General features: G+C 66.7%; 56 protein-coding genes, 4 tRNA genes and 2 pseudogenes (1 of these 62 running past the window's edge). 36 read left to right on the plus strand and 26 right to left on the minus strand.

Annotated elements, in window-relative coordinates; genetic code table 11:
• Positions 1-322: 322 nt before the first annotated feature.
• On the minus strand, positions 323-1,642 hold the full coding sequence (locus VX037_RS19040; RefSeq protein ID WP_328715460.1) for a UDP-N-acetylmuramoyl-tripeptide--D-alanyl-D-alanine ligase: 1,320 nt from the start codon (positions 1,640-1,642) through the stop codon (positions 323-325).
• Between the two features lie 95 nt (positions 1,643-1,737).
• Here VX037_RS19040 and VX037_RS19045 point away from each other — a divergent pair, with 95 nt between their 5' ends.
• The 21 genes and pseudogenes from VX037_RS19045 to VX037_RS19150 all read left to right on the plus strand — a co-directional run bounded on the left by VX037_RS19045 (position 1,738) and on the right by VX037_RS19150 (position 25,013).
• Positions 1,738-2,817 carry a D-alanine--D-alanine ligase family protein gene (locus VX037_RS19045; RefSeq protein WP_328715462.1) on the plus strand — a complete coding sequence of 360 codons (1,080 nt, stop codon included), beginning with the start codon at positions 1,738-1,740 and terminating at the stop codon, positions 2,815-2,817.
• A 438-nt stretch (positions 2,818-3,255) separates the two neighbouring features.
• Positions 3,256-3,678: a hypothetical protein gene (locus VX037_RS19050; RefSeq protein ID WP_268900174.1), complete on the plus strand. Its 423-nt coding sequence runs from the start codon at positions 3,256-3,258 to the stop codon at positions 3,676-3,678.
• Between the two features lie 76 nt (positions 3,679-3,754).
• The gene (locus VX037_RS19055) at positions 3,755-4,180 is read left to right on the plus strand and encodes an NADH-quinone oxidoreductase subunit A (RefSeq protein WP_235723386.1); all 426 of its coding nucleotides are present in this window, start codon (positions 3,755-3,757) and stop codon (positions 4,178-4,180) included.
• 70 nt (positions 4,181-4,250) lie between these two features.
• Positions 4,251-4,805, plus strand: a complete 555-nt coding sequence (locus VX037_RS19060; RefSeq protein WP_235723385.1) for a NuoB/complex I 20 kDa subunit family protein — start codon at positions 4,251-4,253, stop codon at positions 4,803-4,805.
• Positions 4,806-4,837: 32 nt separating this feature from the next.
• Complete coding sequence (locus tag VX037_RS19065; RefSeq protein ID WP_266063843.1) at positions 4,838-5,530, plus strand: NADH-quinone oxidoreductase subunit C; 693 nt, start codon at positions 4,838-4,840, stop codon at positions 5,528-5,530.
• Positions 5,530-6,882 carry an NADH dehydrogenase (quinone) subunit D gene (gene nuoD / locus VX037_RS19070; protein WP_328715464.1) on the plus strand — a complete coding sequence of 451 codons (1,353 nt, stop codon included), beginning with the start codon at positions 5,530-5,532 and terminating at the stop codon, positions 6,880-6,882. Before VX037_RS19065 ends, nuoD begins: the two co-directional genes overlap by 1 nt.
• Positions 6,879-8,932: pseudogene (gene nuoF, locus VX037_RS19080) on the plus strand (NADH-quinone oxidoreductase subunit NuoF). The gene nuoD and the pseudogene nuoF overlap by 4 nt, the downstream one beginning before the upstream one ends.
• On the plus strand, positions 8,929-11,331 hold the full coding sequence (locus tag VX037_RS19085) for an NADH-quinone oxidoreductase subunit G (RefSeq protein WP_328715468.1): 2,403 nt from the start codon (positions 8,929-8,931) through the stop codon (positions 11,329-11,331). Before nuoF ends, VX037_RS19085 begins: the two are co-directional and overlap by 4 nt.
• Positions 11,328-12,626 (plus strand): NADH-quinone oxidoreductase subunit NuoH, encoded by a 1,299-nt coding sequence (gene nuoH / locus VX037_RS19090; protein ID WP_328715470.1) that lies wholly within the window; start codon positions 11,328-11,330, stop codon positions 12,624-12,626. The genes VX037_RS19085 and nuoH overlap by 4 nt, the downstream gene beginning before the upstream one ends.
• Complete coding sequence (gene nuoI, locus VX037_RS19095; protein WP_328715473.1) at positions 12,619-13,155, plus strand: NADH-quinone oxidoreductase subunit NuoI; 537 nt, start codon at positions 12,619-12,621, stop codon at positions 13,153-13,155. The genes nuoH and nuoI overlap by 8 nt, the downstream gene beginning before the upstream one ends.
• 20 nt (positions 13,156-13,175) lie before the next feature.
• Positions 13,176-14,006, plus strand: coding sequence for an NADH-quinone oxidoreductase subunit J (locus tag VX037_RS19100; protein ID WP_328715524.1), 831 nt, complete (start codon positions 13,176-13,178; stop codon positions 14,004-14,006).
• Positions 14,003-14,302 (plus strand): NADH-quinone oxidoreductase subunit NuoK, encoded by a 300-nt coding sequence (nuoK, locus tag VX037_RS19105; RefSeq protein ID WP_235723378.1) that lies wholly within the window; start codon positions 14,003-14,005, stop codon positions 14,300-14,302. Before VX037_RS19100 ends, nuoK begins: the two co-directional genes overlap by 4 nt.
• 10 nt (positions 14,303-14,312) lie before the next feature.
• Positions 14,313-16,217, plus strand: a complete 1,905-nt coding sequence (nuoL, locus tag VX037_RS19110; protein ID WP_287016554.1) for an NADH-quinone oxidoreductase subunit L — start codon at positions 14,313-14,315, stop codon at positions 16,215-16,217.
• Positions 16,214-17,839, plus strand: coding sequence for an NADH-quinone oxidoreductase subunit M (locus VX037_RS19115; RefSeq protein WP_287016553.1), 1,626 nt, complete (start codon positions 16,214-16,216; stop codon positions 17,837-17,839). The genes nuoL and VX037_RS19115 overlap by 4 nt, the downstream gene beginning before the upstream one ends.
• Positions 17,839-19,527 (plus strand): NADH-quinone oxidoreductase subunit NuoN, encoded by a 1,689-nt coding sequence (nuoN, locus tag VX037_RS19120; protein ID WP_328715475.1) that lies wholly within the window; start codon positions 17,839-17,841, stop codon positions 19,525-19,527. Before VX037_RS19115 ends, nuoN begins: the two co-directional genes overlap by 1 nt.
• A gap of 659 nt (positions 19,528-20,186) precedes the next feature.
• Positions 20,187-20,999 (plus strand): hypothetical protein, encoded by an 813-nt coding sequence (locus VX037_RS19125; protein WP_328715476.1) that lies wholly within the window; start codon positions 20,187-20,189, stop codon positions 20,997-20,999.
• 69 nt (positions 21,000-21,068) lie between these two features.
• Positions 21,069-21,689: an NYN domain-containing protein gene (locus VX037_RS19130; protein WP_328715477.1), complete on the plus strand. Its 621-nt coding sequence runs from the start codon at positions 21,069-21,071 to the stop codon at positions 21,687-21,689.
• A gap of 78 nt (positions 21,690-21,767) precedes the next feature.
• Positions 21,768-22,214: pseudogene (locus VX037_RS19135) on the plus strand (proton-conducting transporter transmembrane domain-containing protein); the annotation flags it as partial.
• Between the two features lie 47 nt (positions 22,215-22,261).
• Positions 22,262-23,029: a hypothetical protein gene (locus tag VX037_RS19140; protein WP_328715478.1), complete on the plus strand. Its 768-nt coding sequence runs from the start codon at positions 22,262-22,264 to the stop codon at positions 23,027-23,029.
• On the plus strand, positions 23,026-23,601 hold the full coding sequence (locus tag VX037_RS19145) for an nSTAND1 domain-containing NTPase (protein WP_287016551.1): 576 nt from the start codon (positions 23,026-23,028) through the stop codon (positions 23,599-23,601). The genes VX037_RS19140 and VX037_RS19145 overlap by 4 nt, the downstream gene beginning before the upstream one ends.
• A 311-nt stretch (positions 23,602-23,912) precedes the next feature.
• Positions 23,913-25,013 carry a Fic family protein gene (locus VX037_RS19150; RefSeq protein WP_328715480.1) on the plus strand — a complete coding sequence of 367 codons (1,101 nt, stop codon included), beginning with the start codon at positions 23,913-23,915 and terminating at the stop codon, positions 25,011-25,013.
• Positions 25,014-25,154: 141 nt separating this feature from the next.
• On the opposite strand, the gene VX037_RS19155 is transcribed toward VX037_RS19150, so the two are convergent.
• From VX037_RS19155 to VX037_RS19175, 5 genes are all read right to left on the minus strand, one after another.
• Positions 25,155-25,242: transfer RNA gene (locus VX037_RS19155), tRNA-Ser, on the minus strand.
• Positions 25,243-25,305: 63 nt separating this feature from the next.
• Positions 25,306-25,518, minus strand: a complete 213-nt coding sequence (locus VX037_RS19160; protein WP_328715482.1) for a CsbD family protein — start codon at positions 25,516-25,518, stop codon at positions 25,306-25,308.
• A gap of 100 nt (positions 25,519-25,618) precedes the next feature.
• Positions 25,619-25,897: a hypothetical protein gene (locus VX037_RS19165; RefSeq protein WP_328715483.1), complete on the minus strand. Its 279-nt coding sequence runs from the start codon at positions 25,895-25,897 to the stop codon at positions 25,619-25,621.
• A 128-nt stretch (positions 25,898-26,025) separates the two neighbouring features.
• Positions 26,026-26,460, minus strand: a complete 435-nt coding sequence (locus VX037_RS19170) for a nucleoside deaminase (RefSeq protein ID WP_287016562.1) — start codon at positions 26,458-26,460, stop codon at positions 26,026-26,028.
• A gap of 44 nt (positions 26,461-26,504) precedes the next feature.
• The gene (locus VX037_RS19175; protein WP_328715484.1) at positions 26,505-27,050 is read right to left on the minus strand and encodes a tRNA adenosine deaminase-associated protein; all 546 of its coding nucleotides are present in this window, start codon (positions 27,048-27,050) and stop codon (positions 26,505-26,507) included.
• Between the two features lie 143 nt (positions 27,051-27,193).
• Here VX037_RS19175 and VX037_RS19180 point away from each other — a divergent pair, with 143 nt between their 5' ends.
• Positions 27,194-28,165: a prephenate dehydrogenase gene (locus tag VX037_RS19180; protein WP_328715486.1), complete on the plus strand. Its 972-nt coding sequence runs from the start codon at positions 27,194-27,196 to the stop codon at positions 28,163-28,165.
• An 8-nt stretch (positions 28,166-28,173) separates the two neighbouring features.
• Here the strand turns inward: VX037_RS19180 and VX037_RS19185 are convergent, their stop codons facing one another.
• The 6 genes from VX037_RS19185 to VX037_RS19210 form a co-directional block, all read right to left on the minus strand.
• Complete coding sequence (locus VX037_RS19185; RefSeq protein ID WP_287016546.1) at positions 28,174-28,797, minus strand: putative glycolipid-binding domain-containing protein; 624 nt, start codon at positions 28,795-28,797, stop codon at positions 28,174-28,176.
• 79 nt (positions 28,798-28,876) lie between these two features.
• Positions 28,877-29,620 (minus strand): hypothetical protein, encoded by a 744-nt coding sequence (locus tag VX037_RS19190; RefSeq protein ID WP_328715487.1) that lies wholly within the window; start codon positions 29,618-29,620, stop codon positions 28,877-28,879.
• 128 nt (positions 29,621-29,748) lie between these two features.
• Positions 29,749-30,540: an aquaporin Z gene (gene aqpZ / locus VX037_RS19195; RefSeq protein ID WP_266063649.1), complete on the minus strand. Its 792-nt coding sequence runs from the start codon at positions 30,538-30,540 to the stop codon at positions 29,749-29,751.
• A gap of 127 nt (positions 30,541-30,667) precedes the next feature.
• A complete protein-coding gene (locus VX037_RS19200) occupies positions 30,668-31,072 on the minus strand; it encodes an NUDIX hydrolase (RefSeq protein ID WP_328715488.1) in 405 nt (134 codons plus the stop codon).
• A 182-nt stretch (positions 31,073-31,254) separates the two neighbouring features.
• Positions 31,255-31,327: transfer RNA gene (locus VX037_RS19205), tRNA-Arg, on the minus strand.
• A gap of 45 nt (positions 31,328-31,372) precedes the next feature.
• Positions 31,373-31,461, minus strand: a tRNA-Ser gene (locus tag VX037_RS19210).
• 121 nt (positions 31,462-31,582) lie between these two features.
• Here VX037_RS19210 and hisC point away from each other — a divergent pair.
• Entirely contained in the window at positions 31,583-32,653 is a 1,071-nt protein-coding gene (gene hisC / locus VX037_RS19215; protein WP_328715489.1) for a histidinol-phosphate transaminase, read from the plus strand.
• A gap of 25 nt (positions 32,654-32,678) precedes the next feature.
• On the opposite strand, the gene VX037_RS19220 is transcribed toward hisC, so the two are convergent.
• Positions 32,679-33,659 (minus strand): alpha/beta hydrolase, encoded by a 981-nt coding sequence (locus tag VX037_RS19220; protein ID WP_328715490.1) that lies wholly within the window; start codon positions 33,657-33,659, stop codon positions 32,679-32,681.
• Positions 33,660-33,881: 222 nt separating this feature from the next.
• Here VX037_RS19220 and VX037_RS19225 point away from each other — a divergent pair, with 222 nt between their 5' ends.
• Positions 33,882-34,382, plus strand: a complete 501-nt coding sequence (locus VX037_RS19225; protein ID WP_328715492.1) for an acyl-CoA thioesterase — start codon at positions 33,882-33,884, stop codon at positions 34,380-34,382.
• On the opposite strand, the gene VX037_RS19230 is transcribed toward VX037_RS19225, so the two are convergent.
• Positions 34,367-35,608 (minus strand): hypothetical protein, encoded by a 1,242-nt coding sequence (locus tag VX037_RS19230; protein ID WP_328715493.1) that lies wholly within the window; start codon positions 35,606-35,608, stop codon positions 34,367-34,369. The two genes, VX037_RS19225 and VX037_RS19230, sit on opposite strands and share 16 nt — an antisense overlap.
• 51 nt (positions 35,609-35,659) lie before the next feature.
• Entirely contained in the window at positions 35,660-36,781 is a 1,122-nt protein-coding gene (locus tag VX037_RS19235; protein ID WP_266063653.1) for an acyltransferase family protein, read from the minus strand.
• A gap of 42 nt (positions 36,782-36,823) precedes the next feature.
• Here VX037_RS19235 and VX037_RS19240 point away from each other — a divergent pair, with 42 nt between their 5' ends.
• The gene (locus VX037_RS19240) at positions 36,824-37,840 is read left to right on the plus strand and encodes a magnesium transporter CorA family protein (RefSeq protein WP_328715495.1); all 1,017 of its coding nucleotides are present in this window, start codon (positions 36,824-36,826) and stop codon (positions 37,838-37,840) included.
• Between the two features lie 13 nt (positions 37,841-37,853).
• Here the strand turns inward: VX037_RS19240 and VX037_RS19245 are convergent, their stop codons facing one another.
• Positions 37,854-38,528: a winged helix-turn-helix transcriptional regulator gene (locus tag VX037_RS19245; RefSeq protein WP_235723359.1), complete on the minus strand. Its 675-nt coding sequence runs from the start codon at positions 38,526-38,528 to the stop codon at positions 37,854-37,856.
• A 196-nt stretch (positions 38,529-38,724) separates the two neighbouring features.
• Between VX037_RS19245 and VX037_RS19250 the strand changes: the two genes are divergently transcribed.
• The gene (locus tag VX037_RS19250) at positions 38,725-39,540 is read left to right on the plus strand and encodes a class I SAM-dependent methyltransferase (RefSeq protein ID WP_328715497.1); all 816 of its coding nucleotides are present in this window, start codon (positions 38,725-38,727) and stop codon (positions 39,538-39,540) included.
• Between the two features lie 98 nt (positions 39,541-39,638).
• Positions 39,639-40,280 carry a DUF5701 family protein gene (locus VX037_RS19255; protein ID WP_277615362.1) on the plus strand — a complete coding sequence of 214 codons (642 nt, stop codon included), beginning with the start codon at positions 39,639-39,641 and terminating at the stop codon, positions 40,278-40,280.
• A gap of 30 nt (positions 40,281-40,310) precedes the next feature.
• Here VX037_RS19255 and VX037_RS19260 read toward each other — a convergent pair whose 3' ends face one another.
• Positions 40,311-41,558: a multidrug effflux MFS transporter gene (locus tag VX037_RS19260; protein WP_266063657.1), complete on the minus strand. Its 1,248-nt coding sequence runs from the start codon at positions 41,556-41,558 to the stop codon at positions 40,311-40,313.
• A 51-nt stretch (positions 41,559-41,609) separates the two neighbouring features.
• Between VX037_RS19260 and VX037_RS19265 the strand changes: the two genes are divergently transcribed.
• Positions 41,610-42,008 (plus strand): hypothetical protein, encoded by a 399-nt coding sequence (locus VX037_RS19265; protein ID WP_328715498.1) that lies wholly within the window; start codon positions 41,610-41,612, stop codon positions 42,006-42,008.
• 154 nt (positions 42,009-42,162) lie between these two features.
• On the opposite strand, the gene VX037_RS19270 is transcribed toward VX037_RS19265, so the two are convergent.
• Positions 42,163-42,247, minus strand: a tRNA-Ser gene (locus VX037_RS19270).
• A 78-nt stretch (positions 42,248-42,325) separates the two neighbouring features.
• Here VX037_RS19270 and VX037_RS19275 point away from each other — a divergent pair.
• Positions 42,326-43,291: an NAD(P)H-quinone oxidoreductase gene (locus VX037_RS19275; protein WP_328715500.1), complete on the plus strand. Its 966-nt coding sequence runs from the start codon at positions 42,326-42,328 to the stop codon at positions 43,289-43,291.
• 3 nt (positions 43,292-43,294) lie between these two features.
• Here VX037_RS19275 and VX037_RS19280 read toward each other — a convergent pair whose 3' ends face one another.
• Together VX037_RS19280 and VX037_RS19285 are read right to left on the minus strand one after the other, a co-directional pair.
• On the minus strand, positions 43,295-43,768 hold the full coding sequence (locus VX037_RS19280) for a MarR family winged helix-turn-helix transcriptional regulator (protein ID WP_235723353.1): 474 nt from the start codon (positions 43,766-43,768) through the stop codon (positions 43,295-43,297).
• 110 nt (positions 43,769-43,878) lie between these two features.
• Positions 43,879-45,075, minus strand: coding sequence for a cysteine desulfurase-like protein (locus tag VX037_RS19285; protein WP_328715502.1), 1,197 nt, complete (start codon positions 45,073-45,075; stop codon positions 43,879-43,881).
• Positions 45,076-45,138: 63 nt separating this feature from the next.
• Between VX037_RS19285 and VX037_RS19290 the strand changes: the two genes are divergently transcribed.
• From VX037_RS19290 to glfT1, 4 genes are read left to right on the plus strand one after another with little or no spacing between them, the layout of a single operon-like run.
• On the plus strand, positions 45,139-45,699 hold the full coding sequence (locus VX037_RS19290) for a bacterial proteasome activator family protein (RefSeq protein WP_235723351.1): 561 nt from the start codon (positions 45,139-45,141) through the stop codon (positions 45,697-45,699).
• 24 nt (positions 45,700-45,723) lie between these two features.
• The gene (gene wzm / locus VX037_RS19295) at positions 45,724-46,584 is read left to right on the plus strand and encodes a galactan export ABC transporter permease subunit Wzm/RfbD (protein ID WP_266063661.1); all 861 of its coding nucleotides are present in this window, start codon (positions 45,724-45,726) and stop codon (positions 46,582-46,584) included.
• 14 nt (positions 46,585-46,598) lie between these two features.
• Positions 46,599-47,420: a galactan export ABC transporter ATP-binding subunit Wzt/RfbE gene (gene wzt, locus VX037_RS19300; RefSeq protein ID WP_235723349.1), complete on the plus strand. Its 822-nt coding sequence runs from the start codon at positions 46,599-46,601 to the stop codon at positions 47,418-47,420.
• Complete coding sequence (glfT1, locus tag VX037_RS19305; protein WP_328715503.1) at positions 47,420-48,316, plus strand: galactofuranosyltransferase GlfT1; 897 nt, start codon at positions 47,420-47,422, stop codon at positions 48,314-48,316. Before wzt ends, glfT1 begins: the two co-directional genes overlap by 1 nt.
• Before the next feature lie 116 nt (positions 48,317-48,432).
• On the opposite strand, the gene VX037_RS19310 is transcribed toward glfT1, so the two are convergent.
• Positions 48,433-49,842 carry an MFS transporter gene (locus VX037_RS19310; RefSeq protein WP_235723347.1) on the minus strand — a complete coding sequence of 470 codons (1,410 nt, stop codon included), beginning with the start codon at positions 49,840-49,842 and terminating at the stop codon, positions 48,433-48,435.
• Complete coding sequence (locus VX037_RS19315) at positions 49,839-50,657, minus strand: acyl-CoA thioesterase (RefSeq protein ID WP_235723346.1); 819 nt, start codon at positions 50,655-50,657, stop codon at positions 49,839-49,841. The genes VX037_RS19310 and VX037_RS19315 overlap by 4 nt, the downstream gene beginning before the upstream one ends.
• Before the next feature lie 53 nt (positions 50,658-50,710).
• On the opposite strand from VX037_RS19315, the gene VX037_RS19320 reads away from it, so the two are divergent.
• Positions 50,711-51,193 (plus strand): winged helix-turn-helix transcriptional regulator, encoded by a 483-nt coding sequence (locus VX037_RS19320; protein ID WP_235723345.1) that lies wholly within the window; start codon positions 50,711-50,713, stop codon positions 51,191-51,193.
• 118 nt (positions 51,194-51,311) lie between these two features.
• Positions 51,312-52,190, plus strand: a complete 879-nt coding sequence (locus VX037_RS19325; protein WP_235723344.1) for a TIGR03619 family F420-dependent LLM class oxidoreductase — start codon at positions 51,312-51,314, stop codon at positions 52,188-52,190.
• A 6-nt stretch (positions 52,191-52,196) separates the two neighbouring features.
• Here VX037_RS19325 and VX037_RS19330 read toward each other — a convergent pair whose 3' ends face one another.
• Genes VX037_RS19330 through VX037_RS19345 form a run of 4 tightly spaced genes read right to left on the minus strand, consistent with a single transcriptional unit; the run spans position 52,197 to position 57,047 of the window.
• Positions 52,197-53,612 (minus strand): phytoene desaturase family protein, encoded by a 1,416-nt coding sequence (locus VX037_RS19330; protein ID WP_328715505.1) that lies wholly within the window; start codon positions 53,610-53,612, stop codon positions 52,197-52,199.
• Positions 53,613-53,614: 2 nt separating this feature from the next.
• Positions 53,615-54,118: a GtrA family protein gene (locus VX037_RS19335; RefSeq protein ID WP_235723342.1), complete on the minus strand. Its 504-nt coding sequence runs from the start codon at positions 54,116-54,118 to the stop codon at positions 53,615-53,617.
• Between the two features lie 35 nt (positions 54,119-54,153).
• On the minus strand, positions 54,154-56,169 hold the full coding sequence (locus tag VX037_RS19340) for an MDR family MFS transporter (RefSeq protein WP_328715506.1): 2,016 nt from the start codon (positions 56,167-56,169) through the stop codon (positions 54,154-54,156).
• 47 nt (positions 56,170-56,216) lie between these two features.
• Complete coding sequence (locus tag VX037_RS19345; RefSeq protein ID WP_235723340.1) at positions 56,217-57,047, minus strand: aldo/keto reductase; 831 nt, start codon at positions 57,045-57,047, stop codon at positions 56,217-56,219.
• Positions 57,048-57,118: 71 nt separating this feature from the next.
• On the opposite strand from VX037_RS19345, the gene VX037_RS19350 reads away from it, so the two are divergent.
• Positions 57,119-57,137 carry the start of an alpha/beta hydrolase family protein gene (locus VX037_RS19350; RefSeq protein ID WP_442903713.1) on the plus strand. 1,193 nt of this gene lie beyond the right edge of the window, so only the first 19 of its 1,212 coding nucleotides appear in the window; its start codon is at positions 57,119-57,121; its stop codon lies beyond the right edge, outside the window.

Here is a 57,137-nt window from a genome sequence, read left to right on the forward strand (position 1 = left end):
CTACGACCCCGCCACCGCATGGAAGGACCAAACCCCCGCCGCGGCTTGACATCAAACCTTCAGGGATGTCTCGATCACCAGTTTGGCTCCCCGGAGCGAGGGAGCGCGACCTCCGCGAGCCGCCTCACGCTGGTGATCGAGGAGGGCACACACCTCCGCGAGCCGCCCCATGCTGGTGATCGAGTAGGGCACACACCTCCGCGAGCCGCCCCATGCTGGTGATCGAGTAGGGCACACACCTCCGCGAGCCGCCTCACGCTGGTGATTGAGTAGGCCGAGCCCCTGGGCGAGGCCGTATCGAAATCACCCGACCGCGGCTTCCTCAGCCCAGCAACGCCTGCGCGACCCGCTCGAGCGCCGCGGCACGGCTGGCCTTCACCAGCACCGCGTCCCCGGCCTCGAGGTCGGCGAGGGCGGCGACGGCACTGTCGATGTCGGGGACGTGGCGGGCGGACTCACCGTAATCGGGGGCGTCGACGGCGATCACCTCGACGCCGAGGTCACGTGCCTGCTCGGCGACCGACAAATGCGCTGCCGCCGAACCGGCACCGAGCTCCCCCATCGTGCCGAGCACGGCCACCCGGCGCCCGGCATCGAGCACCGCCAGCGACCGCAGGGCCGCGGCCATCGAGGTGGGGTTGGCGTTGTAGGCATCGTTGAGCACCAGCACCCCGGCGGCCGAGGTGACGAGGTCCATGCGAAGTCCGGACAGACTCGCACCGCGCAGGCCGTCGGCCATCCGACCCACCGGCACACCGAGCCAGCCGGCGGCGGCGACCGCGGCCAGCGCATTGGGCACCTGATGCTCGCCACGAGCACCGAGTGCGATGTCGGCATCACCCCACGGGGTGTGCAGCCGGAAGGACGCGCGCAGCTCGTCGTCAAGGACCACGTCCGAGGCGCGGACATCGGCTGTCGAACCGAGTCCGAAGGTCAGCACGCCCGCGTCGGTGCGCTCGGCCATGGCGGCCACCCGCTCGTCGTCGGCGTTGAGGACAGCGAGGCCATCGACCGGCAACGCCTCGACGAGCTCGCCTTTGGCGCGCGCGACCGCATCGATGTCGCCGAACAGTTCCAGGTGCACACCCTCGACGCGGGTGACAACCCCGACGGTGGGCCGCGCGATCGAACACAGCAGGTCGATGTGGCCGATGCCGCGGGCGCCCATCTCGACCACGACAGCCTCGGTGTCGGCCGGGGCGTTGGCCAGGGTCAGCGGCAGCCCGAGCTCGTTGTTGAACGATTTCTCGCTCGCGGTGGCACGGAACGTGGTGGCCAGCGCCCCGGCCAGCAGATCCTTGGTGGAGGTCTTGCCGACCGACCCGGTCACCCCGACGACCCGGTCGGGCAGGCGATCGCGGGCCGCAGCACCGAGATCGGCCAACGCCGCGGCGGTGTCGGTGACGGTGATCGCCGGCAATGAGACGTGCGGCAGGCTGCCCTCGGAGCTCAGGTACGCCGCGGCACCCGCCGACTGCGCCGACGACACGAACTCGTGCCCGTCGCGGGCGGCCACGACCGGCACGAACAGCTGCCCGGCCTGCACGCTCCGGGAGTCGATGCCGACCCCGGAGATCTCCACGTCATCGCCGACCAGCCGCCCATTGACCGCAGCCGCGATCTCGCTCGCCCTGAATTGCACACCGCAACGCTACAAGGCTCGCCGCCGACCGCCACATACCCGAGGAGGACAAACCCAGACGACTCGTACGACATCGTCGACGTATGGTGTGGGCCATGGCCTCACCCCTGCTGCGTCTGGTCGTCCTCTATGGCGGCGTGTCCGCCGAACACGACGTCTCGTGTGTGACCGCCGCCCACGTCTTGGCCGCCGCCGACCGCAGCAAGTACGACCTGGTGCCGATCGGCATCACCAAGTCGGGGACGTGGCTGCGCAACGACAAGGCGATAGCGGCGCTGGCCGAGGGCAGCGACCTACCCGAACGACTCGAACCGGCCGGTACCGAGGTGGAGCCCCTCGCTGCGATCCGCGGCGAGGGCACCGATCAGGCGATCACCGTGGTACTCCCGCTGCTGCACGGGCCGCACGGCGAGGACGGCACCATCCAGGGCATGTTGAAGCTGTTCAAGGTCCCTTACGTGGGTGCGGGCGTGCTCTCGTCGGCGCTGTGCATGGACAAGGCGATGGCCAAGATCGTCGCCGAGCAGGCCGGAATCCCACAGTGCCGCTGGGTCGAGTTCCGCGACGGTATCGACGACCCGAACGAGATCGTCACCCGCGCGGTGGCCGAGCTCGGGCTGCCGGTGTTCGTCAAACCCGCCAACCTCGGCTCGTCGGTGGGCATCACCAAGGCCCACGACGCCGCCGAACTCGACAAGGCCGTCGACCTCGCGCTGCGCTACGACGATGTGGTGATCATCGAGGAGGCGGTCACCGCCCGCGAGGTGGAGGTGGCGGTTCTCGGCAATGCCGCCCCGGAGGCGTCGGTGCCCGGAGAGATCGTGCCGGGCAGTGAGTTCTACGACTACGAGGACAAGTACGTCACAGGTGCCGCGCAGCTGGTGATCCCTGCCGACCTGCCCGACGATGTCACCCGCGAGGTCCGAGAACTGGCGGCCAAGGCGTTTACCGCGTTGCGCTGCGCGGGGATGGCACGTGTCGATTTCTTCTATGAGGCCGAGGGCCGCGGCTGGCTCCTCAACGAGGTCAACACCATCCCGGGCTTCACGCCGGCCTCGATGTATCCGAAGCTGTGGGAGGCCACCGGGATCAGCTACCCCGACCTCATCGATCAGCTCGTCGCGCTCGCGCTGGACAATCATCGGCGCCGGGTCGGGTTCTCCACCGAGCACTGACGAGGGTCTCGATACGCGGCGGGCTCGCGAGCTCGCACGCCGCTACTCGACCAGCGGGCGAGACCCACCCCGCAAGCTCGCACACACCCCTCAACCGGCGGGCGCGCCACCACACGCCCACTCACACACCCCCCAACCGGCGGGCGAGCCACCACACGCCCACTCACACACCCCCCAACCGGCGGGCGAGCCACCACACGCCCACTCACACACCCCCCACCGGCGGGCGAGCCACCACACGCCCACTCACACACCCCCCACCGGCGGGTGGCCACCACACGCTGATCGAGTAGCCACCGAGCCGCCAGGCGAGGTCGCGTATCGAGATCACCCCCGAATCAATGGTCGGGGTGCCTACGGGGTTTCGGACGCCTCCGAGGCTGCCTGAGCGGTAATGTGCTCGACGTGACAGACCCCGGCCGCGACGAGAAGCACTCGCTGCGCCGTCCGGATGGCGATCCCGCGGTGGTGCTGCGAGTTCTGGTGTATTCGGACCATTCCGACACCCGCGCGGCGGTCCTCGGTGCGCTCGGCGGCAACCCCGATCCCGCGCTCCCCGAGCTCAGCTTCGTGGAGGTGGCCACCGCCCCGATGGTGTTCGCGCAGCTCGATGCCGGCGCGATCGACGTCGCCATCCTCGACGGTGAGGCCGCGCCCGCCGGCGGCATGGGCATCGCCAAACAGATGCGTGACGAGATCGACCCGTGTCCGCCGATCCTGCTGTTGCTCGGTCGCGCCGATGACCGCTGGCTGGCCGACTGGTCGCGGGCCGACGCCACCGCGACCCTCCCGGTGGACCCGATCGCGTTGTCCACCACCCTCGTCGACCTGCTCCGAAACGCCGAACTCCAGAAACCCTGACAAGGGCGGCTCCCCCGCTAGTAGGCTTTGTGTCACAGCTCACATGTGACTCCGACTGTGGGGAGGCCGTCACGATATGAACGCCTACGTCCCGATCATGGTCCTCGGGGCAATTGCTGTGGCGTTCGCGGTCTTTTCAGTTGGCGTTGCGATGTTGATCGGACCGAAACGGTACAACCGCGCCAAACTCGAGCCCTACGAGTGCGGCATCGAACCGCACACCGAATCACACGCTCTGACGCCCGCCGGCGACGACTCGACCGGCGGCGTGCTCACCGCATCACGGATCACCGAGCGGGCCGTCCAACGTATCCCGGTGAAGTACTACCTCACCGCGATGCTGTTCATCATCTTCGACATCGAGATCGTCTTCCTCTACCCGTGGGCGGTCGCCTTCGACCTCCTCGGCTGGTTCGGTCTCGCGGCCATGGCGCTGTTCATCGTCAACGTTTCGGTGGCCTACGCCTACGAATGGCGACGCGGAGGGCTCGCCTGGGAATGACCACGATCTCGGTGCGCGCCCGACGCCGGGCGGTACCGGGAACGTCGCTACACGTGAGGAGGTGTCGCCGATGGGACTCGAGGAGAAACTGCCGAGCGGGTTCCTGTTGAGCACCGTCGAGGATCTGGCCGGGTTCATGCGCAAGGGTTCCCTGTGGCCGGCCACCTTCGGCCTGGCCTGTTGCGCCATCGAGATGATGGCCACCACATCGGGTCGCTACGATCTCGCCCGTTTCGGGATGGAGGCGTTCCGGGCCTCGCCCCGACAAGCCGACCTGATGATCGTCGCCGGTCGGGTCAGCCAGAAGATGGCACCGGTGTTGCGGCAGATCTACGACCAGATGACCGAGCCCAAATGGGTACTAGCGATGGGTGTTTGCGCTTCGTCGGGCGGCATGTTCAACAACTACGCGATCGTGCAGGGTGTCGACCACGTAGTGCCCGTGGACATCTACCTTCCCGGCTGCCCCCCGCGGCCGGAGATGCTGCTGCACGCCATCCTGAAGCTGCATGAACAGATCCAGCAGATGCCGCTCGGCGTCAACCGCGAACAAGCCATCTGGGCTGCCGAACAGGCAGCGCTGCAGGCGAAACCGACGATCGAGATGAAGGGCCTGCTGCGATGACCGAACCCCGGGCACCCAAGGCGGCGGGCGACATGAGCCGCGCGGAGCAGACCGGCCCGGAACAGATCGGCATCCGCAAGGGCTTGTTCGGGGTGCACGGCAGCGGCGACACCTCCGGCTATGGCGGACTCGTCCAAGCCGTCACCCTGCCCGGCAGTTCCACCCGCCCGTACGGCGGGTATTTCGACGAGATTGCCGACGAACTGGCAGCAGGTCTGGCCGAGATGTCCGCGCGTGCGCCCGGCTACGACGAGGCCGTCGAGAAGGTGGTGATCTTCCGCGATGAGATGACCGTCCACGTGCGCAGACAACACCTGCGACCGGTGGCGCTGACGCTGCGTAACCGCGACGCGCTGCGGTTCGAACTGTGCCTGGGCGTCAACGGTGTCCACTACCCCGATGATCACGACCGGGAACTGCACGCGGTGTATCCGCTGGCGTCGATCACCCACAATCGTCGAGTGCGCCTCGAGGTCGCCGCCCCCGACTCGGATCCGCACATTCCCACGCTCACCGACATCTACCCGACCAACGACTGGCACGAGCGCGAGACCTACGACTTCTTCGGCATCGTCTTCGACGGCCACCGCTCGCTGACCCGTATCGAGATGCCCGACGACTGGCAGGGCCATCCCCAGCGCAAGGATTACCCGCTCGGTGGAGTTCCGGTGGAGTACAAGGGGACCCGTATCGCACCCCCTGATCAGCGGAGGTCCTACAACTGATGACCACCACCGATGACAACACGCCCAACTCCCATCCCGACGACGTGCGTGCCACCCAGACCTACACGGTCTCCGGTCAGGACTGGGACGAGATCGTCACCGCCGTCCGCGAACGGGCCGAAGCCCAGCCCGGCGACGAACGCATCGTGGTCAACATGGGTCCACAGCATCCCTCCACCCACGGAGTGCTGCGGCTGATCCTGGAGATCGAGGGCGAAACCGTCACCGAGGCCCGGTGCGGAATCGGCTACCTACACACCGGCATCGAGAAAAATCTCGAGTACCGAACCTGGATGCAGGGGGTCACCTTCGTGACCCGGATGGACTACCTGTCGCCGTTCTTCAACGAGACCGCCTACTGCCTGGGTGTGGAACGCCTGCTGGGCATCACCGACGACGTCCCAGAACGTGCCAGCGTCATCCGGGTATTGCTGATGGAACTCAACCGGATCTCCTCGCACCTCGTCGCACTCGCCACCGGCGGAATGGAACTCGGCGCGGTCACCGCGATGTTCCTCGGTTTCCGGGAACGCGAGATGATCCTCGACATCTTCGAATACATCACCGGCCTGCGGATGAACCACGCCTACATCCGGCCGGGCGGCGTCTCCCAGGATCTGCCCGAAGACGCGGCGGACAAGGTAGGCGAGTTGCTCGATATCCTGCCGGCTCGACTCGGTGAACTCGAGGACCTACTCAACGAGAATTACATCTGGAAGGCCCGCACCCAGGGCGTCGGCTATCTCGACCTCACCGGGTGTATGGCGCTCGGGATCACCGGCCCGGTCCTGCGGTCCACCGGCCTGCCACACGACCTGCGCAAGTCCCAACCCTATTGCGGCTACGAGAACTACGAGTTCGACGTGATCACCGACACCACGTGCGACTCGTATGGCCGGTACCTGATCCGGGTCAAGGAGATGCAGGAATCCGTGCGGATCGCACGGCAATGCCTCGACCGTCTGCGACCCGGCCCGGTGATGGTCGCCGACCGCAAGATCGCCTGGCCGGCCGACCTGGCATTGGGGCCCGACGGGCTCGGTAACTCGCCCGAGCACATCGCGAAGATCATGGGCACATCCATGGAAGCGTTGATCCACCACTTCAAGCTGGTGACCGAAGGCATGCGGGTGCCGGCCGGACAGTGCTACGTGCCCGTCGAATCGCCCCGGGGCGAACTGGGCGTGCACATGGTCTCCGATGGGGGCACACGCCCTTACCGGGTGCACTACCGCGATCCGTCGTTCACGAATCTGCAAGCGGTGGCGGCGATGTGCGAGGGCGGCATGGTGGCCGACGTGATCACCGCGGTCGCCAGTATCGATCCGGTGATGGGAGGGGTCGACCGATGAGTGACCCGGTGTTCGTGGATCTGACCGCGCCGACCGAGCAGGGAGAGCATCCCGGCCAGGGTGCGGTGGTCCTGCCGCCGCAACCGCATCCGACTATCCGCTTCGACGGCCCCGACCACTACGCCGACGAGGTGCGCACCCGGCTGGCGGCCGACGCCGCCGGCATCATCGAACGGTATCCACAGCCACGTTCGGCGTTGTTGCCCCTGCTGCATCTGGTGCAATCCCAGGACGCGCAGATCACTCGGGCCGGCGTGGAATTCTGTGCCGCACAACTGGGACTCACCGCCGCCGAGGTCGCCGCGGTTGCCACCTTCTACTCGATGTACCGCCGGTCGGCCACCGGCGAGTACCTCGTCGGGGTGTGCACCAACACGCTCTGCGCGGTGATGGGCGGCGACGAGATCCTGGCCGCGCTGCGCGACCACCTGGGTATCTCGCCCGGGGACACCACTGCCGACGGACGCATCACCCTCGAACACGTCGAATGCAACGCGGCCTGTGACTTCGCGCCGGTGGTGATGGTCAACTGGGAGTTCTTCGACAACCAGACCCCTGCGGGCAGTGTGGAACTCGTCGAGGATCTGCGGGCAGGTGTCGCGGTCACCCCCACGCGATCCACCGGTACTGTGTGCAGTTTCCGACGGACCGCTCGGCTGCTCGCCGGGTTACCCGAAGACGGGGGTGACGCATGACCGCGCTGTCGACCGGCACCGACCCTGCCGAAACTCCTGTCCTGAGCCGCTATTGGGACGAACCCGAATCCTGGACACTCCGAAGCTACGAGTCCCACAACGGGTACGCGGCGTTGCGTAGCGCGCTGCAACAGCAGCCGGACGACCTCATCGACACCATCAAGGCATCCGGGCTGCGGGGACGCGGTGGTGCCGGATTCCCGGTAGGCATGAAGTGGTCGTTCATCCCGCAGACCGACCCGACCGATCCCGACTCCCCCGATCCGCGCCCTCACTATCTCGTGGTCAACGCCGACGAATCCGAACCGGGCACCTGCAAGGACATCCCGCTGATGCTGGCGTCACCGCACTCGCTCATCGAGGGTGCGATCATCGCCGCCTACGCGATCCGCGCCGCGCACGCCTTCATCTACCTTCGCGGCGAAGTGGCCTCGGTGCTGCGCCGACTCCGCTCGGCGGTCGAGGAGGTTTACACCGCAGGCTATCTCGGCTTCGACATCCTCGGATCAGGCTTCGACCTGGAATTGGTGGTGCATGCCGGCGCCGGCGCCTACATCTGCGGTGAGGAGACCGCACTGCTGGACTCGCTGGAAGGCAGGCGCGGCCAACCACGGTTGCGGCCACCGTTTCCCGCGGTCGCAGGTCTCTATGCCAGTCCGACGGTGGTCAACAACGTCGAATCGATAGCCAGTGTGCCGCCGATCATCCGCAACGGTGTCGACTGGTTCCGCTCGATGGGCACCGAGAAGTCGCCTGGATTCACGCTGTACTCGCTGTCGGGGCATGTGGCCCGCCCCGGCCAGTACGAGGCGCCGCTGGGGATCACATTGCGTGAGCTGCTCGAGCGCGCCGGTGGGGTGCGCGCCGGTCACGAGCTGAAATTCTGGACACCCGGGGGATCGTCGACGCCGATCCTCACCGCCGAGCATCTCGATGTCCCCCTCGACTACGAGGGGGTGGGCGCGGCCGGTTCGATGCTGGGCACCAAAGCGCTGCAGATCTTCGACGAGACGACGTGTGTGGTCCGCGCCGTACTGCGTTGGACCGAGTTCTATGCCCACGAGTCGTGCGGCAAATGCACCCCGTGCCGGGAGGGCACCTATTGGCTCGTGCAGTTGCTGGCACGAATCGAGGCCGGCGCGGGTACTGCCGCCGATCTCGACACCATCACCGATGTCACCAACAGCATCGTGGGAAAGTCGTTCTGTGCGCTCGGCGATGGCGCGGGCAGTCCCATCGTGTCGTCGTTGGAGCATTTCCGCGACGAGTACCTCGCCCACTTCGAGGGCGGCTGCCCGTTCGATCCGCACCGATCAACGCTCTACGCCGACTCCGAGTCGGGAGGTGACCGATGACCGCCGTCGACGAACCCACCACCGAACAACGACCCGATCTGGTGACGGTCACCATCGACGGCGCCGAGATCGTGGTACCGAAAGGAACTCTGGTGATCCGGGCCGCCGAGCTGATCGGCACCCAGATCCCGCGATTCTGCGATCACCCGCTGCTCGACCCGGTCGGCGCCTGCCGGCAGTGTCTCGTGGAGGTGGAGGGTCAGCGCAAACCGCTGGCCTCGTGCACCACGGTGGTCACCGACGGCATGGTGGTGCACACCCAGCGCAGCTCCGAGGTCGCGGAGAAGGCTCAGCGCGGCGTCATGGAGCTGCTGCTCATCAACCATCCGCTCGACTGTCCGGTGTGCGACAAGGGCGGTGAATGTCCGCTACAGAACCAGGCGATGTCCTCGGGACGGGGCGACTCCCGGTTCACCGGCACCAAGCGGACCTTCACCAAACCGGTCCCGCTGTCCTCGCAGGTCCTGCTCGACCGGGAACGATGCGTCCTGTGTGCACGTTGCACACGGTTCTCCGACCAGGTCGCCGGCGACCCGCTGATCGACCTCGCCGATCGCGGTGCGTTGCAGCAGGTGTCGATCTACCAGGACGAACCGTTCGAGTCGTACTTCTCGGGCAACACGGTGCAGATCTGTCCGGTCGGTGCCCTCACCGGTGCCGCATACCGATTCCGTGCGCGGCCCTTCGACCTGGTGTCGACACCCGGGGTCTGCGAACACTGCGCCAGCGGCTGCGCCCAACGTACCGATAACCGACGCGGCACGGTGTTGCGTCGCCTGGCCGGCGACGATCCCGAGGTCAATCAGGAATGGAACTGCGACAAGGGGCGCTGGGCGTTCGCCTACGCGAACGCCGACGACCGGATCACCGCGCCGATGATCCGCGGCGCCGACGGTGAGCTCCGAGGCGTGTCGTGGGCCCACGCGCTACGCCACGCCGCCCAGATGCTGTCGGCGGCACGCGGCCGCACCGGAGTGCTGGCCGGAGGCCGGCTCACCGCCGAGGACGCCTACGCCTACGCCCGATTCGCCCGGGTCGCCCTGGACACCAACGACATCGATTTCCGTGCGCGAGTGCACAGCGGCGAGGAGGCCGACTTCCTCGCCGCACAGGTCGCGGCCCGACCCGACGACATCACCTACCGCGACCTCGATACGGCACCGGCCGTGCTGCTGGTGGCCTTCGAGCCGGAGGAGGAGTCACCCATGGTCTTCCTCCGCCTCCGGCGCGCCGTGCGCACCCGCAACCAACGGGTCACCGCGATCGCCGCCCTGCCCAGTCCCGGCGTCCGCAAGCTCGCGGGCCACCTGTTACCCACCGTGCCGGGAGATGAAGCTGCGGTACTGGATTCCGCTGCCGCCATCGACGCGGTCGCCGCGCCGGGATCGGTCATCGTCGTCGGCGAGCGGTTGGCCGGGACACCCGGAGGGCTGAGCGCCGCGGTGCGCCTGGCCGAACGGACCGGGGCACGGCTGGCATGGATCCCGCGTCGAGCCGGTGAACGCGGCGCACTGGAGGTGGGTGCCGCACCCAACCTGCTCCCGGGTGGCCGGCCCGTCGCCGATCTGTCCGCGCGCACCGAGATCGCGATGGCCTGGCAGGTCGCCGATCTGCCGAGCACGCCCGGCCGCGACACCGCTGCCATCGTCGCGGCGGTGGCCCGGCGGGAACTGTCGGCACTGCTGGTGGGCGGGGTGGAGCTCGCCGACCTCCCCGACCCGGCCGCAGCCATCGCCGCCGTGGCCGAGGCCGATGTCGTGGTGAGCCTGGAGATCCGACGCAGCGCCGTCACCGACCGCGCCGATGTGGTGCTGCCGGTTGCGGCGGCACCGGAGAAGTCGGGAATGTACCTCGACTGGGAGGGCCGCGCCCGCCCGTTCGGCACGGCCCTGCCGGAGGTCGGAACGTTGCCCGACCATCGGGTCCTCGACGCTCTCGCCCGTCAGATGGGCGTCGACATCCGGTGCGCTGACACCGCGACGATCCGTGCCGACCTCGAACGACTCGGGCCCTGGCGCGGACTGCGACCACCGTCGCCCGACGTCGCCGTGCCGCCGCATCGGCCGACGGCCGAGACCGGTCGGGCCGTGCTCGCCACGTGGCGCATGCTCCTCGATGACGGGCGCCTCCAGGACGGTGAGCCGCATCTCGCCGGGACGGCCCGCACCCCCGTCGTCCGCATGTCGGCGGCCACCGCAGCGGGAATCGGTGCCGCCGACGACTCGCCCGTCGAGGTCGGTACCACCCGCGGCGCGATCGTGTTGCCGTTGCAGATCACCGAGATGGTCGACGGTGTGGTCTGGGTGCCGATGAACTCACCGGGCGCGTCGGTGACCGCGGACCTGCGAGCGCAGGCCGGTGACGTCGTCACCATCGCGACGGTCGAGGAGGTGTCATGACCTTCCCCACGCTCGCCGACTTCGGTCAGGACCCGTGGTGGCTCATCGGGCTCAAGGCGCTGGCGGTGTTCGCGTTCCTCGTGGCGAATCCACTCGCCGCGATCCTCATCGAGCGAAAGATCATGGCGCGCATGCAGACCCGGATCGGACCCAACCGGGTGGGGCCTCGTGGACTGTTGCAGAGTCTGGCCGATGGTGTGAAGCTCGCCCTCAAGGAGGGCATCATCCCCAGCGGCGTGGACAAGCCGATCTACCTCGCCGCTCCGATCATCGCGGTGGTCCCTGCCGTGATGGCGTTCGCGGTGATCCCCTTCGGCCCCATGGTCTCGGTGTTCGGGCATCAGACCCCGCTGCAACTCACCGACCTTCCGGTCGGTGTCCTCTATGTGCTCGCGATCACCTCGGTCGGGGTGTACGGCATCGTGTTGGCCGGATGGTCCTCGGGGTCGACCTATCCGCTGCTCGGCGGGCTGCGCTCCACCGCTCAGGTGATCTCTTACGAGATCGCCATGGGCCTCACGTTCGCGGCGGTGTTCCTCGACGCCGCCACCATGTCGACCTCAGGCATCGTGGCAGCACAGGAACACCACTGGTATGTGCTGCTGTTGCTGCCGTCCTTCGTCATCTACGCGGTGTCGATGGTCGGTGAAACCAACCGCGCACCTTTCGATCTCCCGGAGGCCGAGGGCGAACTCGTCGGTGGTTTCCACACCGAGTACAGCTCGCTGAAGTTCGCGATGTTCATGCTCGCCGAGTACATCAACATGGTCACCGTCTCGGCGCTGGCCACCACACTGTTCCTCGGCGGCTGGCAGGCCCCGTGGCCGCTGAGCGCGTTCGACTGGGCGAACTCCGGTTGGTGGCCGATCCTGTGGTTCACCCTCAAGGTCTGGGTGTTCCTGTTCGTGTTCATCTGGTTGCGCACCAGCCTCCCGCGGCTGCGCTACGACCAGTTCATGAATCTGGGCTGGAAAGTCCTCATCCCGATCTCGCTGACCTGGGTGATGGTGGTGGCCGTGGTCCGGGCGGCGATCGGCACCTCCGACGACGACGACCTCGCGCGGTCGCTGGTCTCCGCGGCTGCGGGGCTCGTGGTGACCGCGCTGCTGTTGTACGCGGTGTGGCGGTTGATGCGACTGCCGAAGGAAGTTGAAGAGGACGAGAACGCCGCACAACCGCCCGCATTCGATCCGATGGCCGGCGGGTTCCCGGTGCCCCCGTTGCCCGGTCAGGTCCTCTCGGCGCGTCCGATGTCCCCGCCGCCCGATCCCCGCAAGGAGACGACCGATGCCTGATTTCATGAAGCCGATGAGCGGACTGGGCGTGACGTTCTCGTCGATGTTCTCGCCCACCATCACCGAGCAGTACCCCGAGCAGAAAACACCCACCGCACCTCGCTATCACGGCCGCCACCAACTCAATCGGCATCCCGACGGACTGGAGAAGTGCATCGGGTGCGAACTGTGCGCCTGGGCGTGTCCGGCCGATGCGATCTACGTCGAGGGTGCCGACAACACCGACGAAGAGCGGTATTCGCCGGGCGAACGCTACGGCCGGGTGTACCAGATCAACTACCTGCGGTGCATCGGTTGCGGTCTGTGCATCGAGGCCTGCCCCACCCGGGCGTTGACAATGACCAACGACTACGAACTCGCCGACGACAACCGCGCCGACCTCATCTACGAGAAGGACCGGTTGCTGGCACCGCTGGCGCCCGGGGTCGAGGCGCCACCACACGAGATGGCCCCGGACTCCACCGAGGAGAACTACTACCGCGGTGAGGTGTCGAAGGAGGGGCGCCTGGTGGGGAGGGCGGACTCGTGACCACCACGCTCCTCGCGGAGCTGACCCGCACGTCGACATCGGTCCCGCTCGCTTCGCTCCCGGCGACCAGCACGGGTGAGGCCGTGCAGTTCTGGGTGCTGGGGGCGGTCGCACTGATCGGTGCTCTCGGCGTCGTGTTCGCCACCAAGGCCATGTATTCGGCGATCTTCCTGGCGACGACGATGATCATCCTGGCGATCTTCTATGTCGCGCAGGGTGCGCTGTTCCTGGGTGTGGTGCAGGTGGTGGTCTACACCGGCGCGGTGATGATGCTGTTCCTGTTCGTGCTGATGCTGATCGGTGTCGACTCGTCGGACTCCCTGGTGGAGACGCTGCGCGGGCAACGCGTTGCCGCGGTCCTCATCGGACTCGGATTCGGCGTGCTGCTCATCGCCGGGATCGCCAACGCGTCGCTCGCCGTGTTCGTCGGCGCGCCGGTGGCCGGCGCTCCCGGTGCGCCCGCCACCGCGGGCGACGGCAACGTCGAAGCGATCGCCGAACTCATCTTCGTGCAGTATCTTTGGGCGTTCGAACTCACCGGCGCCCTGCTCATCGCGGCCACGCTGGGCGCCATGGTCCTCGCCCATCGGGAACGGTTCGGTCCGCGACGCACCCAGCGGGAGCTGTCAGTACAACGATTCCGGGACGGCATCGACATGACGCCGCTGCCCAGTCCCGGCGTGTACGCGCGGCACAATGCCGTCGACGTGCCCGCGCTGCTCCCGGACGGCACCCCGTCGGATCTGTCGGTGAACGCCACGCTGCGTCCCCGATCTGCGGTCGCGCCGAGTCACGAATCCCCCAGCATCCGTAGACAACTCGCCGAAGGACGCGGGAAGGACCACGGATGAATCCAGAGAACTACCTCTACCTCGCGGCGTTGCTGTTCGCTATCGGCGCAGCCGGGGTGCTGCTGCGGCGCAACGCGATCGTGGTCTTCATGTGTATCGAGCTGATGCTCAATGCAGCCAACCTCGCATTCGTGACGTTCGCCCGGATGCACGGCTCGTTCGACGGTCAGGTGATCGCGTTCTTCGTGATGGTGGTCGCCGCAGCCGAGGTGGTGGTGGGTTTGGCCATCATCATGACCATTTTCCGCGCCCGCAGGTCGGCCTCGGTCGACGACACCGACCTGCTGAAGCGATAGTGAGGTGCCGGTGAGCTCCCAGACGACCGCCGACCTGCTCTGGCTGGTGCCCGCACTTCCGCTGATCGGCGCAGCGATTCTGTTGCTCGGCGGCCGACGCACCGACCGTTGGGGCCACCTGCTCGGTACCGGACTCGCGCTGGCGTCGTTCGTGGCGGGACTGATCATGTTTGTCGGCATGCTCGGCCGTGGCGCCGATGATCGTGCCGCGCACCAGATCCTGTTCAGCTGGATACCCGTGGGTCAGCTGCAGGTTGACTTCGGACTGCAACTCGACCAGCTGTCGATGTGCTTTGTGTTGCTGATCACCGGGGTCGGATCGCTGATCCACATCTACTCGATCGGCTACATGGCCGACGACCCGGATCGTCGCCGATTCTTCGCCTACCTCAATCTGTTTCTCGCCGCGATGCTGCTGCTGGTATTGGCCGACAACTATCTCGGCCTCTATCTCGGCTGGGAAGGCGTCGGGCTCGCATCGTATCTGTTGATCGGGTTCTGGCAGTACAAGCCGACCGCGGCGACCGCGGCCAAGAAGGCATTCGTGGTCAACCGCGTCGGCGACATCGGCCTCGCGGTCGCGCTGATGATCATGTTCGCCACCGTCGGTGCGGTGAGTTTCGAGGCGGTGTTCGCCGGCGCCGGACAGGTCGGCGAGAACGTGGTCACCGCACTCGGATTCATGCTGCTGCTGGCCGCTTGCGGAAAGTCGGCGCAGGTCCCGTTGCAGTCGTGGCTCGGCGACGCGATGGAAGGCCCCACCCCGGTGTCGGCGCTGATCCACGCCGCCACCATGGTGACCGCAGGCGTCTACCTGATCGCGCGCTCCAACCCCATCTTCGATCTCGCGCCCGCCGCACAGGCGGGCGTGGCCGTGGTCGGCGCGGTGACGTTGCTGTTCGGCGCGATCATCGGCTGCGCCAAGGATGACATCAAGAAGGCACTCGCGGCGTCGACGATGAGCCAGATCGGCTACATGGTGCTGGCGACCGGACTCGGCCCGGCCGGATACGCCTTCGCCATCATGCATCTGCTCACCCACGGCTTCTTCAAGGCCGGATTGTTCCTGGGCGCCGGGTCGGTGATGCACGCCATGGACGACGAGACCGACATGCGCCGCTTCGGCGGGCTGCGCACCCTGATGCCGATCACCTTCGCCACCTTCGGGGTCGGCTACCTCGCGATCATCGGCGTGCCACCGTTCTCCGGCTTCTTCTCCAAGGACCCGATCATCGAGGCAGCCTTCGCGTCCGGCGGCGTCGGCGGCTGGCTCCTGGGTGGTGCTGCGCTCCTCGGCGCCGGAATCACCGCCTTCTACATGACCCGGGTCATGATCCTGACGTTCTTCGGCGAGCGACGATGGGCCGACGATCCGCCCCCGCATCCGCACGAATCCCCCGGGGTGATGACCGGCCCGATGATCCTGATCGGCATCGGTTCGGTGGCCGCCGGCGCCGCCTTGGCGTGGGGTGACTCGCTGGTGCACTGGCTCGAACCCGTGGTCGGCGAAGAGCATCACGAGCTCACGGTGCCGGCTTGGGTGGTGACGGCGACCATCCTCGCCGTGGTGGCCGTCGGCATCGGCCTGGCCTGGCGGCAGTACGCGATGCGCCCGGTGATCGTACCGGCCCCCGATGATGTCGGGCCCCTGACCGTCGCCGCGCGACATGATCTCTACGGCGACACCGTCAACGAACGACTGCTGATGGCGCCCGGCCAACATCTGACCGCGGGGCTCGTCGCGGTGGAGCGCGACGGTGTCGACGGCCTGACCACCGGCGTGGGAACCACGATCGCCCGGGCGTCACAACGAATACGGTCCTGGCAGAACGGCTACGTGCGTTCCTACGCGCTGTCGATGTTCGCCGGCGCCACCGCGATCCTCGCACTGGTGATGGTGGTGAATGTGCTGTGAACATCCCCTGGTTGACCATCCTCTGGCTCCTGCCGGCCCTCGGCGGGGTGGCGGCGCTCGCCGTGCCGAACACCCGCCCCGACCTCGCCAAGTGGTGGGCCCTGGCGGTCTCGCTGGCCACGTTCGGGGTGGCCCTCGGACTGACAGTCGGCTTCGACGCCGACGGCGCGCGATACCAGTTCGTGGAGGACCTGCGCTGGATTCCGGCCATCGGCACGCGCTATGCGTTGGGCCTCGACGGCATCGGGTTGGTGCTGGTCCTGCTGACCACGGTGCTGCTGCCCATCCTCATCCTCGCGGGCTGGCACGACGCCGACCATTCCGGGTCACTGGATCATGCGGGTGGGCGCAGACAGAAGGGGCCGCACATCTATCTGGCCCTGATGTTGTCGGTCGAGGCGATGGTGCTGATGAGCTTCGTCGCCCTCGACATCCTGCTGTTCTACATCTTCTTCGAGGCGATGCTGATCCCGATGTACTTCCTCATCGGCGGATTCGGGATTCGGCAAGGGGTGGATCGGGCCCGCGCTGCGGTGAAGTTCCTGTTGTACAACCTGTTCGGCGGGTTGATCATGTTGGCCGCGGTCATCGGCCTGTACGTGGTGACCGCGCGATCCGGGCTCGGCAGCGACGGGGCGGGCACCTTCGATCTACGGGTCATCGTCGACGCGGTGTCCGCCGGAGAACTCGACGCCGGCACCGGTCTGGTCCGAATGCTGTTCCTCGGCTTCATGTTCGCGTTCGCAGTGAAGGCGCCGCTGTGGCCGCTGCACGGCTGGCTGCCCGATGCAGCGGTCTCCGCCACACCGGCGAGCGCGGTGTTGATGATGGCGGTGGTCGACAAGGTCGGCACCTTCGCCATGCTGCGCTACTGCCTGCAGTTGTTCCCCGACGCCGCACACTATTTCGCCCCACTGATCGCGACCCTCGCGGTGATCGGCATCGTCTACGGCGCGATCCTCGCGATCGGACAGACCGATGTGATGCGCTTGATCGCCTACACCTCGATCTCGCACTTCGGGTTCATCATCCTCGGCGTCTTCGCGCTGACCAGCCAGGGCCAGACCGGCTCCACCCTGTACATGGTCAACCACGGGATCTCCACCGCCGCATTGTTCCTGGTCGCCGGGTTCCTGGTGTCGCGGCGCGGCAGCCGACTGATCGCCGACTACGGCGGCGTGCAGAAGGTCGCGCCTGTCCTGGCCGGCACCTTCCTGGTGGCCGGACTCGCCACGCTGTCGCTTCCGGGACTGGCACCGTTCATCAGCGAGTTCCTGGTCCTCATCGGCACGTTCACCCGATACCCGGTGGCCGCCATCGCCGCCGCGAGCGCCCTGGTGTTGTCGGCGATCTACATTCTGTGGACCTACCAACGCATGATGGGTGGCCCACCGAGACCGGCATCTGCGGAAGGACCGGGAGCAGCCACCCGGCCCATGCGTGACCTCCACGGGCGGGAGCTGGCGGTGGTGACACCGCTGCTCGCACTGCTGCTGGTCTTCGGCGTCTACCCGAAGCCGTTGCTCGACATCATCGATCCGGCCGTCACACACACGATGAGCACGATCGGTGAGCAGGACCCCGCACCCACCATCGCGGTACCGACGGAGGGAGACCGCTGATGACGGTTACACAGCTCGCCCTCATCGAGGCACCCGGCGTCGCCTACGGCGCACTGTCGCCGATGCTGATCGTGTTCGGCGTCGCCGTCGTCGGTGTGCTGGTGGAAGCGTTCGCGCCCCGACGCCTGCGATACCCGACGCACCTGGTGCTGTCGCTCGGCGGTCTCGCGGCCGCCCTCGTCGCCGTCATCACGGTTGCCGTTGCCCAGACCCGCGGCGGCGGTCTCGGCGAATTCGTCATGTCCGGTGCGGTGGTCATCGACCGCCCGACGCTGTTCCTGCAGGGACTGCTGGTGCTGATCGCGATCGCCTCGGTGGCCTTCATGGCCGAGCGGCGACTGGAACGGGTGGTGGCCGCACCGGCACCGGGCCGACGGGTCAGCGACGGTCCGGGAGCCGCTGCCCAGGCCACCCTGTCGTCGGTCGACGCGGACATGTTCACCCCGTCCGGGGCGTCGGTACCCAACACCGACGCCGAGTTCGAGGCGACCCGCGCGGGTGGTCTCACCACCGAGGTGTTTCCGCTGACGTTGCTCGCGGTCGGCGGAATGATGCTGTTTCCCGCGTGCGGTGACCTGCTCACGATGTTCATCGCGCTCGAGGTGTTCTCGCTGCCGCTGTACCTGTTGTGCGGTCTGGCTCGTCGACGCCGACTGATCTCGCAGGAGGCCTCGCTCAAGTACTTTCTGCTCGGCGCGTTCGCGTCGGCGTTCTTCCTGTTCGGTGCCGCCTTCGCCTACGGGGCCACCGGATCGCTACAACTCGGGGCGATCGGCGAGGCGGTCAGTGCGGCGGCTCGCGAGCCGGCCGGCGACACCGTGCTGCCGCTGATCGCGCTGGGCCTGTTGGCGGTGGGGTTGCTGTTCAAAGTCGGCGCCGTCCCCTTCCACGCCTGGATCCCGGACGTGTATCAGGGCGCCCCCACCCCGGTCACGGCGTTCATGGCGGCCGCTACCAAGATCGCCGCGTTCGGCGCGTTGCTGCGGGTGTTCTACACGGCCTTCGGTGGTCTGCAGGATGATTGGCAGCCCGTGCTGTGGGCGGTGGCGATCGCCACCATGCTCGTCGGCGCCGTGATGGCGGTGACCCAGACCGATGTCAAACGGATGCTTGCGTATTCGTCGATCACTCATGCGGGATTCATTCTGTTGGGATTGGTGGCCTTCGACGAGGCCGGCCTGGCGGCAACGATGTTCTACCTTGCGGCGTACGCGTTCTCCACCTTCGGCGCCTTCGCCACGGTGGCGGTGGTGCGCGAGCCGGATCGCCAGTCGGGCCCGCACATGTCCGGCCGTGAGGCCACCGACATCGCACAGTGGGCCGGACTCGGCCGACGCTATCCGCTGGTCGGCGCGATGTTCTCGATGTTTCTGCTCGCCTTCGCGGGTATACCGCTGACCAGTGGCTTCATCGCGAAGTTCGACGTGTTCGCGGCCGCGGCCGGCAGCGGCGACGGCGTCCTGGTGGTGGTCGGTGTGATCAGCAGCGCCATCGCCGCCTATTTCTACATCCGGATCATCGTCGCGATGTTCTTCGCCGACGTCCCGGTGGACGCCCCGCACGTGGTGAAACCGAGTGTCCTCACCACGTCGTCGATCGCGGTGTGCACCGTGGTCACCATCGGGCTGGGGGTGTTCCCGCAGCCACTGCTGGACCTCGCGGCCCACGCGGCGCAGTTCCTGCCGTGACCAGCTCAAGAAACGACAACCGGCGTTTGCCCACGTGGAACAGCATTCAGATTCAGCACCGCAATAGTGCATATCGTTGGGTACCGAAGGCCGAGATGGAGACCAAAATCGATCTGTTTCTCCGCCAAACCCCTAGCGATCGCGCCGCCGTTCAGAAGCGCTTCAACTCCGAGATGCCGTCCTCACTCTCATCACTTCATTTTGGCAGGGGGCGTCGCGACCCGACGACTTCGAGACAGTCGCAACCACACGGTCGGTGCGCCATTGTGGACGCGACGAACACGGACGCCACGTCGACCCGGCGAAACCAGGACGGCCAATTGCCGGATAGGTCAGATGTCCGGCTCATCAAGCCGCACATACTGCGCGGGCCAAGGCGTCCTGTGTGCAGCATCTTGGGACGCCCGATACTCCTCGATTGAGGCTACCCACACCACCGGCATGTCGCGTCCGGGGACCTCAGCGCTCACCGAGATCATCGGCACCTGGTCTCCACTCGCCGTTGTGACCTGCACCCTCATGCCAGCATGAATGCTCATAACACGATCCTCAACCATGCCACTTCTCACGTAAAGAAAAATCCAGAGCAAATCCGCTTGTGGCACGCCGTTGTGGCATGTATATTTGCACCTGCCGGATCGGTTGCGAGAGGAAGTGACATGGTTGAAGAAGGGCACGGTGGCTTCAAACCGCCCTACCTGCCGTTCGCGACCTTTTGGAACTTCGTCGCCGAACTGGCCGCGCACCCCCTGCCCCCGGTAATCGACCGGTCATTGATGGGCACCAAGTCGGGGTCTGATCAGGTCAATCTCATAGCTACTCTGCGAACGTTCGGCTTGATAGACGACAGCCGCCAGGTGCAGCCTGCGTTCGTGGAGTTCGCTGCGAAGGACGAAGACACCCGCAAGCAACACCTGCGCGTCCTCGTCGAGAAGCACTATGCGGACGCCCTCTCGGTATCTTCCAGGAACGGAACAGAGCAACAGCTACACGAATGCTTCCGCGACAGGTACGGCGTCGATGGCGCTGACACCCGCCGCAAGTCAGTGACGTTCTTTCTGCACGCCGCACGGCGTGCAGAAATTCCGCTTAGTCCCCACTTCCCGAGCACGCGCACCGGTTCGGGCTCCCCTGGCCAGAAGCGTAAGAGCCCGAAGAAGCGAGCAGCCGGCGGAAGCGCAAGCCGCGACACCGGAGACGGAACGGAGCGAGCAGATCCGCAGCGCCCGAAATCTGCATACGAGACCAGGGTGCAGCTTCAAACAGGCGGCACTATGTCGTTGATGGTCGATGTCAACCCGCTCAGCCTGCGGGGCGAGGACCGCAAGTTCTTCTACGAGGTCGTCGACATGCTCGCTGACTACGTGGAGACCCACCAAAGCAACGCGATGGACGGTAGAAGCGACAAAAACGGCCCTTCCGAAGAAGGGCCGTCGGGCCGACCATCCGAAGATAGCGGCGGGGTTACATGACTACTGTAACTGATCAACAGGGGAAAGTCATTCCCCGCTTGACTCCGAGGCACGCGGGTGGTGCGTGTCGTGTCTGAGTCTCTGGCCGTCTACGTTGACGGTTTCAATCTGTATCACGGACTGCACGAAGCAAGCGCTCGCAAACATCTTTGGCTGGACCTGGGCGCGCTCGCGCAGAATCTCAGGCCACAGAGCACCCTTAGCAAGGTGATGTACTTCACCGCACCCGTCCTTAACGATCCTACGGGACTGTCAAACCAACAGGCTTACCTCGCTGCGCTCCTAGCACAGAACCCCGGGCTGATTGAAGTCGTCCAAGGGCGATACCAGTCGAAGAACAAGAATTGCAGGCGGTGCGGAAACTCGTGGACCGCGTATGAAGAGAAGGAGACTGACGTCAACATCGCTGTCAACCTCGTCGCCGACGCTGCGAAAAGGCTTACCGACGCGGCTTTGGTCATATCGGCCGACAGCGATCTGTCCCCCGGTGTGCGACTCGCGCGTCAGCTGAATCCCGACCTGTTCGTTGCCGCTGCGTTTCCACCACGACGCGTCTCCAACGAACTCAAGGCACTGATGCCTTCGTCCTTCCACATCGGAATGAAAAAGATTCGCAATAACCAGCTGCCAGCAAACGTGGTCGATGCCGCCACAGGGAAGCAGTGGACACGACCCGTGAAGTGGCACTAGCTATAGACCTACACCTTTACGTCCGATTCTGAGAAGCTCACCCGGTTCGGCAGCTATTAAAGGCCTGCCTCGCTTCGCACATTTGCGGTGGTGCGCGAGCCGGATCGTCAGTCGGGCCCGCACCTGTCCGGCCGTGAGGCCACCGACATCGCACAGTGGGCCGGACTCGGCCGACGCTATCCGCTGGTCGGCGCGATGTTCTCGATGTTTCTGCTCGCCTTCGCGGGTATACCGCTGACCAGTGGCTTCATCGCGAAGTTCGACGTGTTCGCGGCCGCGGCCGGCAGCGGCGACGGCGTCCTGGTGGTGGTCGGTGTGATCAGCAGCGCCATCGCCGCCTATTTCTACATCCGGATCATCGTCGCGATGTTCTTCGCCGACGTCCCGGTGGACGCCCCGCACGTGGTGAAACCGAGTGTCCTCACCACGTCGTCGATCGCGGTGTGCACCGTGGTCACCATCGGGCTGGGGGTCTTCCCGCAGCCACTGCTGGACCTCGCGGCCCACGCGGCGCAGTTCCTGCCGCGACCGGCGCCACGCCCCGGACCGGCCGACGCGGCTACAGTTCGGGGATGGCTTTCCTGCGTGCGGCGACCGTGGCGGCGCTGGCGTGTGTCGCGGGAATCGCCGCAGGCTGCACCACGAACGACGGGACCGCGGTACCGGCGTCGCGCACCGTGGAGACGACGGTGGTGGCGCTGACCGAGTCATCGGTCGCCGACGAACCGCCGGCGGCCTCCACGCCATCGGCACACGGATACCGGCCCACCCTGGTCCGCACCGACGGCCGCCGCGCGAGCACCACATACGATGTGCAGCTTCCCCGGATCGACGGCGGCGAATCCGCGGTGCGCGACCGGTTCAACTCCGGGATGCGCGCCGCCCTCGACGATGTGGTGACCGGCCTGACCGACACCACCGTCTCCGACGGCTCGCTGGCCGACGACGAACGCAGCCGGGTCACCACCATCACCGATGACGTGGTCGCCGGTACCGCGATCTTCACGACGGATGCACAGGGCGCCGCGCACCCGAACAACCACGTGGCCACCATCGCCATCGACGCGCACACCGCCGCGCCGATACTACTCGACGATGTCTTCCTCGACACCGATTCCGCCGCAGCAGAATTGGCCGCCGCCGTGGCGCGGATAGATCCGCGAGTCGATCCGGTCTACCCCGATATCGACAACTTCCTGAACTGGGTTCCATTGGCCAACGGTTTCCACACATATGTCCCGGTGGTCCACGCGCTGGGTGACTGGCTGCCGGTCACCGTGCCGTGGGACGAGATCTCGGCACTGCTGCGCCCGGGAATGGCTGATCAGCTCAGCGGGTGAACGCACCGACCGACGCCGACCCGCGCGCCGAGCTGGCGCGCCGCCTCGACGTCCTGTACTCCGATGCCGGTTCCCCACCGCTGAAGGCCGTCAGCGCCCGCGCCCGGGCTGTATTCGGCGACCAACTGGCGAAAACTCTGGGAACGTGCGCAGCAGGCGCGATCGTCGACACCAGCTCTGCCGGTGAGCTGTTGGTTTTGTTGGACTCGTCCGGAGCGAGGAAGTCGCCGCTGCTGCAAGCCGGCTTCGCCGCGCGGATCCGAGACGACGTCGACGTACTGCTGGTGACTCCGACCGCGGTGCCCGCCGGTCACCTCGATGCGTGGATACGGGATCGAGCCGTGGAGTCGAAGCCATATGTGCTGGCCGTCGACCAACTCGAAGAGATCTTTGTCGCGCCGTTCGACGATGCGGCCGCGGGCGCCTACCTCACGAAACTGGACGAGCTCTGCGCACCGGGCTCGGCCGGCCCAGGAGAATGCGGGCCGATATCTGCTACTCGAGCAGCCTGCGTTCTCGATCAGGCAGCGAGGTTGATCGCCACGCTCAGCAGGTCGCCGCCGAAGAGGTAGGCGTCGTTGAAGAACTGGGTGAGTCCGGTGAGCATTGGTTCGCCCTTTCGTTGATCCATCGTGTGTGCCGCGTTTCGGCACGAGAACCACAGTGGCACCGCCGGCCAGTCATCCGCCTGAACCGGACCGCATCCGACCAGCTCAGAGGGTGAGAATGAACCGTCCGGGCCGGACGGAGGCGGTGTCCGGAGCGGATCGGAGGTGGTACTGGGCGCGAGCGGCATTGCGAAAAACTCTTCACATGTTCACAAAACGTGTAAAAATCTGTCCGATATTTTTACACGTCGCTAGTCTCGTGAAAGAGTCCCAGCATGTCCTGGCAGCCTGAAGAGCCGTACAACGCACTGCCGTTACCGCCAACCCCGGACAGCCTCGAATCCCGGGCCGTACTAAAAGCCGCGATCGGCGCAAGTACTGCGCTCGCGAAACTGGACCAGGCCGCCGTGTCGATGCCTAACCCCGCCGTGCTGATCAACTCGATACCGGTCCTCGAAGCACAGGCCAGTTCTGAGATCGAGAACATCGTGACCACGACCGACGAGCTTTTTCGCCACGTTGACGACGACGGAGCGGCGTCCACCGATCCCGCTACTCGCGAAACCCTGCGCTATCGCACAGCACTACACGCCGGTTTCACTCGCACGCAGGAGCGTGGACTCACCGCCTCAACCGCGTTGACGGTATGCAGCATCATCAAGGGTCACGAGATGACGATTCGGAGCATTCCCGGAACACGGATCGCCAACCCCGCAACGGGCGAGGTCATCTATAGCCCTCCAGAAGGCCGAGACCTGATCGAGGACAAGCTGGCCGATTGGGAGCGCTTTGTTCACAACAACGATGGACTCAACCCACTTGTCCGCATGGCGGCCGCCCACTACCAGTTCGAAGCGATTCACCCCTTCTCGGACGGCAACGGCAGGACAGGACGAATCTTGAACGTGTTGATGCTGGTTGAGGCAGGGCTCCTGCGGATGCCGGTCCTGTACCTTTCGCGCTACATCATCGACACCAAGAACGACTATTACCGACTCCTGCTAGCCGTAACCTCCGAGCAAGCCTGGGAGCAGTGGGTGCTCTACATCCTGACCGGCATCGAAAGCACATCGCAGATCACGCTGCGCAAGATCGATGCCATCCACGAACTCCAGGAGAGCTTCGGGAGGCGTTCGCGCGCCACCTCCAAGGGGGCGGCACACTCAGAATTCCAGTCGCTCCTGTTCGAGCAACCGTACTGCCGAATCAACAGCGTCATGGAGCGATGCGACATCTCACGGCCTACCGCCACGAGCTGGCTCAGTGCTCTCGTGGACGCCGGCCTGCTCGAGGACCGCAGGGTGGGGCGCGACCGACTCTTCATCAATCGCGAGTTTCTGAGTGTCTTGGCTCGCGAGGAGCCTCTAGAGACTTAGCAAGAGACTTGACATGTCCGACGAACATGTCAAAAAAGCGCGAGAATTTTGACAGGTTTTCGTGACGTAGAACACACTCGATGCACCACAGCTGAGATACGAAACGGCCCCTCACCTGGATAGATGAGGGGCCGTTCGCTGCGGTGGCGGAGGGATTTGAACCCTCGGTACGGGGTTACCGCACACAGCATTTCGAGTGCTGCACCTTCGGCCGCTCGGACACGCCACCGCGGAAGACTGTACCGCAGTCGACGCCTGAGCCTAAATTGGCTGGTCAGAGCGACCTAACGCGCTAGTTGTTGCCGGTGAGCTTGTTCTTGACGTCGTCGACCTTGCCCTTGACGGCATCAGCGGCGTCGGCGACCTTCTGCTTGCCCTGGGCGATGCCCTGATCGCTCTTGCCCTCTTGCTTGAGGTCCTCGTTGTCTGTGAGGGAACCGGCAGCTTCTTTCCCGCGTCCCTTCATTTCCTCGGCCTTGTTCTTGGCGTCGTCCTCGATACCCATGAACTGCCTCCTCGGTGAGAGTCGCCGGGACCGGATGTCCCGGGCTACGAGAGCACTTACCACCGTGCCATGGAAGCTCAAACCTCTCCACGACCGCAGGTCAGTGCGAGCCCGACCCGCCGAGGCGGTCCTTGAACTCGCCTGCCTTCTCCCGGGCGAGGGCGACGGCCTCCTGGACTTTCTCGTTCTCGGCGATCTCGCCGAACTTCTCCTTCGCGGTGTCGACGGCTCCCTGGACGGTGTCGCTGGCCGCGAACTCGTCGATCCTGTCGCGGACCGTGTTCACCGCGTCGTGCACGGTGTCGCTGGCCGCGAACTCGTTGATCTTGTCCCGGACGGTGTCGACGACGTCGTTGATCTTGTCGGTCGCATCGGACATGGCCACTCCTCGGTTCGTTGGGTGGCACACACGACACCGTGCGCGCCCATGGCTCCAATCTGCCAGAGGAAGCGCGCCCATGGACCCTGATATTCACCCTGAAATCGCACTTCAGGGCGCCGCGGTACTCAGATCCGCCGGGGGTGGAAGAAATCGAGCATCAGGTCGCGGCACTGCTCTTCGAGCACCCCGCCGACGACCTCCGGCCGGTGTGCCAGCCGGGGATCGCGGACGACATCCCAGAGCGAGCCGACCGCGCCGGTCTTCGGCTCCCAGGCCCCGAACACCAGGGCCCCGATCCGCGCCATCGTGATCGCGCCGGCACACATCGTGCACGGTTCGACGGTGACGACCAGCGTGCAGCCGGACAGCCGCCAACCGTCCCCGAAGCGGCTCGCGGCGGTACGAAGCGCCAGGATCTCGGCGTGCGCGGTCGGGTCGGCGAGCTCCTCACGACGATTCGCTGCGCGCGCCAGTTCGATCCCGTCCGGGTCCAGCACCACCGCCCCGATGGGGATGTCGTCGTCGCCGGCATCGGCCGCGGCGGCGAGAGCCTCACGCATCATGGTCTCCCAGTGCGCGCGCGGCGACCCGCCACCGGATTGGCTCAATGTCCCAGCTTGTCGAGCACCTTGGACAGCTCGTCGGCGAATCCGAGACGGGCGGCGATCATCCCGATCTGTTCGTCGGCGTAGAGATCCGTGTCGCCGACGATGATGCTCATCACCGCGTCCGGCAGCCCCAGGTCGGCGAGGATCGCCAGGTCACCTTCCTCCCAGGGGTCCACATCGTCGAGTTCGTCCGGGTCGAGGTCCGGGATCTCGATGTTCATGGCGTCCAGGGCGTCGGCGGCCACGTCGTAGTCGATGCCGGCAGTCGCATCGGAGACCAACAGTCGCGGGCCCTGCGGGGTGGGCCTCAGGACGATGAAGAACTCATCGTCGACATCGAGTAGCCCGAAGACGGCGCCCGTCGCGCGCAGCGCACGAAGCTGCTTCTCGGCGTCGGCGAGATCGGACAATGCCGACGCCTTCAGCGCGGTGACCTTCCATGCGCCCTCCTCGCGCACAACGGCGACCGCGAACCCCTCGATCTCGTCGCTGACATCCTGTTTGTTGGGACCACCTGTTACACCCGCGCCGGCACCTGCCATGCAGGTCACCGTAGCCGCTAACCGCGTGCCGCCCAAGTCCTCTCCCCTCCCCCCGCACCGCGGTCCACCGCCGCACCGACCCGGACGCACCGCCAGGGTCCCGGCCGTTCCCGCCTCACCGCTGTGTGTGCGAATGTGATGAGGTGACTGCCGCGTCTGCCACCCCCTCCGCACCGAACCGGTCGATCTGCATTCTCGGACTCGGACTCATCGGGGGCTCCCTGATGCGTGCACTGCAGATCGACGGGCATCGAGTGTTCGGGTACAACCGTTCCGCCGAGACCGTCGATGCCGCGATCGCGTCCGGCCACGATGCGTCCACCGACCTGGTGTCCACACTGGAGCGCGCGGCGGTCGACGACGCCCTCCTGGTGCTCGCAACACCCGTCACCACCATCGACGAGCTGCTCACCGAGGTGGTCGCGCATGCGCCGAACTGTCTGTTGACCGATGTGATCAGTGTGAAGCGGGCGGTCGCCGACGCGGTCGCCCGCCACGCCCCGGGTGTGCGGTACGTGGGTGGGCATCCGATGGCCGGCACCAGCCGGTCCGGGTGGTCGGCGACCGACCCCGATCTGTTCCGTGATGCGATGTGGATGGTGTCGACCGAGGACGGCACCGATGCGAACGACTGGTCGGCGGTGGCGTCGTTGGCCCGCGCTGTCGGCGCGCTGGTGGTGCCGGCCGCGCCCGACGCGCATGATCGGGCCGTCGCGGCGATCTCACATCTGCCCCATCTCACCGCAGCGGCCACCGCAGCGGTGGGTGCCGGCGAGAGCGAACTGGCGTTACGCCTGGCCGCGGGCAGCTTCCGCGACGGTACGCGGGTCGCCGCGACGGCCCCGGGCTTGCAACGGGCGATGTTGGAGGCCAACCGGATAGCACTGCTGAATGTGCTCAGCGAGACCATCGACCGGCTGCTGGCCGCACGCGACGAGCTGCGCGACAACGGCACCGTGGAGATCCTGGTGGACAACGGCCACCGATCCCGACTGGCCTATGAAGCGATCGCCGGATCGGAACCGGTGCCCATCACCGGGGTAACGGTCGGCGAGCCGGGCTGGGCGCAGCAGCTACGCCGCCAGGCGCACCAGGCCCGCGTCTGGCTGGGCTGAGCCGAACATCAGACCCGGGTGGCCAGGCCCGCATAGTCGATGACGAATCCGTTGTCGTCCACCGTCATCGACGACGTCACGATCGGCGACACCACGTCGATCCCGTCGGCGGTCGGGGTGTAATGCAGGGTGGCCGGCTCCACGTTTCCGCTGGGCAGATACAGGTAGACCACGGGAACGTCGATCTCGCCGCCATCCCGGTGCAGCCCATGACGACGGATCGGCAGGGCGTTGAACATCGGAGACAACGCGAGGTCGATGTCCTCGGCACCATTGAAGTCGCTGCGCTGCGTGCCGTCGGTGGTCTGGACCAACCAGTTGTGCTCACCGTCACGGGTGATCGCCATCTGTGTTTCGCCGCTCGCTCGCACCAAATGCAGCGACAGACGTTTGGTGACGCCGCTGTCGTTGGTGACGAGTTCGTAGGACGCCGAGAACGCCTCGTGGGCGTCGGTGGCTGCGGCGATGATGCGGCCGTAGGCCTTGATCCGGGCGCCGTTGACCAACAGGCGCACCTGTTCGAGCCGGTCAGCGCCCTCGCCGCGCCAGGTGACCATCGTCTTGAGGTCGGGCGCCGTCGACGAGCCGCCCGACCCGGCGGTGTTCTCGGAAGCAGTTTGCGAAGCACTCACGGATCTACGGTAGCGACCTGGGCACCGGCGTACACACTCGATGGGCAGGCTGACGCCCTGATCGGTGACCACGCTCACCTCAGGCCCGGCAGGAAACGGTCCGGCGCGGTGACTGCGCGGTGATCCGATCCTCGGCGACCACGCGGTCATCAACGGTGATCGTGCATCGCGCTTCACCCTCGCCGGCGAGCACCAGCACCCGGAGCGGATTGGCCGAGCCGGTGAAAGTGACGGTCCAGGCCGCCGACGCCCCGACCGTCGTACGCAGACCCACATCGTCGACGTAGAGGATCGTGCTCGGCGAGCTGGCGGCCACTTCGTAGGTGACCTCCTTGCCCGCGGTACGTGCCGAATCACCGGGCCCCCCGGGCGCGCCGGGTGCTGCGGTCGGCGGCTGAGTGGGTAGTTCGGAGATCACCATCGGCAACGTCGGTTGGGTGACGGGTTCGTCGCCACGCAGCGCGGCCCGCCCGACCGTCAACGCCAGCAGCCCGAGCGCTGCGACCGCGACGAGCGCGACAAGACCGACGAGACGTCGATCCGACGGCGGCCGGCGCGGGCCGTCGACTCCTTCGCCGCGCTCGTACGGCCGGGCCCCGTCGGCGAGTACGCCATCGGCAGGTGCGCCGGGTGGGGTGCCCGTCGGTGAGTCGCCGTGGGGTGCCTGTCCGGATGCACCGGCCCGTTGGCCGGGAACGAACATCGGTGTGCCGTCCGGGGCATAGCCGAGCGGCGGATACAGCTGGCCGTAGATCGGTGTCCGATAGAGATCATCCGGTGGCGGCGGTGCCGACCGGGGCGGCGTTCCGGTGGGTTCTCCCATCGTCGGCCTCCCGTCGTGTCGGCGACCGGCAGTGCGCCGGCCGTGGGCTCCTGCGCCCACCCTTCGACACTACGTCGGCCCAGAGGTCACCGCCGCCACCGTCCCGGGCCCGCGATCACCCGACCGCCTTACCGCGCCGTCGCCTCAGCTCGTTGCGGGTCGGCTCCCTGCGCACCGAACTTCAGCTTGCCGTCCTCGAACAGCAGCGGGTAGAGCAGGCCGCCGATGAGTCCGCCGAGCAGCGGCGCCAACCAGAACAGCCACAGTTGGGCCGGCGCCCCGTCTCCGTTGAAGAAGGCCACCGCGGTGGAACGCGCCGGATTCACCGACGTGTTGCTGATCGGGATCGAGATCAGGTGGATCAGGGTCAGGCACAGGCCGATGGCCAGCGGGGCGAACGTGCTGGGTGCCTTGCCGCCGGTGGTACCCAGCACGACGAGCAGGAAGAAGGCCGTCAGCAGGACTTCGGCGATGAGCACCGCCAGCAGGGAGTACCCGTCCGGCGAGTTTTCGCCGTACCCGTTGGCGGCCATCCCGCCGATACGGTCGAATCCGTCTTTGCCGCTTGCTATCACGAGGAGCAGGAGCCCGGCGAGCAGTCCACCCACCACCTGCGCGATCCAGTAGCCCGGCAGGTCTTTCCACGCGATCCGGCCGCCGACCGCCGCGCCGAGGGTGATCGCCGGATTGAAGTGTCCGCCGGAGATGTGGCCGACCGCGTAGGCCATGGTGACCACGGTCAGACCGAAGGCGAGCGCGACACCGAGGTAGCCGATGCCGACTTGATAGTTGTCGCCGCCATCGGTGGCCTCCGCGATCTGTTTGGCAGCGAAGATCGCTGAACCACAGCCTCCGAATACCAGCCAGAACGTGCCGAACAACTCCGCAGCCAATTTTGCGACGGGTGAGGACGAGTTCATGCCTGAACCTTTCGGGTGAACGTCACGACATCGATCTCGCGAGTCACGATAACGGAGATGGGCTTGCTATCGGTCAATCCTGCGAAAACTCTGCCGCGCCGTTTCCGAGCTCTGATCGCGGCGGCGATCAGAGCGCCGGGATCACATGGTCGATCAGCAGGGGCGCGAGATCCTCGGGCAAGGGCCTGTCCTCGAGATCCAGCCAACGGATCTCGGCGATCTCGGCGGAAGGCGTGAGTTCGTCGACGACACCGTCGTAGCCGAATACTGTTGCTTCGATGTCACATCCGGACTCGTTGGCCGCCGCCGATCGGAACTCTCCCCAGCAGCGCAACCGATATGCCGGAATGACGAGACCCACTTCCTCCCCACACTCGCGCGACGCCGCTGCGACCGCCGATTCCGATGTCTCCGGTTTTCCGCCGGGGAGCATGAACCGCGACGTCCCCCGCTTGCGAACGGTGAGCAGGCGTCCCCGCCGGTCCCGGATGACGACTCCGCTGACAACGATGATCCGTGGGGTGCTCGACACCCGGTGATCGTACGGCCCAGACAGGCTCGGCTGCGGCGGTGACCGCTGTGTCTGAGTTGTCCACAGAATCTACTCACATGTGTGTAATTCGGTCCGGGACGATGTGCACAGTCTCCCCAGCGAGCAGACCCGCAACAACGACACACGCCCCGTCACCTGGTGGTGACGGGGCGTGTGTCGAGTGCGCCCGTAGGGATTCGAACCCCAAACCTTCTGATCCGTAGTCAGATGCTCTATCCGTTGAGCTACGGGCGCGTGCTATTCAGTTGTACTCCCACGGTCGGCGTGACCGTAGGTCGGCGGAGGCGAGAGGATTTGAACCTCCGGTCCCGTGTTAGCGAGACAACTCATTAGCAGTGAGTCCCATTCGGCCGCTCTGGCACGCCTCCTTGGCGGAGTCCTTTCGAACTGCCGAAGCGAAAGGTTACACACACTGTGCGCCACGAAGCAAACCGCGACTACGGCCGACCGGCTGCGACCTGACCACGGCCACACAACTACATTTGACGGGTGGCTTTGCGTATCCGAGAAGACCTTGCCGACCTGCCCGTCTACGTGCCCGGCAAGACGTTCCCCGGCGCGGTGAAGCTGGCGAGCAACGAAGTCACCGAGGGCCCACTGCCCAGCGTGCGCGAGGCCATCGGGGCGGCAGCGGCCGCCGTCAACCGCTATCCCGACAACGGCATGGTGGAGCTCACCGCAGCCCTGGCCAAGAAGCTCGGTGTCACCGAGTCCGAGGTCCAAGTCGGATGCGGGTCGGTGATCCTGTGCCAGAACCTGATCACCGTCACCAGTGGCCCCGGCGACGAGGTGGTGTTCGGCTGGCGCTCCTTCGAGACCTATCCGTTGGCGACCCGGGTCGCCGGTGCGACGCCCGTGCAGGTGCCGCTGACGTCGGACCTCACCTACGACCTGCCGGCGATGGCGGCCGCGATCACCGACCGCACCCGGCTGATCTTCGTGTGCAACCCGAACAATCCCACGGGAACGGTCGTGGAGGCCGACGCATTGCGTCAGTTCCTGCGTACGGTGCCATCGGACATCATCGTTGCGCTCGACGAGGCGTACTTCGAATACCTGCGGCTGGGTCCGTCGCAGGCTTATGACGCCCTCGAACTGCGGCGCGAGTTCCGCAACCTGGTGGTGTTGCGCACGTTCTCCAAGGCGTATGGGCTGGCGGGGTTGCGGGTCGGCTACGCGCTCGCCGACCCGGAGGTGATCGTCGCGCTCGGCAAGGCGCACGTCCCGTTCTCGGTCAACAGCGTCGCCCAGCAGGCTGCGCTGGCCTCGCTGGCCGCCGAGGACGAACTGCTGGCCCGCACCGACGCAGTCGTCGCCGAACGCACTCGGGTGAGTGGCCGACTGCGCGATCTCGGCTACCGGGTGCCCGATTCGCAGGCGAATTTCGTGTGGCTGAACCTCGGCGACGACACGATCGAGTTCGCGCAGGCCTGCGTCGAGGCAGGGGTGGTGGTGCGTCCGTTCGCCGGCGACGGTGTCCGGGTCACGGTCACCCACCCGGCCGAGGACGACATCTTCCTGCGCTTCGCCGAGCAGTGGGCGGCGCGAACGAAATCCTGAGGTCACCGCACCTTGGATTTTTTGATCAGAGGCCGCGAGAGATGGTGGGCCAGGCCTTCGCAAGATCCTGCTCCCAATAGATCCAGCTGTGGGTGCCGATCAGCCGGAAGCCGTCGGTGAAGGCCACATTATTGGCGCGCAGCGTCGCTGCGAACTCCAACGAGCAGCGCCACGCGCCGAGTTCGAGCGCCGATCCGGCGGCGGTCACCGCCTCACGCGGTCCATCTTCGGGATCGTAGGGCGCGGTGAGATCGCGGGGCCCGATCGCCCCGGAACCTGCTGCGATGAAGATGTCCTTGCCACGGAGCTTGTCGAGATGCTTGCTGGGATCGTGCGCATCCCAGTTCGCCGAGCCGAACGGCCCCCACATGTTGGTGGCGTCACCGCCACTCTTGGCGACGGTGGTGCGGACGTAGCTCTCGTTGACCGGCCCCGACACCGGCGGGCAGCCACTCAGCGAGGCGATCCCGCTGTAGAGGCTCGGGTTGCGCATGGCCAGGGTGAACGCCGACTGCCCGCCCATCGAGAGGCCGACCACCGCATTGCGGCCCGTCCCGTCGAAGCGGTCGTCGATCAGCGGGGGCAGTTCCTTGGTCAGAAACGTTTCCCACTGCGGCTTGCCCAGGGCGGCGTCACGCTGCACCCAGTTGGTGTAAAAGCTGCCCGCGCCGCCGGTCGGCAACACCACATTGACGTTCTTGTCGGCGAAGAACTTGCCGGCCTTGCCCTTGGTGATCCAATCGCTGACGTCCTCGCCGGCGTCGGCCCCGTCGAGCAGGTAGACGGTCGAACGCGGCCCCGACGAATACTGCGGCGTGAGTACCGAGACCTTGACCTTGCCGCCCATGGATGGGGAGTCCACCCAGATGTCGGTCCGCAGCGGGCTCAGCTTCGACGACTTCGAGATCTCGGCGACCTTGGTGTCCGCGTGCACCACCGCGGGCGCAGCGAGCACTCCGATGAGTACGGCGGCGACCACCGCCGGCCACCGATACGACTTCCGCATGTCATCCCTCACAACACGACGTGCCGCCCGCGACTTCGTCGTGCGGGTCGTCCGAAAATTACGGATCGCGGCACTCCCCATCGAACCGCGGCGTCCTGCGACCAGAGTACTGATCGGTAGGCGCCTTCCGGAACCCCGACACTATGCTGCAGGTCGCGCCGGCGCACGCCGGCAGATTCCCCGGGCGCAGGCTCCGGGGGATCACCAACCAGGAGACCACTGATGCCCGAGTCACACAATTCGGCCGCCGCGACCGGCGCCGGTCTCGATGCCGACGGCTTCGCGTTCGTCGCGCGGGTCCCGGTGCGCTGGTCAGACATGGACGCGTTCGGTCACGTCAATCACGCCCGGATGGTCACGCTGATGGAAGAGGCACGGATCGAATGGCTGATGGCGGCCAGGAGTGTCGCCGAGACCGACGACGACGTCGCCGCGCTGATCATGAGCGCGATGATCGTGCACGTGGAGATCCGATATCAACGCCAACTGCAACACGACGACACCCCACTGCAGGTCGGCATGTGGATCACCGGCCATCGTTCGGTGGACTTCACCATCGGCTACGAGATCCGGGCATCCGACGACGACCAGACGGCGAAGGCCGCGTGCGTGGCGAGCACCCAGATGGCCGTCGTCGACACCGAGGCGCACACGTTGCGCCGACTGAGCCCCACGGAGAAGGGATACCTACGATCCTGGATGCGGGCTCAGGACGGCTCGTAGCGCGCCGGCAGTTCGTGCGCGGCACCCGGTGAGAGCCGAGCGATGTTGCCTTGCAACACATCCCGATAGATGCGGAGCTGTTCTTCACCGCTGCGCACCTGCTCGGTGAGTCGTTTGGTGTTGTCCACCGACATCTCCCGGTCACCGGAGCGAGCGATGAGTTCGCCGATCCGGTCATCGATGGTGGTGGTCCGGTTGTACTCCGCGAGCACCCGCAGTTCGACGGCCGCGGACTCGACGACTGCGGCGACATCGCCGAGCGCCTGCACCCGGTCGATCAGTTCGGTCCACACCGGGCGCAGCGTCTTCTCCCGCCGGTCGATGTGTTCGGCGAAGGACTGGTCGAACCCCCCGTTGCGCTTGGCCCGGTCCAGATCGATGCGCACCGCACGCAGCGCGATGACGTCCGCGGCGATCTCGGCGAGTTCCGCGTGCAGGTTCACCTGGGTGCGCTGCAGTTCGAAGTGATCCGACAGCCAGGCCGGGTTGCCGACGATCCGGTCGTAGAAGTGCCCCGCCACGAACAGCAGCGTCTCGTAGCCGTCGACGAACGTCGCCGCACCGGCGGTCGCCGACGCCGCCGGCGCCGGTTCCTCGCGATCGGGGGCCAAGATCTGGCTTGCCCACTCACCGGCCTGCGGATATCCGGACTTCGACGCCACCTGACCGACGACACCGGCCAAGCGGTCGAAGGCAGCGGTCCCGGCGCGGCGCATGTAGCCCGAGGTGTGCACGTTGGGGGTGGGAGTGCACAACAATCCCGCGAACAACCGCTCCCGCTCCTCGATCTCGAGGTAGACGTTCTCGCGTCGTTCCCGCCGGATGGCGCGGGTCCCACCGGCGAACACACCTTTGGCCGTCACGATGTGTTTGCGGGCGTCGTCTCGTTTGCGATGCAGACCATTGATGCGGTTGCGCATCACGGCGGCCACGACGCCGGGCACCATCGGGTTGTCCAACTGTTGTTCGGCCTGGGCGATGGCCCGCTGCAGTCTCCGCAGATCGCCGAAGCCGCCGGGTAGCACCGGCAACGGCAGGCCGGTAGAGATCCGGCGCACCACGACGGCGCGTCCGGCGGGGGTGAGGAAGCCCGATGCGATCAGGGTGGCTGCGGTGTCGGTGAGCTCCGGGCGTTCACCCGGTACCCGCGATTGATCGCACCACGTGCGCAACTCGTCATCTGTCGTGGTCCCGGCAGGAACGCCGGGACGCCGGTTGTCGACCATTCCAGTCAATCCTCGATTCCCACCCGGATCCGCCGTCGTGTCCCGCCGATCCTACCCGCGCTCGACGAGCGGCTCGGGCGTGCGCGCGTGCGTGATCGGCCGGGTGATGCGGCGCAACAGCCAGGCCACGGGCACGCTGATCGCCGACGTCAGCAGGAAGGCTACCGCGGTGGAACCGGAGAACACCCGCCATCCGATCAGGTCCATGACCACCTCCAGTACGACGAGGTGAACGAGGAAGAATTCATAGGAGATCTCGCCGAACCACACCATCGGCCGACTGCCACACAGCCGCGCCCACCACTCGCGTCCGTCACCGCCCCGGATCGTCAGCGGTCCGATCACGCCGACCGCGACGACCACATACAGGAGGTGTTTGACGATCGTCGCCGACGCGGTGGTCGGGGTGATGGTCGGCTCACCCGCGATCGCGGTGCCGCTCAGCAGAAACGCCCCGACAGCCACCGCCACCGAGATCGTCGGGTCCCAGCGCGAGACGAGGCGGCCGACCACCGCCAGCAGCATGCCCGCGACGAACCACCCGAAGAAGGCCGGCGCCCACAACCGCGCGGTCGGGCTGAGATCGGTGCTGCCGGCGACGACCACCGACCAGATCGGCGAGACCGACATCAACGCCACCAGTCCCACGATCAGCAGATCCGGCCGCCAGCGGTGCCGGCAGATCAGCGTCAGACCTCCGGCGATGACGGGCAGCACCAGATAGAACACCACTTCGGCGGCCAGACTCCACATCTGGGTCAGGCCCGAATGCAGGTGGCCAAGGCCGTACACCTGCGTCAGGGTCATGTTGCGGGCGAACCCCGACCAGCCGGTGCCGGTGGGCGCGGCATCCGGCGGTGTGTACACCAGGAACAACGCGTACACCGCCAAAACCGTCAGCCAATAGGCCGGCAGAATGCGTCGCGCCCGATGCCAGAAGTAGCGGCCCACCGACGGCTGGCCGCGCCGGCCTGCGAGCACATCGACCCACGGCGAGAACAGCAGATATCCGGAGAGGACGAAAAACAACGCGACGCCGATCTCGAAGCGGGACAGCAGACGCCCGACGAAATCGTCGGTGTAGTGCCCGGTCCAGAATGCCGCGTGGGTCAGGCACACCGCGAGTGCGGCGATGGTGCGGATACCGGTGAGAGACGGAATCCGCGCAGCCATGCAGCGATCCTGCCATCTGCGGACCGGTGGCAGGATGTGGGCATGGGAGAACATGTGCGCGGCCAGATCTGGCGCGGCGGCGAGAAGGTCGACGGTTTCGAACTCAGCGCCATCTCCGATCACATCGGGCACCCCGACGAACTGATCTGGGCCGATCTCGAGTGCCCGAGCCACGAGACGATGGCCGCACTGGCCGACGAACTCGACCTCGATCCCTTCGCGATCGAGGACACCACCGCCAAGGCCGAGCGGGTGAAGACCGTCGCCTACGAGCACCACACGTTTCTGATGGTCTACGCGGTCACCATCACCTCGTCGGAGGGCACATCGCCCGACATGGCGCACCCGGCGGAGCGGGCCGACGAATTCGAGTTGCATCGGATCTCGATGTTCATCAAGGACAACACGTTGATCACCGTGCGATTATCGGAGGGCTTCGACATCGACGAGGTGGTGTCGCGGTGGGATGAGATGGGCGGCAAGCAGTACGGCATCGGCGCGTTGCTGCACGGGCTGCTCGATGTGGTCGTCGACGGGCACTTCGATGCGGTGCAGCGGCTCGACGACACGGTGGAGTCGCTGGAGGGCTCGCTGTTCGACGAGAAGGTAGCGGCCCGCACGCTGCAACGCCATACCTACGATCTGCGTAAGGATCTGGTGCTGCTGCGTCGGGTCATCCTGCCGATGCGCGAGGTCATCGGCAGTATCCAGCGACGCCGCTTCGAGAACAACGCACCCTCCGAGCTCGACCCGCACTTCTCCGACCTCTACGATCATGCGCTGCGTGCGGCCGAATGGACCGAATCGGTTCGGGACATGATCACCACCGTGTTCGAGACCAACCTGTCGCTGGCCGACGCGCGACTGAACTCGGTGATGAAGAAGCTGACCGGATGGGCCGCGATCATCGCGGTCCCCACCGCGATCACCGGTTTCTATGGGCAGAACGTACCCTTCCCCGGCTTCGAGCGCACCCTCGGATTCGTCACGAGCACTGTGTTGATCGTCGCGATCGTGTGCGCCCTGTACGTCACCTTCCGCCGACGCGACTGGCTCTGATCGGCGACCGTCGTCAGGCCGGGCGGGGTATCGCCGCCGACTCGCTCTGCCCGATCCAGGCGGGCACCTCGCGACGGACCTCGGCCGGGGCCATGATGGTGATCGTGTTGTCGGACAGCGCAGTCCGCCAGTCGATATCGCCGCGCCACACCTCGGTCAGCGTACGGAGATCGGTGACCACGGTGCCGTCGATCTCATAGCCCGGGTCGAAGTCGCAGACCTGCGGGACCCCGTCGCTCACCACCAGCCACCATGAGCCGGCCTTGCCGATGACGTCGCGGAAGCTGAACTCGAGCACCGCACGGCGACGCGGCCACCGCTCGATCGGCATCGACCGGTGGATGTCCCACATCAGTAGATGTGGGTCGAGGTCGGCGTCGCCGAGTTCGCCGATCCACCGAATACCCCACGCGCTCAGGGCGGTGACGACCTCATGGAGTTCCTGGCCCTTCTCGGTGAGTGCATAGGTCGACCGACCGCCGACCTCAGATCGTCGTATCACCCCGGCACGTTCCAGCGTGCGCAGCCGTTTGGTGAGCAACGCCGGCGACATCTTGGGCACCCCGCGTCGTAGGTCGTTGAAATGCCTGCTGCCCAGCAGGAGTTCACGCACGACGAGGATCGTCCACCGTTCGTCGAGCAATTCCATCGCCTTCGCTACCGGACAGAACTGTCCATACGAGGTCATCGCACACCGCCTTTGATCCGCCGCGTTCAAGTACACACCCGCGTGCGCCGATTGACCAGTACAGATTGTGAACCTGCGGTGGTTCAGATCTTGATCTAGATGCCCCGACCGGACCGCGCGATGGTGATGGGGTACCACACGCCCGGCCGCATTGGCCGAGCACACCACATCACGATCATCACCAGGAGACGATTTCATGACAATCGACAGCATCACCACCGACACCGCAATCAAGCAACGCCATCGCGCGATGTGGGCATCCGGCGACTACCCGGCAGTAGCCGACGTCATCGCCGACCTGGGGCCTCGGCTGGTGACTGCCACCGGCATCGGCGCCGACGACAAGGTGGTCGACATCGCTGCCGGCGCAGGCAATGTGGCCGTACCGGCCGCGCGTACCGGAGCCCACGTGGTCGCCACGGACCTCACCCCGGAGCTGCTGGCTACCGGCGAGAGCCGCTTCCCTGATCTCGGCATCGTCTGGCGCACAGCAGATGCCGAGGACCTTCCGTTCGACGACGACGCCTTCGACGTCGCGGTGTCGTGTGTCGGTGTCATGTTCGCACCGCACCACCAGGAGTGCGCCGACGAACTCGCGCGGGTCACCCGGCCGGGTGGTCGGATCGGTCTGATCAATTGGACACCAACAGGTTTCATCGGCGAGCTGTTGACGGTGATGAAGCCCTACGCACCGCCTCCCCCGCCGGGAGCGAAGCCTGGTGTGTTGTGGGGCGATGCCACGCATGTGGCCGGTCTGTTCGGCGAACGGGTCACCGATCTCACCGCCACCACCGCCACCCTCGAGGTGACCGCCTTCGCCGATGGCGCCGCATTCCGGGACTTCTTCAAGGCGTCGTACGGGCCCACCATCGCGGCGTACCGCACCGTCGGTGACGACACCGACCGCGCGGCCGAACTGGACGCCGCGATCGCCGGTCTCGCCGACTCCCATCTCAACGACGGTGTCATGCGATGGGAGTACCTGCAGGTGACCGCCACAGTCACCGGCTGAGCAACATCTCGAGCCGAGGCCCGTCGCCGCCGACGTCGGGCCTCGGTCGCGGGTTCGCTCGAGGGTGGCGCTCGGTGTTCGGGCGTACCCTCGGCGGGATGCATGCCGCCACGCTCGCGCTCCCGGACCTGACCACCCAGGCTCGCCGTCTCGTCGAACTCGGGCTCGGCCGACTCGCCGGGTTGCCGGATTCGGCCATTCACGATGCTGTGGCCAGTGTCGAGGTGGACGACGCGCTGTTGGTACCGGGCCCCGCTCTCGTGACCCCGTCGGCGCTCGCCCCGCTGGTGAATCGCGCGGACAAGCCGGGCTTCGTCGTCGTCGACATGACCGACCTCGATCAGTTCGGCCCGATCCCGGGTGTCGACCTCCCGGACACCCCGTTCTACCTGATCAGCGGCCTCGACCGGGGCGACGAGATGGCCAACTGGAGTCCCGATGAGGCGCTGCCGGCGATCACCGGCGCCGGGCGCACGCCGCTGACCGTCTCCGAAGGCATCGCGTGGTTGCTGCAGCAACCCGATCGGCTCGAACCGAACCACTGCTTCATGACCATCGGCTCGCGGTTGCGCAAGCCCAACGGCCGCCTGGATTCCCGCACTCCGGCGATCTGGATCTCCGGCGGAACCGGCCGCGACGGCCGGGAGCGCAAGGGCGCCCCCAAGGTCGGCTGGTGCTGGGCCGGCAACCGGCACACCTGGCTCGGATTCGCCTCGGCCGCGCAGCGACGCTCTCTCTGAGCTTCCCTCGGCCCTTGCGGCTGGCAGCCATCAGGCGCGCGTGGCGAACGCCGCCTCCCCTTCCGGGTTGCGGGCCGCACTGCGGCGGGCCAAGCCGAAGCAGATGAGTGCCACCACGGCCGAGCACACCATCACGCACGCCATCGGCACCGCGGTGTCGTCGCCGGCCAGCCCGCCCAACGGCGAGACGGCGCCGCCGACCAAAAACATCACCCCGCCCAACACAGCACTGCCGGCGCCGGCTGCATCACGGGTGTGCTCCATGGCCAACGCGGCACTGTTGCCCATCACGAACCCGACCGCGGTGACCGCGACGAACAGCGGTATCACCAGCAGCACCGGCGCCGACGACAGCGCGGCCACCAGCACGCACACCGACGCGACCAGCAGCACGGGCACCGCGACCCGGATGACATGCGCCGGATGCACGTGCCGCCGCGACAGCCTCGCCGCCACCAGCCCGGCGGCCGTCATCCCGAGTGCGTTCACGGCGAAACACAATCCGTAGACGAACGACGACGTGCCGAGCACCCGCTGATAAACGAACGACGAGCTCGAGATGTAGGACATCAGCGACCCGAACGCGAACGCCTGGGTGAAGACGTAGGCGAGGAACGCCGGCTTGCCGAACCTGCCCACGAGGTCGCGGTAGCCCAGACGCGAGGCACGGTCGGCAGCCGGCAGCGTCTCCGGCACCGAGGTGAGCGCCATCAGCAGTTGCAGCACCGTTGCCGCCAGGATGACGCCGAGCACCCCACGCCACGAGACGTGTCCGGCCAGCACACCACCGATCACCGGTGCGAGCACCGGCGCGAGGCTCTGGATCGTCATCATCAGCGTCATCGAGCGGGCGCCGGCGAACCCGACGAGCAGGTCGGCGATGATGGCGCGGGCGATCACCATGCCCGCTGCCGCAGCGACCGCCTGCAAGAAGCGCGACGCGATCAAAATCTCGATGTTGGGTGAGATCACCACCACGACCCCGGCCAGCACCGCCACCGCCGACCCGATGAGCAGCGGATTACGACGACCGAAACGATCCGACACCGGACCCCACAGCACCTGCCCGACCGCCACACCGATCAGGAACGCCGTCAACGTCAGCTGCACGTGGGTGGCGTCGGTGCGCAGCGATTCCTGCACGTCGAGGAACGACGGCAGGTACAGGTCGGTGGCGATCGGCGCCGTCGCCGACAGCAGAGCCAACGCCAGCAGCAGTCGCGGACCGAGGCCGTCGCGGGTGGAGTTCACCCGGGCGACGGTACCGCGCATGCTCATTCACGCGAATGATCGGGCTGTTGACGATGCGCGCACCCGCGCTACCGTCCCGTGATTGTGAATATCAAACGGATCATCGCGGGGGCCCTGATCGGCGGAGCCGCGGTCATGGGGATCAGTTTCGGAGCAGGTCACGCGGAAGCGAAGATCGAGCCGGGGCAGTACAAGTACCAGGCGTTCACGTGGGGACTCATCCCGACGCCCGTGTCCAATGTCCGGATCGTCGGCGACCAGTTCTACTCCGACATCTCCGGCGTCGGACCGTCTGACATCAACAGAGCCACCATCGTGCCGACGAAGAATGGTGGCATCCTCACGCTTTCGAAGGATCCGGTCGCCATGTGGTTCGGCCGAATCGAATTCACGAAGACCGCATACGGTTACCACGGGACCACCTTCAACTACGGTGGCATCCCGACCGGCGACGTCGTCCTGAAAAAGGTCCGCTGAAGAACTGCCAACCGCCCCGCCATCTAGCGCGTCACACTCATTCACGCGGATGATCGAGCTGTCGGCAATACGCGCACCCGCGCTACCGTCCCCTGACCCGCGAGCAGGCATGAAAACAGCCCGCCACCTGCGGTGAAAGGTGGCGGGCTCGCTGCGGAAGCGGAGGGATTTGAACCCCCGGTGGTTTTACCCACGCTCGCTTTCAAGGCGAGTGCATTCGGCCGCTCTGCCACGCTTCCCTGCGCACGAGGCTACTGGAGACCGCAGGTCGCGAGCACATCGGCCCACGACGACGATGTGTGACTAGTGTCGGCAGGGTGCGTGCCATAGCCGGAACCGATCAGCTGTCCGTCGTCACCCTTCCCGATCCCGAACCAGGCCCCGACGAGGTCGTCATCGACGTCGTGGCCGCGGGCGTCAACCGAGCGGATCTACTGCAGCGCAAGGGCCTGTATCCGCCGCCGCCCGGTGCCGTGGACACCCTCGGGCTCGAGGTGTCCGGCCGGATCTCCGCGCTTGGAGAGCATGTCTCGGGCTGGCAGATCGGCGACGAGGTGTGCGCCCTGCTGGCCGGCGGCGGTTACGCGGAGAAGGTCGCGGTGCCGGCGGTGCAGGTGCTGCCCAAGCCCGCATCGGTCGACCTCGTGTATGCCGCAGCGCTGCCCGAGGTGGCGTGCACGGTGGCGTCCAACGTCTTCGACGCCGGACATCTGGCATCTGGGGAGCTGCTGCTGATCCACGGCGGGTCGTCGGGGATCGGCACTCACGCCATCCAGGTCGCACACGCGATCGGCGCGCGCGTGGCGGTCACCGCACGCACCGCGCAGAAGCTGGACCGGTGCCGCGAACTGGGCGCCGACATCCCCATCAACTACGCCGACGACGACTTCGTCGAGATCGTTCGAGGTAGTGGCGGCGCCGACGTGATCCTCGACATCATGGGCGCCAAGTACCTCGAGAAGAACGTGAAGGCACTCAACACCGGCGGACGGCTGGTCATCATCGGTATGCAGGGCGGCACCAAGGCGGAGCTGTCCATCGCGGCGCTGATGACCAAGCGGGCGTCGGTCATCGGCACCACGCTGCGGTCACGACCGGTGAGCGGCGTCAACTCGAAGGCCGACGTGGTGGTGACGACGCGACGGATCACGTGGCCGCTACTCGAATCCGGCGAGGTGGTGCCGATTGTCGACGCCACGTTCCCGCTCGCCGACGCCGACGCCGCCCACGCCCGCCTCGACAGCGGCGACGCGATCGGCAAGGTGCTGCTGACCATCGACTGACCGTCAGAAGTTGCGCTTGGCCGGAAGGTTCGCTCCGATCTTGGCGAACACCTCACCGAGCATCTGGAACTCCTCGGCGGTCAGCGGATCAACCACCAGCCGCGCGATCGCGTCGTCACGCACCGCGGCATGCCGCGCCAGCACCTCACGACCCCGGTCGGTGATGCGCACGAGCCGGTGTCGTCCATCGGTCTCCGATTCGGTGCGTTCGGCCAATCCTTCGTCCACGAGCCGGGTGATCTGCCGGGACACCGTGCTGACCGACATGTGCACCACCGCGGCGAGCTCACTGATGCCGCGTTCCTCCGAATTCTGCAGACCTTCGAGAACCCGGAGATCGACCTGCGTGAACCCCGACGCCGACATCGCGGTGTTGATCTCGGCCAGCAGCCCCCAGCCGCCACTGACAAAGGTCCTCCAGATCTCGCGTTGGGCGGGACTGAGCTCCCGGTAGGGCTCTTCGCGACTGGCGCCCATCACCTCTCCGTCGGCCGAATGACAACCTTCATTGTCGTAAACCTAATGGCCGCGATGGCGCACCGCTAATCGCGGATGGACGTTTTCGAACATTTGACCCACTGTGTCGATCAACCGAGTGACCCGAGTGCCCGCACGAGGTGATCGACCTCATACGGCGTCGAGTACGGGCCGAGCCCCACGGTCACCGCGCCACCGAAATCGTCGGCGCCCATCCGGACCAGGGCCCGGCTGGGCACATCGGCCAGCGCGCAGATTCCGTTGTCGGCCAACCGGCGCACCACCTTCTCCGCAGCCACCCCGTCGAACGTGAAGCTCACCGCGGGGACCCGGTCGTCGACGGTGCCGATCAGATTGACCTGGTTGAGGTGCTGCACGGTGGTCATCAGATAGACCGTCAGCCGCTGCATGTAGGCCGACACTCCCCCCAAGGCGGTGACCAGCCGCTGGCGCCGTGTCCCGCCGGCCGCGTCGTCGAGCGCGGCGAGATGCTCGACCGAGGCGGTCAGCCCGGCCAGCAACCCGCCCTGCAGCGACTCGGGTTCCAGACGCGCCGGACCCTCGGCACGCGGATTCATCGCGAGCGTCCGCATGGGCCCGATCGCCGCCGGATCGCGAAACACCATCGCCGCGACCCGTGGGCCGCCCCACCGCTCGGCAGACACCAACAGCACATCGGCGCCCAGTTCGGCGATGTCGAGAGGCAGGTAGGGGGCGGCGCTGGTCGCGTCGACCACGAGCTTCGCACCGACCTGGCGGGCCAGGGCGGCGATCGCGCTGACGTCGGTGATGGCGCCCATCGTCGACGACGCGAGGGTGACCGCGACGACGGCGGTGCGTTGATCGATCAGCTCGCGATACTGCCAGGTCGGCAGCCCACCGGTCTCCACGTCGATCTCGGCCCAGCGGATCTGGGCGCCGTGGGTGTCGGCGACCCGAATCCACGGCACGATGTTCGGTTCGTCGTCCTGACGACTGACCACGACGTTTGCGCCGAACCACGTGGACATCGGCATCGCCTCGGTGAGCCCGGCGACCAACGCCGACCGCGAGGGTCCCAGGACCACGCCACCCGGGTCGCCCGCCACCAGGTCAGCGACCGCGCGTCGCGCCCGTTCGACGGTGTCGGCTGCGGCGCGAGCACCGGGGTATTCCGCACCCGGCGCGGCCGACAACTGCCGGAAACCGGTCGACACGGCGGTGGCGACCGAGTCGGGGATCAGCATCCCGGCCTGCGGATCGAGGTGGATCCAGCCGTCGCCGAGCGAGGGAAACAATCCACGCACATGGGCGACGTCGAAGGCCATGTTCACACCATAGACATGGGGTGTCGGCGCAGACCCCGGGTGGCCTTCGGCACAATGGACCCCATGCCTTCTGGACCGAACTCTGCACCGTTCCCGGGCGGCGACCCGCGCACCGGCAACCCCGGCGACGACGACAACATCATCGTCGTCGGTGGCCAGACACCGTCGGGCTCGCAGGGTGAGCCGGACGAGGAAACCCAGAACGTCGCCGACATGGTGGAGCAACCCGCGAAGGTGATGCGGATCGGCACCATGATCAAGCAATTGCTCGAAGAGGTGCGGGCGGCTCCCCTCGACGAGGCGAGCCGCAACCGGCTGCGCGAGATCCACGAGTCATCGATCCGCGAACTCGAGGAGGGGCTGGCCCCCGAATTGCGTGAGGAACTCGAGCGACTCACCCTCCCGTTCACCGAGAACGCCACGCCGTCCGACGCGGAGTTGCGCATCGCCCAGGCCCAGCTGGTGGGGTGGCTCGAGGGTCTGTTCCACGGCATCCAGACCGCGTTGTTCGCCCAGCAGATGGCTGCGCGGGCGCAGCTCGAACAGATGAGGCAGGGGCAACTGCCACCCGGGATGATGACCGGTAACGGCCCCGCCGGACCCAGCACCGGGCAGTACCTCTAGCAGCCGCTTGTAAGCTGTGTCCCCGTGTCATCCGTAGTCAGCGACGAGATCCCCGCAGCACCTCTGGTGTCGGACTCGCGCACCATGCGCCGTGCCGTCCGGGATCTGTCCCAGGGACTGCGCACATCCGAGTTGTGGCTGCATCTGGGCTGGCAGGACATCAAGCAGCGTTATCGCCGCTCGGTCCTGGGTCCGCTGTGGATCACCGTCGCGACCGGCGTCACCGCGGTGGCGATGGGATTGCTCTACGGCGAGCTGTTCGGGATGGACATCAAGGTCTTCCTGCCGTACGTGGCGCTCGGCTTCATCTTCTGGAACTTCATCCAGAGTTCGATCCTCGAGGGATCGGCGGTGTTTTCCGCCAATGAGGGTTTGATCAAGCAGTTGCCGGCACCGGTGAGTGTGCACGTCTACCGGGTCGTGTGGCGGCAGTTGATCATCTTCGCGCACAACATCGTGATCATCGCGATCATCTTCGCCATCTTTCCCCCGCCGCTGAACTGGACCGTTCTGCTGGTCATACCGGCAATCGGATTGTTCGTGCTCAACGCGATCTGGGTGTCCATCGTCTTCGGCATCCTGTCCACCCGTTTCCGCGACATCGGACAGCTGCTGACCACCGTCGTGCAACTGGTGTTCTTCATGACCCCGATCATCTGGAGCACCCAGAGCCTCACCAGCGCCACCGGGGAGGAGTCGTCGCGCCTGAAGATCGTCGAGCTCAACCCGATGTTCCACTACCTGGAGATCACCCGCGGGCCGCTGCTCGGCGAGTCGGTGCAGTTCTACCACTGGGCGATCGTCATCGGTTGTACCGTCGTCGGCTGGGTGCTGGCGATGTTGGTGATGCGTAACTATCGAGCCCGCGTGGCGTACTGGGTTTAGGACGGGACGAACACATGGGATCTGAGAGCAAGGTGCGCGTCGACACCTGGGATGCGTGCGTCGACTTCCCCATCTTCGACGCCAAGACACGCTCGCTGAAGAAGTCGGTGATGGGCGCGGCCGGCGGCGTCATCGGGTCCACGTCATCCAACGTGGTGGTGGTCGAGGCGCTCAAGAACATCAACCTGCATCTCGAGCACGGCGATCGGATCGGCCTCGTCGGCCACAACGGCGCCGGCAAGTCGACATTGTTGCGCCTGCTGTCGGGCATCTACGAACCCACCCGCGGAGCCTGTCAGGTGCGTGGCCGGGTGGCGCCGGTATTCGATCTCGGGGTCGGCATGGACCCGGAGATCTCCGGCTACGAGAACATCATCATCCGCGGCATGTTCCTCGGCATGACCCGCAAGCAGATGTTGACCAAGATCGACGACATCGCCGAGTTCACCGAACTCGGCGACTACCTGCAGATGCCGCTGCGCACCTACTCCACCGGCATGCGGGTGCGGATCGCGCTGGGCGTGGTGACCAGCATCGACCCGGAGATCCTGATCCTCGACGAGGGCATCGGTGCGGTCGACGCCGACTTCATGCGCAAGGCACGTTCGCGGCTGCAGGCGCTGGTCGAGCGCTCGGGCATTCTGGTGTTCGCCAGTCACTCCAACGAGTTCCTCGCCCAGCTGTGTGATCGGGCCCTGTGGATCGATCACGGGCAGATCAGGATGGAAGGCGACATCGAGACCGTCGTGGGCGCCTACGAAGGGCCGAAGGCGGCCGCGCACGTCCGCAAGGTGCTCGACACCGTCGAGAACTTCGAGGGCGAGGCACGCAACTGATGCCCGACCAGGTGATCGCGGTGGTGGTCACCCACCGGCGGGTGGAGCTACTGGAAGGTTCGCTGGCGGTGATCGCCGGCCAGGACCGTCCCGTCGATCACCTCATCGTGGTGGACAATGCCGACGAACCCGAAGTCGCCGACCTCGTCGCCCGCCAACCCATCGCGACCACCTACCTCGGATCGCAGCGCAACCTGGGCGGCGCGGGCGGCTTCGCGCTCGGCATGTTGCATGCGCTCGCGCTGGGCGCGGACTGGATCTGGTGCGCCGACGACGACGGCCGCCCCGACGGCCCGGCGGTACTGAGCACGCTGCTCGACTGCGCGGCGCGCTACCAGCTCGACGAGGTGTCGCCGGTGGTCGCCAACATCGACGACCCGGACACCCTCGCGTTTCCGCTGCGTCGCGGGGTGGTCTGGCGGCGGAAGCGGTCCGAGCTGTTCGAAGACGATGCGTCGGACTTTCTGCCGGGCATCGCGTCGTTGTTCAACGGCGCGTTGTTCTCGGCACAGGCGATCGAAGAGGTCGGGGTGCCGGATCTCCGGTTGTTCTTCCGCGGTGACGAGGTGGAAATCCATCGTCGGCTGCAGCGCTCGGGTCTCGCATTCGGCACCTGCCTCACCGCCGGGTATCTGCACCCGGATGGTTCCGACGAGTTCCGCCCGATCCTCGGCGGCCGCATGCACACCCAGTACCCCGACAATCCGACGAAGCGGTACTTCACCTACCGCAACCGCGGCTACCTGATGTCTCAGCCGGGCCTGCGTAAACTCATCCCGCAGGAGTACGCCCGGTTCGGGTGGTATTTCCTTGTGCAGCAGCACGATCCGCAGGGTTTCGCCGAGTGGGTGCGCTTGCGGCGGCTGGGTCGTCGGGAGCGGTTCACGCGCCCGTGAGGGAGGGACCCTTCGTGACGCTCGGCTAGCGTCTCGCTCCCACCGCTGGTTGAGTAGTCCGGAGCGCCAGCGGAGGGCGTATCGAAACCAGCCCCACCCACGCGGCGCGGGAACCGTCAGGATGCGGGAGCCCGCGGCGTCATCCCCAGCGCGGCAACACCTCCCAGCAGCGCCACACCGCCGAGTACCCACCACGCCTCGGTGAACACATCGTGGGCGGCACCGTATCCGACCGGACTACCCACCACGGCCACCAGGATGCTGACCCCCAACGCCATCCCGATCTGCCGGCTCATGTTGACCACTGCACTGCCCGTGGCGGATTGGTGCACAGGTAGGTCTGCAGTCGCCGACGACAGAATGGACGGCAGCGCCAGCCCGACCCCGATGCCGCCGATCAGCCAGCCGGGCAGGATCTCGGTCGCGTAATTTGGTGTGGCGTCGACCGACAGCGCGATGATGACCCCGCCGAGACCGAACAGCACGCAGCCGGCCGACACGATCCGGCCCACCGGGATACGTGCGCTCAGCCGGTGGGCAACCGCGGCGAAGATCGGCACCATGAGTGGGCCGGTGGACACCGCGAATCCGGTGGCGATGGCCGAGTATCCCCAGACCTGTTGCAGCCAGAGGATGTTCGCGAGTAGCGCACCGGCGAACGGAATCGCGAACAGCACCGCGGTGACGTTGGCGAACGCAAAGGCCCTCACCCGCAGCAGGTTCGGCGCGATCACCGGCTCGGGGTAATGCATCGAACTGACCACGAAGCCCGCGAGAGCCGCCGCGGCCACGACCCACGCGCCGACAATCCGCCCATCGGTCCAGCCCCACTCAGGACCCTCCACCAACCCGAGGGTGAGTGCGCCAATCGACACGGCCAGCAGCGCCGCACCCCGCAGATCCGGCAATCTCGTCGCGGCATCGTCGTGGGAGCGGGTCAATAACACAGCACCGGCGATCAGCGCAGCGACTCCCACCGGGAGGTTGACGAGGAACACCCATCGCCACGACGCCGCGACCAGCAATCCGCCGACGGCCGGCCCCAACGCCGCGGCCAACGCCCCGGTTGCCGCCCAGATCCGCACCGACCTCGCCCGCACCTCGATCGGCATCGTCGAGACGACCAATCCCAGACTCGCCGGGGTGAGAATCGCCGCGCCGACCGCCTGCAGGCACCGGAACGCGACGAGCCACCAGATACCCTGTGCAGCAGCACATGCCGCGCTCGCGGCGGTGAACACCGCCAAACCCAGCAGGAATCCACCCTTGCGGCCGTATCGGTCGACGATCCGCCCGGCCGGCACCAGCAGCGCCGCGTACAAAATCGTGTAGGCGTTGAGCACCCACGACAACTCCGACAACCCGGTGCCACCGAACTCGCGGCCGATGTCGTCGAAGGCGACGTTGACGATGAAGACGTCGAGGCTCGCCATGAAGGCCGCGATCGACAGGATGGCCAGCACCAGGCCCGGCGTGGCCGGGCGCGACGAGGACATCCGCTCCGGAATCGTCCCGATGACGCTCATCGTCGTGCCTCCCATCCGAGGACACGTCGACTCTGCCGGGCCGAGGCCAGCAACCGGCCTCGCTCGTCGCGCAGGGTGGTGTCGTCGACCGACCATCCGCCCGACGTCGACGTGTTGCGGGTGCACACCAGGACGGGTGCCGGACCCGGGTGATCCGGCGGTGCGGCCAGATGCATCGAGAACGCGACGGTCGGCACCGCCACCGGCGCGGTGAGCGTCGGGAACACCGCCGGCGGCAGGCAGTCGGCGAGAAGCGCCAGATAGGCGGCGTCCACCGTCATCGGCCGCACCGTGGAGATCCATGCACGCATCCAGGGTTCGGCGGCCCCGGTCAGCGGCAGCGGACCATCGGTGGGCCGCAGGTCCAGGTGGTGGCCCATCGGAACGATCTCCGGTGGGATCGAGAACTGCGCGCAGTCGTCCGGCATGGGCAGGACGTCGGTCGAGATGTTGGCGATGTCGGTGGGGGCAGGCGGGCGCAGGTGCCCCATTGTCACCGATGCCGCCGCAACCATCACCCCCTGCTGGGTGATGGCGACCTCCACCATCCGGGTGCTACGTCCGGCCGAGGTGACCGTCGAGGTCAGCCGCAACTCCCCGTCGCCGGGCCGACCGGAGAAGCGGAGGTCGACGGCCCGCACGTCGGCCTCCGGGACCGACTCGGCCGCCACATGCACCGCCAACGCGGCGATCACACCGCCGTGCGGGCCGGACCAGCCCCACCACGACCGGTCGACGTCGGCCACCCACCGTCCGTCATCGAGAAGACGTGCCGAGAATTCGTCGGCAAGCGCGTACCTGCTGAGTTGTTTCACGAAACTCAGCAAAGCAGGTTGAGTTGCGTCACGCAACCCACTACGGTGAACTCATGCGCCGAGCCAGCTTCACCGACATGAACTGTTCCGTCGCCCAGACGCTGGAGATCGTCGGTGAATGGTGGACGCTGCTGATCGTCCGCGACGCCCTGTTCGGCGTGACACGCTTCGACGACTTCTCCACCCGACTCGGCATCGCCCGCAATGTGCTGACCCAGCGACTCGACACGCTCGTCGAGCACGGCGTGATGGCCAGGGAGCCCTACCAGGAAAAGCCGGTGCGCTACGACTATCGCCTCACCGAGAAAGGCCGCGACCTGTGGACGGTGCTGGCCGCGCTACGGCAATGGGGTGACAGGTGGGCGATCGACTCCGAGCCGCCGATCGTCACCGAGCATCGCGCCTGCGGTCACACGATGACCGTGGAACCGGTGTGCTCGGCGTGCGGCGAACAGGTGACGCGGTCCGACCTGCGAGTCCTGCCGGGACCCGGCGCCGACGAGTACAGCCCGCGTCCGGTCGCCCGGAGTCAGTAACTGAACCGTCGGACCCGATCGGGGTGGCCCGCAACGCCGCCGACGGGCCGAACCCTTCCCAAGCCAAACTAGAACGTGTTCTACTCTGGGGGAAGAGTCAACCGTCCCGAGGAGCACGATGCGCTTCACCTTTGCCGAGGCCATGACCGACCCGAGTTACTACGCACCGCTCGCGCAGGCCGCCGAAAAGGCCGGTTACTCCGGTTTCACCATCCCGGACTCGCTGGCCTACCCGGCCGAATCGGACGCCACCTACCCCTACACCGCTGACGGCGACCGGGAATTCCTCGACGGCAAGGCCTTCATCGAAACCTTCATCCAGGCCGCCGCACTCGGCGCGGTCACCGAGACCATCCGCTTCACCCCGTTCGTGGTGAAGTTGCCGGTGCGTCCGCCGGCCTTGGTCGCCAAGCAGGCCAGTTCGGTCGCCTACCTGACGGGCAACCGGTTCGCCCTGGGCGTCGGAACCAGTCCGTGGCCCGAGGACTACGACTTCATGGGCGTCGACTTCGCTCGCCGCGGCAAGCGGATGGATGAGTGTATGGACATCATCCGCGGCCTGACCACCGGCGAGTACTTCGAGTTCCACGGCGAGTTCTACGACATCCCCAAGATCAAGATGACCCCGGCACCCACCGAACCCATCCCGCTACTCGTCGGTGGTCACGCCGACCTCGCGTTGCGCCGTGCGGTGATCCGCGGGGACGGGTGGATGCATGGCGGTGGCCCGGGCGAGGAACTCGATGCGCTGCTGGACAAGATCGCAGATATCCGCAAGGCAGAGGGAAAGACCAACGAGCCCTTCGAGATCCACGTGATCTCCACCGATGCGTACTCCGTCGACGGATGTAAAAGACTGGCGGACAAGGGCATCACCGATGTGATCGTCGGCTTCCGGCTGCCCTACATCAAGGGCCCCGATACCGAACCCCTGCAGAAGAAGGTCGATCATCTGAACTGGTACGCAGACAACATCATCGCCAAAGTCAACGGGTGACGCAGGTCAGCGACTGAGGTACCGCAACGCGGACTGTGCGGCACGGTAGCCACACATGCCGTGCACCCCGCCGCCGGGCGGTGTCGCCGACGAGCACAGGAAGACACCCGGCGCTCCGGTTGCGTACGGGTCCGCAGACAGACGGGGCCGGGCCAGTAGATGACGCAGATCGTTGCGGCCGCCGCCGATGTCGCCGCCGACGAGATTGGGATTGCGGTGCTGTAGTTGTGCCGGTGAACTGCTCACCGAGTCGATGATGCGGTTCCGAAAGCCCGGCGCGAACCGTTCGATCTGTGCGGTGACCGCCTCGGTCGCATCACCGGTGTAGCCGTGCGGCACATGCGCATACGCCCACAACGGCTTGGCGTTGCCGGCCGCGCGTGTGGGATCGGCCACCCACTGCTGGGCCACCAGGGTGAACGGCCGCGACGGCATCCGGCCGGCGACCGCGTCGGCCTCGGCGTCTGCGATCTGGCCGATGTCACCACCGAGGTGCACCGTGCCGGCGCGCGCGCAGTCGGGATCAGACCAGCCGACCCCACCGTCGATCAGATAGTCCACCTTGAACGCAGCCGGTCCATGCGGATACCGCGCGAGCCGTCGCGAACGTCGCTGCGGCACTCGGTCACCGAGGATCTCGGCGGCCGCGCCGGGCATCACATCGAGCACGACGACGTCGGCGGGTTCCACCTCGTCGATCGAGGTGACCCGCACGCCGGTGGTGATGGTGCCGTTCGCGTCGATGAGTGCAGCGGCCAGGGCGCCGATGATTGCCTCCGACCCGCCCTGCGCCACCGGCCACCCGTGTCGATGACCCGCCGCGAGCAGCATCAGCCCCGCCGCCGACGACCCCGGCCGGTCGAGGCGGGTGAACGCGTGTGCGGCGACACCGGCAAACAAGGCGCGGGTGGCGTCGTCGCGGAACACCCGCGCCAGCGCGGTGGCGGGGTACAGGGCACGCAGACCGAATCCGGCCAGCCGGATCGGATGGCTCGGCACGCCGATGAGCGGGCCCAGCACGTCGTCGGCGATGTCGTCGAAATCGTCGGCGAGACCACCGATCATGTCCCGCCAGGTCTCCGCGTCGACGCCCAGTCCGGCCGCCGTGTCGTGGACCGATCGCGCCAGCACGGCCGTGCGGCCGTCGTCGAGCGGATGGGCACAGTCGAGCTCCGGGAGGCGCCACCGCAGTCCGAACTCCTCGAGCCGCAGCGCGGTGAACGCCGGCGAACCCGCACCGAGCGGATGCACCGCCGAGCAGGTGTCGTGGAGCACGTCGGGCCGCAGCAGTGCCTCGGTGCGTGCGCCGCCACCGATGCGGTCGGCCGCCTCCACCACCCGGACCGCCACTCCGGCGCGTGCGAGCATCACGGCCGCAGTCAGACCGTTTGGCCCGCTCCCGACGACGACCGCGGTGCTCACCGTCAGCGAATCCGAAAGATGACGAGGCGCTGGACCACGAAATTGATGACGGTCGCGGTGCCCTGCGCGATGACGTAGGCGATGAAGCTGTAGAGCACCGTCTCCGGCCACAGATGTGACAGCCAGGTGTAGAGGCCGACGTTGACGAAGAAGGTCACCCCATAGAGCAGCGCCACAGCCACGAACCGCAAGGCGCTCGGCTCTGCCTGGAACGTCCAGCGCCGGTTGAACAGGTAGGCGGTGGTGGTCCCGAGGATGAAGCCGAGTGACTTGGCAATCGCGAACGGCGCCCCGAACACGTACTGCAGGAGCAGCGTGAGCCCGAAGTCGAGAACGCCGGACCCTGCGCCGGTGACGGTGAATCGGACAATCTGGGTCTTCAGGTCCGCATTGGTCGACAACTCGGCATCGTTGAGCGGCAGTTCGAGCGGCGTGATGGGGTGCGGGGACGTGAAATCCTCATGGTGCGGCTGATGATCGGCCGCGTCGGACTCGGGTCGGGACACGAACCAAACCCTAGTCCAGACGACGCCGGTCGCCGCTACCCCTCGGTGGTGACCAGACCCTTCGGCGGTGTCTCGGTGTGCAGACGGCGAGCGATCTCGTCGAGCAATTCGTCGACGTCGGCCTCGTCGCTACCCGGGTAGTCGGCGACGAACTGGCGCAGGCGGCTGCGTTGGGCGTCGAGGAGACGTTCGGCCTCGGCCTGCCCCTCGGCGGTGATGGTGACCAAGCCGTGGTCGATGGTCACCATCCCCCGCGCGGCCAACGACTCCGCAGTCGAGACGACCACCGGGCGCGGCGTGTCCGACGCGGCCACCATCGCCCCGATCTCCCGCGACGTCTCCTCGGCCACCCTGCTGACCATCCACGCCTCACCCCGCGATAGCGAGCTGTCAGCGCCGGCCACCACCAGTTCCCAGGCCCGCAACCGCTCGTCGCGCGCCAGCGTCTCCCACACCTTGAGCCGCAACTCCTCCAGCGAGGTACGTGCCGATGGCATGCCGAAACTCTCCCCGGTGTCGGGGGTCTTGGTGACCGTACGCAACGGCACCTCGGGCAGCAGCCAGCTCAGCGCGAAGGCGACGAACCCGATCGGCACGGCCACCAGGAAGACCATCTGGAAAGCGTCGGTGAAACCTCCGAGGAACCACACCTGCACGTCGGGTGGGCACGACGGCAGGGTCGTCGTGGACGCTTCCAACACCGGCGCCGAACACGGTCCCACTGCCCCGGGTGGCGCGCCGTCGGACAGCCGATCGTCGAGGCGGGTGTTGAAGACGGCACCGAACGCCGCGACACCGACCGAGGCGCCGATCGTCCGGAAGAACGTCGCACCGCTGGTGCCGGCACCGAGGTCGCGATACTCGACCGAGTTCTGCACCGCCAGCACCAGAACCTGCATCACCAGGCCCAGTCCGAGACCCAGGATGAACAGGTACACGCTGGTCAGAGTGCTCGAGGTGGTTTCGTCCATGGTGGACAGCAGGTACAGCGCGACGGTGAAGATCGCGGTCCCGGCGATCGGATAAAACTTGTAGCGGCCGGTGCGGCTGATGAGCTGCCCGCTGCCGATCGAGGTGAGCAACAGACCCACCATCATCGGGATCATCCGCAGCCCGGACGACGTCGCGCTGGCCCCCTGCACGGACTGCAGGAACAGCGGCAGGAACGTGATGGCACCGAACATCGCGAACCCGACGACGAAACCCACCGAGGAGGCGATGACGAAGACCCGGTCGGTCAGCAGCCGAACGGGCATCACCGGCTCCGGGGCGCGCCGCTCCTGGAACAGGAACGCGACCGCTGCCAGCACCGACAGCGCGGCCAGCGCCAACACCCGCCCAGAGGTCCAGCCCCACAGAGCGCCGAAGCTGGTGACCAACACGATTCCGGTGGCCGCTGTCATCAGCAACAGGATGCCGAGATAGTCGATCGACGGCTTGGTCTGCGCGACGGTTTTCGGAAGCACTGCGATCACCACGGCCAGTGCAACGATCCCGATGGGCAGGTTGATGTAGAACACCCACCGCCAGCTGAGGTTGTCGACGAAGAAGCCGCCGAGCAGTGGCCCCACCACGCTGGCGAAGCCGAACACCGCACCGAAGATGCCCTGGTAGCGTCCGCGTTCGCGTGGCGGCACGACGTCGCCGATGATCGCCTGCGACAACACCATCAGCCCGCCGGCGCCGATACCCTGCAGCGCGCGATAGCCGATGAGGGTGGCCATCGACGACGCGGTGCCGCACAGTCCCGAACCGACCAGGAAGATCACCACACACGCAAGGAACAAATTGCGACGGCCGTACAGGTCGCCGAGCTTTCCCCACAACGGTGTGGTGGCGGTGGTCGCCAGCATGTACGCGGTGACCACCCAGGTCAGGTGGTCGGCGCCGCCGAGGTCGTTGACGATCGTGGGCAGCGCTGTCGCGACGATCGTCTGATCGAGGGCGGCCAGAAGCATCGCCAGCATGAGGCCGGCGAAGATCGACCAGATCTTGCGCTGGTCCAGCGTGTCGGCGGGCGTGTCGGCAGTGGAGGCACGGCCATCCGTCATGGGCTGACCCTACGTCCGGGGGAAGAGGTTTCGCTGGGAATCGACTCTCAGAACTCCTCTTCGACGTCGGAGTCGCGGGCCGCTTTCTCCCCCCGGTCGAGCGCGGCCAAGGCGGCCAGGTCCTCGGCGTCGAAGTGGAAGTCGAAGACGTCGGCGTTCTCACGCTGCCGACCCAGGTGAGACGACTTGGGCACCACGCTGACTCCGTGCTGCACCGCCCACCGCAAGGCGATCTGAGTGGGCGACTTCCCGTACTTTCGGGCCAATCGGATCACCGCCGCTTCACCGAGCATGCCCTCCTTGCGGCCGGTCGGATGCCAGGCCTGGGCGTGGATGCCCTTCTCGGTCATGAACTCCCGCAGGCCCGTCCGGGCCAGCGCCGGCGAACACTGGATCTGGTTGAGAGCCGGCCAGCGACCCGTCTCGTCATAGAGCATCTGCAGGTGATGCTGTTTGAAGTTCGACACCCCGGCCGTACGGATGAACCCTTCGTCGGCCAACGTCAGCAGCGCCTTCCACGAGTCGACGGTGCGGCCCAGACTGGGACACGGCCAGTGGATCAGGTACACGTCGATGTGGTCGACGCCGAGTCGTCTGGCGCTGTCCTTGGCGGCATTGATGGCCTCGTCGAAGCCCTGGTCACCACCGCCGAGTTTCGTCTGCACCACCACCTCGTCGCGCGGCACGCCCGACTCCCGCAGCCCCAGACCCACGCTGCGTTCATTGCTGTAACGGGTCGCCGTGTCGACCATCCGATAACCGGCCCGCAGCGCTCCGGCCACCGCGCCGACACCCGGGCGGCCGAGCATGTCGAAGGTGCCCAGACCCACCATCGGGATCGAATATCCGTTGTTCAGCTCCACTGACGGAATGTCCACGACCTCAGAATAGGTCCAACCCGACATCTGGGCGTGGCGGTGAGCAAGACGCACTAGGCTCGGCAGTCATGATGTCTCGACGGCTGCGGC

The sequence above is a fragment of the Gordonia sp. Z-3 genome (genome assembly GCF_036233855.1).
In the GTDB taxonomy this organism is placed as follows: domain Bacteria; phylum Actinomycetota; class Actinomycetes; order Mycobacteriales; family Mycobacteriaceae; genus Gordonia; species Gordonia tangerina.

Bases quoted from the DNA above. Each gene is read 5' to 3' on its own strand.
- VX037_RS19045 (WP_328715462.1), top strand. From the start codon at position 1,738: ATGGCCTCACCCCTGCTGCGTCTGGTCGTCCTCTATGGCGGCGTGTCC.
- VX037_RS19055 (WP_235723386.1), top strand. From the start codon at position 3,755: ATGAACGCCTACGTCCCGATCATGGTCCTCGGGGCAATTGCTGTGGCG.
- VX037_RS19060 (WP_235723385.1), top strand. From the start codon at position 4,251: ATGGGACTCGAGGAGAAACTGCCGAGCGGGTTCCTGTTGAGCACCGTC.
- VX037_RS19065 (WP_266063843.1), top strand. From the start codon at position 4,838: ATGAGCCGCGCGGAGCAGACCGGCCCGGAACAGATCGGCATCCGCAAG.
- nuoD (WP_328715464.1), top strand. From the start codon at position 5,530: ATGACCACCACCGATGACAACACGCCCAACTCCCATCCCGACGACGTG.
- VX037_RS19085 (WP_328715468.1), top strand. From the start codon at position 8,929: ATGACCGCCGTCGACGAACCCACCACCGAACAACGACCCGATCTGGTG.
- nuoH (WP_328715470.1), top strand. From the start codon at position 11,328: ATGACCTTCCCCACGCTCGCCGACTTCGGTCAGGACCCGTGGTGGCTC.
- nuoI (WP_328715473.1), top strand. From the start codon at position 12,619: ATGCCTGATTTCATGAAGCCGATGAGCGGACTGGGCGTGACGTTCTCG.
- nuoK (WP_235723378.1), top strand. From the start codon at position 14,003: ATGAATCCAGAGAACTACCTCTACCTCGCGGCGTTGCTGTTCGCTATC.
- nuoN (WP_328715475.1), top strand. From the start codon at position 17,839: ATGACGGTTACACAGCTCGCCCTCATCGAGGCACCCGGCGTCGCCTAC.
- VX037_RS19125 (WP_328715476.1), top strand. From the start codon at position 20,187: ATGGTTGAAGAAGGGCACGGTGGCTTCAAACCGCCCTACCTGCCGTTC.
- VX037_RS19140 (WP_328715478.1), top strand. From the start codon at position 22,262: ATGGCTTTCCTGCGTGCGGCGACCGTGGCGGCGCTGGCGTGTGTCGCG.
- VX037_RS19150 (WP_328715480.1), top strand. From the start codon at position 23,913: ATGTCCTGGCAGCCTGAAGAGCCGTACAACGCACTGCCGTTACCGCCA.
- VX037_RS19160 (WP_328715482.1), bottom strand. From the start codon at position 25,518: ATGGGTATCGAGGACGACGCCAAGAACAAGGCCGAGGAAATGAAGGGA.
- VX037_RS19165 (WP_328715483.1), bottom strand. From the start codon at position 25,897: ATGTCCGATGCGACCGACAAGATCAACGACGTCGTCGACACCGTCCGG.
- VX037_RS19170 (WP_287016562.1), bottom strand. From the start codon at position 26,460: ATGCGTGAGGCTCTCGCCGCCGCGGCCGATGCCGGCGACGACGACATC.
- VX037_RS19175 (WP_328715484.1), bottom strand. From the start codon at position 27,050: ATGGCAGGTGCCGGCGCGGGTGTAACAGGTGGTCCCAACAAACAGGAT.
- VX037_RS19190 (WP_328715487.1), bottom strand. From the start codon at position 29,620: ATGGGAGAACCCACCGGAACGCCGCCCCGGTCGGCACCGCCGCCACCG.
- aqpZ (WP_266063649.1), bottom strand. From the start codon at position 30,540: ATGAACTCGTCCTCACCCGTCGCAAAATTGGCTGCGGAGTTGTTCGGC.
- VX037_RS19220 (WP_328715490.1), bottom strand. From the start codon at position 33,659: ATGCGGAAGTCGTATCGGTGGCCGGCGGTGGTCGCCGCCGTACTCATC.
- VX037_RS19225 (WP_328715492.1), top strand. From the start codon at position 33,882: ATGCCCGAGTCACACAATTCGGCCGCCGCGACCGGCGCCGGTCTCGAT.
- VX037_RS19230 (WP_328715493.1), bottom strand. From the start codon at position 35,608: ATGGTCGACAACCGGCGTCCCGGCGTTCCTGCCGGGACCACGACAGAT.
- VX037_RS19235 (WP_266063653.1), bottom strand. From the start codon at position 36,781: ATGGCTGCGCGGATTCCGTCTCTCACCGGTATCCGCACCATCGCCGCA.
- VX037_RS19240 (WP_328715495.1), top strand. From the start codon at position 36,824: ATGGGAGAACATGTGCGCGGCCAGATCTGGCGCGGCGGCGAGAAGGTC.
- VX037_RS19245 (WP_235723359.1), bottom strand. From the start codon at position 38,528: ATGACCTCGTATGGACAGTTCTGTCCGGTAGCGAAGGCGATGGAATTG.
- VX037_RS19250 (WP_328715497.1), top strand. From the start codon at position 38,725: ATGACAATCGACAGCATCACCACCGACACCGCAATCAAGCAACGCCAT.
- VX037_RS19255 (WP_277615362.1), top strand. From the start codon at position 39,639: ATGCATGCCGCCACGCTCGCGCTCCCGGACCTGACCACCCAGGCTCGC.
- VX037_RS19260 (WP_266063657.1), bottom strand. From the start codon at position 41,558: ATGAGCATGCGCGGTACCGTCGCCCGGGTGAACTCCACCCGCGACGGC.
- VX037_RS19280 (WP_235723353.1), bottom strand. From the start codon at position 43,768: ATGGGCGCCAGTCGCGAAGAGCCCTACCGGGAGCTCAGTCCCGCCCAA.
- VX037_RS19285 (WP_328715502.1), bottom strand. From the start codon at position 45,075: ATGGCCTTCGACGTCGCCCATGTGCGTGGATTGTTTCCCTCGCTCGGC.
- VX037_RS19290 (WP_235723351.1), top strand. From the start codon at position 45,139: ATGCCTTCTGGACCGAACTCTGCACCGTTCCCGGGCGGCGACCCGCGC.
- wzt (WP_235723349.1), top strand. From the start codon at position 46,599: ATGGGATCTGAGAGCAAGGTGCGCGTCGACACCTGGGATGCGTGCGTC.
- glfT1 (WP_328715503.1), top strand. From the start codon at position 47,420: ATGCCCGACCAGGTGATCGCGGTGGTGGTCACCCACCGGCGGGTGGAG.
- VX037_RS19310 (WP_235723347.1), bottom strand. From the start codon at position 49,842: ATGAGCGTCATCGGGACGATTCCGGAGCGGATGTCCTCGTCGCGCCCG.
- VX037_RS19320 (WP_235723345.1), top strand. From the start codon at position 50,711: ATGCGCCGAGCCAGCTTCACCGACATGAACTGTTCCGTCGCCCAGACG.
- VX037_RS19325 (WP_235723344.1), top strand. From the start codon at position 51,312: ATGCGCTTCACCTTTGCCGAGGCCATGACCGACCCGAGTTACTACGCA.
- VX037_RS19340 (WP_328715506.1), bottom strand. From the start codon at position 56,169: ATGACGGATGGCCGTGCCTCCACTGCCGACACGCCCGCCGACACGCTG.